The organism is Nocardiopsis sp. TRM 82005 (genome assembly GCF_056312425.1).
Genome location: NZ_JBWDTQ010000001.1, coordinates 1 through 57,671, shown reverse-complemented (window position 1 = coordinate 57,671; position 57,671 = coordinate 1). Strand labels below are relative to the sequence as shown.

45 protein-coding genes and 1 pseudogene are annotated in these 57,671 nt (G+C 71.6%); 15 read left to right on the top strand and 31 right to left on the bottom strand.

Annotated elements, in window-relative coordinates; translation table 11 throughout:
• Positions 1-173: 173 nt before the first annotated feature.
• Together AC0T5L_RS00230 and AC0T5L_RS00225 are read left to right on the top strand one after the other, a co-directional pair.
• Positions 174-347 (top strand): annotated as a pseudogene (locus AC0T5L_RS00230) (SGNH/GDSL hydrolase family protein); the annotation flags it as partial.
• A 144-nt stretch (positions 348-491) separates the two neighbouring features.
• Positions 492-1,457 carry a GDSL-type esterase/lipase family protein gene (locus tag AC0T5L_RS00225; protein ID WP_476163408.1) on the top strand — a complete coding sequence of 322 codons (966 nt, stop codon included), beginning with the start codon at positions 492-494 and terminating at the stop codon, positions 1,455-1,457.
• Between the two features lie 50 nt (positions 1,458-1,507).
• Here the strand turns inward: AC0T5L_RS00225 and AC0T5L_RS00220 are convergent, their stop codons facing one another.
• From AC0T5L_RS00220 to AC0T5L_RS00195, 6 genes are all read right to left on the bottom strand, one after another.
• The gene (locus AC0T5L_RS00220) at positions 1,508-2,008 is read right to left on the bottom strand and encodes a glutathione peroxidase (protein WP_476163407.1); all 501 of its coding nucleotides are present in this window, start codon (positions 2,006-2,008) and stop codon (positions 1,508-1,510) included.
• A 169-nt stretch (positions 2,009-2,177) separates the two neighbouring features.
• The gene (locus tag AC0T5L_RS00215) at positions 2,178-3,953 is read right to left on the bottom strand and encodes an ABC-F family ATP-binding cassette domain-containing protein (RefSeq protein WP_476163248.1); all 1,776 of its coding nucleotides are present in this window, start codon (positions 3,951-3,953) and stop codon (positions 2,178-2,180) included.
• Between the two features lie 60 nt (positions 3,954-4,013).
• The gene (locus tag AC0T5L_RS00210) at positions 4,014-4,205 is read right to left on the bottom strand and encodes a hypothetical protein (RefSeq protein ID WP_476163247.1); all 192 of its coding nucleotides are present in this window, start codon (positions 4,203-4,205) and stop codon (positions 4,014-4,016) included.
• Positions 4,206-4,354: 149 nt separating this feature from the next.
• Positions 4,355-5,254, bottom strand: coding sequence for a transketolase family protein (locus tag AC0T5L_RS00205; RefSeq protein WP_476163406.1), 900 nt, complete (start codon positions 5,252-5,254; stop codon positions 4,355-4,357).
• A gap of 17 nt (positions 5,255-5,271) precedes the next feature.
• Complete coding sequence (locus tag AC0T5L_RS00200; RefSeq protein ID WP_476163246.1) at positions 5,272-5,976, bottom strand: thiamine pyrophosphate-dependent enzyme; 705 nt, start codon at positions 5,974-5,976, stop codon at positions 5,272-5,274.
• Positions 5,977-6,059: 83 nt separating this feature from the next.
• Positions 6,060-7,088, bottom strand: coding sequence for a 4-(cytidine 5'-diphospho)-2-C-methyl-D-erythritol kinase (locus tag AC0T5L_RS00195; RefSeq protein ID WP_476163245.1), 1,029 nt, complete (start codon positions 7,086-7,088; stop codon positions 6,060-6,062).
• A 265-nt stretch (positions 7,089-7,353) separates the two neighbouring features.
• Between AC0T5L_RS00195 and AC0T5L_RS00190 the strand changes: the two genes are divergently transcribed.
• On the top strand, positions 7,354-9,315 hold the full coding sequence (locus AC0T5L_RS00190; RefSeq protein ID WP_476163244.1) for a serine/threonine-protein kinase: 1,962 nt from the start codon (positions 7,354-7,356) through the stop codon (positions 9,313-9,315).
• An 85-nt stretch (positions 9,316-9,400) separates the two neighbouring features.
• Here AC0T5L_RS00190 and guaA read toward each other — a convergent pair whose 3' ends face one another.
• Together guaA and galE are read right to left on the bottom strand one after the other, a co-directional pair.
• Positions 9,401-10,981 carry a glutamine-hydrolyzing GMP synthase gene (gene guaA, locus AC0T5L_RS00185; protein ID WP_476163243.1) on the bottom strand — a complete coding sequence of 527 codons (1,581 nt, stop codon included), beginning with the start codon at positions 10,979-10,981 and terminating at the stop codon, positions 9,401-9,403.
• 91 nt (positions 10,982-11,072) lie between these two features.
• A complete protein-coding gene (galE, locus tag AC0T5L_RS00180) occupies positions 11,073-12,086 on the bottom strand; it encodes a UDP-glucose 4-epimerase GalE (RefSeq protein WP_476163242.1) in 1,014 nt (337 codons plus the stop codon).
• Positions 12,087-12,281: 195 nt separating this feature from the next.
• On the opposite strand from galE, the gene AC0T5L_RS00175 reads away from it, so the two are divergent.
• From AC0T5L_RS00175 to AC0T5L_RS00155, 5 genes are all read left to right on the top strand, one after another.
• Entirely contained in the window at positions 12,282-13,559 is a 1,278-nt protein-coding gene (locus tag AC0T5L_RS00175) for a sensor histidine kinase (RefSeq protein WP_476163241.1), read from the top strand.
• Positions 13,556-14,251 (top strand): response regulator transcription factor, encoded by a 696-nt coding sequence (locus tag AC0T5L_RS00170; RefSeq protein WP_476163240.1) that lies wholly within the window; start codon positions 13,556-13,558, stop codon positions 14,249-14,251. The genes AC0T5L_RS00175 and AC0T5L_RS00170 overlap by 4 nt, the downstream gene beginning before the upstream one ends.
• A gap of 133 nt (positions 14,252-14,384) precedes the next feature.
• The gene (locus tag AC0T5L_RS00165; RefSeq protein WP_476163239.1) at positions 14,385-15,284 is read left to right on the top strand and encodes an ATP-binding cassette domain-containing protein; all 900 of its coding nucleotides are present in this window, start codon (positions 14,385-14,387) and stop codon (positions 15,282-15,284) included.
• Positions 15,281-16,036 (top strand): ABC transporter permease, encoded by a 756-nt coding sequence (locus AC0T5L_RS00160; RefSeq protein ID WP_476163238.1) that lies wholly within the window; start codon positions 15,281-15,283, stop codon positions 16,034-16,036. The genes AC0T5L_RS00165 and AC0T5L_RS00160 overlap by 4 nt, the downstream gene beginning before the upstream one ends.
• Complete coding sequence (locus AC0T5L_RS00155; RefSeq protein WP_476163237.1) at positions 16,036-16,788, top strand: ABC transporter permease; 753 nt, start codon at positions 16,036-16,038, stop codon at positions 16,786-16,788. The genes AC0T5L_RS00160 and AC0T5L_RS00155 overlap by 1 nt, the downstream gene beginning before the upstream one ends.
• A 119-nt stretch (positions 16,789-16,907) precedes the next feature.
• Here AC0T5L_RS00155 and AC0T5L_RS00150 read toward each other — a convergent pair whose 3' ends face one another.
• The 7 genes from AC0T5L_RS00150 to AC0T5L_RS00120 form a co-directional block, all read right to left on the bottom strand.
• The gene (locus AC0T5L_RS00150; RefSeq protein ID WP_476163236.1) at positions 16,908-19,355 is read right to left on the bottom strand and encodes an endonuclease/exonuclease/phosphatase family protein; all 2,448 of its coding nucleotides are present in this window, start codon (positions 19,353-19,355) and stop codon (positions 16,908-16,910) included.
• Positions 19,356-19,575: 220 nt separating this feature from the next.
• Positions 19,576-22,170, bottom strand: a complete 2,595-nt coding sequence (locus AC0T5L_RS00145; protein WP_476163235.1) for a polynucleotide kinase-phosphatase — start codon at positions 22,168-22,170, stop codon at positions 19,576-19,578.
• The gene (locus tag AC0T5L_RS00140; protein WP_476163234.1) at positions 22,167-23,732 is read right to left on the bottom strand and encodes a 3' terminal RNA ribose 2'-O-methyltransferase Hen1; all 1,566 of its coding nucleotides are present in this window, start codon (positions 23,730-23,732) and stop codon (positions 22,167-22,169) included. The genes AC0T5L_RS00145 and AC0T5L_RS00140 overlap by 4 nt, the downstream gene beginning before the upstream one ends.
• Positions 23,733-23,834: 102 nt before the next feature.
• Positions 23,835-24,878 (bottom strand): hypothetical protein, encoded by a 1,044-nt coding sequence (locus tag AC0T5L_RS00135; RefSeq protein WP_476163233.1) that lies wholly within the window; start codon positions 24,876-24,878, stop codon positions 23,835-23,837.
• Positions 24,879-24,889: 11 nt separating this feature from the next.
• Entirely contained in the window at positions 24,890-27,031 is a 2,142-nt protein-coding gene (locus tag AC0T5L_RS00130; protein WP_476163232.1) for a TRAP transporter permease, read from the bottom strand.
• A gap of 86 nt (positions 27,032-27,117) precedes the next feature.
• On the bottom strand, positions 27,118-27,669 hold the full coding sequence (locus AC0T5L_RS00125; RefSeq protein WP_476163231.1) for a DUF1850 domain-containing protein: 552 nt from the start codon (positions 27,667-27,669) through the stop codon (positions 27,118-27,120).
• Positions 27,670-27,693: 24 nt separating this feature from the next.
• Entirely contained in the window at positions 27,694-28,722 is a 1,029-nt protein-coding gene (locus AC0T5L_RS00120) for a TAXI family TRAP transporter solute-binding subunit (RefSeq protein ID WP_476163230.1), read from the bottom strand.
• A 195-nt stretch (positions 28,723-28,917) separates the two neighbouring features.
• Here AC0T5L_RS00120 and AC0T5L_RS00115 point away from each other — a divergent pair, with 195 nt between their 5' ends.
• Positions 28,918-29,940: a TAXI family TRAP transporter solute-binding subunit gene (locus AC0T5L_RS00115; protein WP_476163229.1), complete on the top strand. Its 1,023-nt coding sequence runs from the start codon at positions 28,918-28,920 to the stop codon at positions 29,938-29,940.
• 40 nt (positions 29,941-29,980) lie between these two features.
• Here the strand turns inward: AC0T5L_RS00115 and AC0T5L_RS00110 are convergent, their stop codons facing one another.
• The 3 genes from AC0T5L_RS00110 to AC0T5L_RS00100 all read right to left on the bottom strand — a co-directional run bounded on the left by AC0T5L_RS00110 (position 29,981) and on the right by AC0T5L_RS00100 (position 34,060).
• A complete protein-coding gene (locus AC0T5L_RS00110) occupies positions 29,981-31,384 on the bottom strand; it encodes a sensor histidine kinase (protein WP_476163228.1) in 1,404 nt (467 codons plus the stop codon).
• A 25-nt stretch (positions 31,385-31,409) separates the two neighbouring features.
• Positions 31,410-32,165, bottom strand: a complete 756-nt coding sequence (locus AC0T5L_RS00105) for a response regulator transcription factor (RefSeq protein ID WP_476163227.1) — start codon at positions 32,163-32,165, stop codon at positions 31,410-31,412.
• Positions 32,166-32,338: 173 nt separating this feature from the next.
• Positions 32,339-34,060 carry a glycerol-3-phosphate dehydrogenase/oxidase gene (locus AC0T5L_RS00100; protein WP_476163226.1) on the bottom strand — a complete coding sequence of 574 codons (1,722 nt, stop codon included), beginning with the start codon at positions 34,058-34,060 and terminating at the stop codon, positions 32,339-32,341.
• Between the two features lie 250 nt (positions 34,061-34,310).
• On the opposite strand from AC0T5L_RS00100, the gene AC0T5L_RS00095 reads away from it, so the two are divergent.
• Positions 34,311-34,667, top strand: coding sequence for a SpoIIAA family protein (locus tag AC0T5L_RS00095; RefSeq protein WP_476163225.1), 357 nt, complete (start codon positions 34,311-34,313; stop codon positions 34,665-34,667).
• A gap of 52 nt (positions 34,668-34,719) precedes the next feature.
• Here the strand turns inward: AC0T5L_RS00095 and AC0T5L_RS00090 are convergent, their stop codons facing one another.
• The 6 genes from AC0T5L_RS00090 to groES form a co-directional block, all read right to left on the bottom strand.
• Positions 34,720-35,589, bottom strand: coding sequence for a lytic transglycosylase domain-containing protein (locus tag AC0T5L_RS00090; protein ID WP_476163224.1), 870 nt, complete (start codon positions 35,587-35,589; stop codon positions 34,720-34,722).
• A gap of 172 nt (positions 35,590-35,761) precedes the next feature.
• Positions 35,762-36,868 carry a GuaB3 family IMP dehydrogenase-related protein gene (locus AC0T5L_RS00085; RefSeq protein WP_476163405.1) on the bottom strand — a complete coding sequence of 369 codons (1,107 nt, stop codon included), beginning with the start codon at positions 36,866-36,868 and terminating at the stop codon, positions 35,762-35,764.
• 200 nt (positions 36,869-37,068) lie between these two features.
• The gene (gene guaB / locus AC0T5L_RS00080; protein WP_476163223.1) at positions 37,069-38,559 is read right to left on the bottom strand and encodes an IMP dehydrogenase; all 1,491 of its coding nucleotides are present in this window, start codon (positions 38,557-38,559) and stop codon (positions 37,069-37,071) included.
• Positions 38,560-38,979: 420 nt separating this feature from the next.
• Complete coding sequence (locus tag AC0T5L_RS00075) at positions 38,980-39,621, bottom strand: sigma-70 family RNA polymerase sigma factor (RefSeq protein ID WP_476163222.1); 642 nt, start codon at positions 39,619-39,621, stop codon at positions 38,980-38,982.
• Between the two features lie 268 nt (positions 39,622-39,889).
• A complete protein-coding gene (groL, locus tag AC0T5L_RS00070) occupies positions 39,890-41,494 on the bottom strand; it encodes a chaperonin GroEL (protein ID WP_476163221.1) in 1,605 nt (534 codons plus the stop codon).
• Between the two features lie 116 nt (positions 41,495-41,610).
• Positions 41,611-41,919 carry a co-chaperone GroES gene (gene groES, locus AC0T5L_RS00065; RefSeq protein ID WP_476163220.1) on the bottom strand — a complete coding sequence of 103 codons (309 nt, stop codon included), beginning with the start codon at positions 41,917-41,919 and terminating at the stop codon, positions 41,611-41,613.
• Between the two features lie 322 nt (positions 41,920-42,241).
• On the opposite strand from groES, the gene AC0T5L_RS00060 reads away from it, so the two are divergent.
• Together AC0T5L_RS00060 and AC0T5L_RS00055 are read left to right on the top strand one after the other, a co-directional pair.
• Positions 42,242-43,510, top strand: coding sequence for a class I SAM-dependent methyltransferase (locus AC0T5L_RS00060; protein ID WP_476163219.1), 1,269 nt, complete (start codon positions 42,242-42,244; stop codon positions 43,508-43,510).
• Positions 43,511-43,890: 380 nt separating this feature from the next.
• A complete protein-coding gene (locus AC0T5L_RS00055; RefSeq protein ID WP_476163218.1) occupies positions 43,891-46,011 on the top strand; it encodes a coiled-coil domain-containing protein in 2,121 nt (706 codons plus the stop codon).
• A gap of 160 nt (positions 46,012-46,171) precedes the next feature.
• Here AC0T5L_RS00055 and AC0T5L_RS00050 read toward each other — a convergent pair whose 3' ends face one another.
• The 3 genes from AC0T5L_RS00050 to AC0T5L_RS00040 form a co-directional block, all read right to left on the bottom strand.
• Positions 46,172-47,140 (bottom strand): zinc-binding dehydrogenase, encoded by a 969-nt coding sequence (locus AC0T5L_RS00050; RefSeq protein ID WP_476163217.1) that lies wholly within the window; start codon positions 47,138-47,140, stop codon positions 46,172-46,174.
• A gap of 63 nt (positions 47,141-47,203) precedes the next feature.
• Positions 47,204-47,659, bottom strand: a complete 456-nt coding sequence (locus AC0T5L_RS00045; protein ID WP_476163216.1) for a DUF6098 family protein — start codon at positions 47,657-47,659, stop codon at positions 47,204-47,206.
• 62 nt (positions 47,660-47,721) lie between these two features.
• Entirely contained in the window at positions 47,722-48,498 is a 777-nt protein-coding gene (locus AC0T5L_RS00040; protein ID WP_476163215.1) for an NUDIX hydrolase, read from the bottom strand.
• Between the two features lie 111 nt (positions 48,499-48,609).
• Between AC0T5L_RS00040 and AC0T5L_RS00035 the strand changes: the two genes are divergently transcribed.
• The 3 genes from AC0T5L_RS00035 to AC0T5L_RS00025 all read left to right on the top strand — a co-directional run bounded on the left by AC0T5L_RS00035 (position 48,610) and on the right by AC0T5L_RS00025 (position 52,220).
• Positions 48,610-49,290 carry a hypothetical protein gene (locus AC0T5L_RS00035; protein ID WP_476163214.1) on the top strand — a complete coding sequence of 227 codons (681 nt, stop codon included), beginning with the start codon at positions 48,610-48,612 and terminating at the stop codon, positions 49,288-49,290.
• A 142-nt stretch (positions 49,291-49,432) separates the two neighbouring features.
• Positions 49,433-51,253 (top strand): hypothetical protein, encoded by a 1,821-nt coding sequence (locus AC0T5L_RS00030; RefSeq protein WP_476163213.1) that lies wholly within the window; start codon positions 49,433-49,435, stop codon positions 51,251-51,253.
• Between the two features lie 46 nt (positions 51,254-51,299).
• A complete protein-coding gene (locus tag AC0T5L_RS00025; protein ID WP_476163212.1) occupies positions 51,300-52,220 on the top strand; it encodes a 5'-methylthioadenosine/S-adenosylhomocysteine nucleosidase family protein in 921 nt (306 codons plus the stop codon).
• Between the two features lie 42 nt (positions 52,221-52,262).
• Here AC0T5L_RS00025 and AC0T5L_RS00020 read toward each other — a convergent pair whose 3' ends face one another.
• From AC0T5L_RS00020 to AC0T5L_RS00005, 4 genes are all read right to left on the bottom strand, one after another.
• The gene (locus AC0T5L_RS00020) at positions 52,263-54,794 is read right to left on the bottom strand and encodes an ABC transporter permease (RefSeq protein WP_476163211.1); all 2,532 of its coding nucleotides are present in this window, start codon (positions 54,792-54,794) and stop codon (positions 52,263-52,265) included.
• A gap of 611 nt (positions 54,795-55,405) precedes the next feature.
• Positions 55,406-56,068 (bottom strand): hypothetical protein, encoded by a 663-nt coding sequence (locus AC0T5L_RS00015; protein ID WP_476163210.1) that lies wholly within the window; start codon positions 56,066-56,068, stop codon positions 55,406-55,408.
• 324 nt (positions 56,069-56,392) lie between these two features.
• A complete protein-coding gene (locus AC0T5L_RS00010; protein WP_476163209.1) occupies positions 56,393-56,632 on the bottom strand; it encodes a hypothetical protein in 240 nt (79 codons plus the stop codon).
• Positions 56,633-56,786: 154 nt separating this feature from the next.
• The coding region (locus AC0T5L_RS00005) for an RNA-guided endonuclease InsQ/TnpB family protein (protein WP_476163208.1) at positions 56,787-57,671 on the bottom strand (885 nt) is incomplete at its 5' end.

Here is a 57,671-nt window from a genome sequence, read left to right as displayed (position 1 = left end):
CCGAGCGGTACCCGTCTCTCGCCGGGCCCGCGTCCGGGCGCGAACCATACTCCGGGCTTTGGTTGGAGAGATGACTGGTGAAGAGGTGGATGTCCGCGGCGGCCGTGGCCGTGCTGGCCGCGGGGTGCGCGGGGTGCGCGGGTGGCGATGACAGCGGTGGCGGGGGATCGGCGTTCGAGCCGACCAACGAGGAGGTACCCGCCGACAGCGACACCGGGATGCCCGCCAACCTCCAGAACATCTGCGACTACACGTGGATGTGCGACAGCGAGCGCGGACCGGACATCCACACCAACAAGGCCGGCGCACAGGAGATCGCGGACGTCTTCGCCGACCAGGTGCGCTGACCGGCGCACCGGTCTTCGGGCCGCGCACGGCCGGGAGGTGCTCCAGACCCCTCCCTGCCGTGGGAAAGCCCCTACGCTGGGCCGTGTCAGGGCACGTACCCAGCATCCGGCCCCTGTGGGAGGAGACAGTTGCGAACCCGGTGGATGTTCGCGGCGGCCGCGGTCGTGCTGACCGCGGGGTGCGCGAGCGGTGGCGGCGACAGTGGTGGCGGCGGTGACGGAACCGCCTCTGGTGAGGACTACTACCTGTCCCTGGGCGACTCGCTGAGCGTGGGCGTGCAGCCCGACGAGGAGGGGCGCCCCGTGGAGACCTCGGACGGGTACACCGACATCCTGTACCGCACTCTGCGCGAGGACGGCCCCGGGCTGCGGCACGAGCGGATGGGGTGCGCGGGCGAGGACACCACCACCTTCATGGAGGGCGGGCTGCCCCGCTGCGAGGAGCGCTACGGCGGCGGCTCACAGCTGGAGGAGGCCGAGGCGTTCCTCACCGGGCACGAGGGCGAGGTGGACCTGGTGACCCTCACCATCGGCGCGAACAACTTCACCAGCTGCGTGCGGGGGGTGAACGCCCCCGACGGCAGGGCGCCGGACTCCGAGGACGTCGACATCGACTCCGAGTGCGTGGACGGGGGCCTGGAGCGGCTGGAGGAGGAGGTCCCCGTGATCGCCGAACGGCTGCGCGCGGCGGCCGGGCCCGACACGCAGATCATCGCGATGACCTACTACAACCCGTTCCTGGCGTTTTTGCTGATGGACGACGATCCCGCGCACCAGGCGGCGGCCTCCGCGGAGGAGGCCGAGGAGCTCTTCCCCGAGAAGGAGGCCCGTAGCGGGCTCGCCGAGGAGGCGGTGGAGATCCTCACCGAGGTCAACGAGACGCTCACCGACGCCTACGAGGCCGAGGGGATCGACGTGGCGGACGTGGACTCGGTGTTCGAGCCGACCAACGAGGAGGTACCCGCCGACAGCGACACCGGGATGCCCGCCAACCTCCAGAACATCTGCGACTACACGTGGATGTGCGACAGCGAGCGCGGACCGGACATCCACACCAACAAGGCCGGCGCACAGGAGATCGCGGACGTCTTCGCCGACCAGGTGCGCTGACCGGCACCAGCGGCGGCCCGGCCGCCCGGTGGAGGGCCCCGGGCGGCCGGCTACTCCGCCTTCTCGGGGAGCGACTGCTCGATGAGGGCGACGACCTCGGGGGCGTCCGGCACCGTGTTGGGGCGGAAGCGGTGGACGGCGCCGTCGGGGAGGACGAGGAACTTCTCGAAGTTCCACCGCACCCTTCCGGTCCTGCCCTCGCTGTCGGGGACCGAGGCGAGCTCGGCGTAGAGGGGGTGGCGGTTCCTGCCGTTGACCCTCACCTTGCTCATCATGGGGAACGTGACGCCCCACGTGGCCGCGCAGTACCCGGAGATCTTCCTGTCGCTGCCGAACTCCTGGAGGAACTGGTTGCTGGGGAAGCCGAGCACGGTGAAGCCCCTGTCGCCGTACCTGTGCTGTAGCCCCTCCAGCCGCGCGTACTGCGGGGTGAGACCGCAGCGCGAGGCGACGTTGACCACCAGCCTCACCTTGCCGGACCACTCGCCGAACGTCGTCTGGCGTCCGTCGATCAGCGTCACCGGGATCTCGTCCAGGTCCAAGGCGTTCATCACGTCCACTTCCTGCCTTCGCGGGGATCGGCACCCGGCGTGTGCGGCCTCACCAGGGGGCTGGAGCACACGCCGCCGTGAGTGGTTCTCTCCCCGGAAAACAGGTCAAATCACTCGCACGGCGGCCCCGGCACACGGTGTCGGCCGGGGCCGTCAGAGCTCATGGGTCTCATTCGTCGGCGGCTTCGGCCTGCTCCAGCCAGGCCTCCTCCAGCTCGCCGCGCTCGGCGGCCAGGGTCTTGGCCTCGGCGTCGAGTTCGGCGAGCCTGGCGTAGTCGTCGGCCGCGGCGGCCATCAGCTCGTGCAACTCCGTCTCGCGCTTGGTGACGCGGTCCATGCGCCGCTCGACGCGCTGCATCTCCTTCCGAGCGGCGCGCCGCTCGGCCGCCGACACGGCGGGCCGCGCGTCCGAGGCCGCCTCGGCCACCTCGGAGGCGCCCTGCGGAACGGTGGCCTCTCCGGCGCTCTCCGCGCGGCGCTCCAGGTACTCGTCCACGCCGCCGGGCAGGAACGCCAGGCTGCCGTCGCCCATCAGGGCCAGTACCCGGTCGGTGATGCGCTCCAGGAAGTAGCGGTCGTGGCTGACCAGCACCAGGGAGCCCGGCCAGCCGTCGAGCAGGTCCTCCAGCTCGGTGAGGGTCTCGATGTCCAGGTCGTTGGTGGGCTCGTCCAGCAGCAGCACGTTGGGCTCGTCCATGAGCAGGCGCAGCAGCTGGAGGCGCCGGCGCTCACCGCCGGACAGGTCGCCGATCGGGGTCCACTGGCGCTCGCCCCGGAACCCGAACCGCTCCAGCATCTGGCTGGCGGTGTAGTCGCGCTTGCCGATGGCGATGTGCTCGCGGATCTCCATGACCGCCTGGAGGGGGCGGGCCGCGGGGTCGAGTTCGACGACGTTCTGGGAGAGGTGGGCGAGCTTGACGGTCTGGCCGGTGCGGACCCTGCCGGTGTCGGGGTCGCGCTCCCGGGCGAGGATGTTGAGCAGGGTGGACTTGCCCGCGCCGTTCACCCCGACCAGGCCGATCCGGTCGCCGGGGCCCAGCTGCCAGGTGAGGTCGTCGAGCAGGACCCGGTCGGGGACGGAGACCGTCACGTCCTTGAGGTCGATGACGGTCTTGCCGAGCCGGGAGCTGGCGAAGCGGACGAGTTCGACGGTGTCGCGGACCGGCGGCTCGTCGGCGATGAGCTGGTTGGCCGCCTCGACGCGGAACTTGGGCTTGGAGGTGCGGGCCGGCGCGCCGCGGCGCAGCCAGGCCAGCTCCTTGCGCATGAGGTTCTGGCGGCGCTCCTCGGCGGCGGCCGACTGGCGCTCGCGCTCGGCCTTGGCCAGGACGTAGGCGGCGTAGCCGCCCTCGTAACGCTCGACGGTGCCGCGCCCGACCTCCCAGGTGCGGGTGGTGACGGCGTCCAGGAACCAGCGGTCGTGAGTGACGACCACGAGCGACTCGGGCCGCTTCCGCAGGTGCTCGGCGAGCCAGGCGATGCCCTCGATGTCGAGGTGGTTGGTGGGCTCGTCCAGGGCGATGAGGTCGTGGTCGTCGACCAGGAGCCGGGCCAGGCCGGAGCGGCGGCGCTCTCCGCCGGAGAGGCCGGACATCGGGGTGTCCAGTGCCCAGCCGCCGAGGAGTCCGCGCAGGATGTCGCGGATGCGGGCGTCGCCCGCCCACTCGTGTTCGGCGCGGTCGCCCAGGACGAACTCCCCGACCGTGGTGTCGGGGAAGGTGTCGCGCTGGTGCAGGAAGCCGACGCGCAGCCCGCGGTTGTGCACGACCCGCCCGGAGTCGGGTGCGGTGATGCCGGAGAGCACGGAGATCAGCGTGGACTTGCCGCCGCCGTTGCGGCCGACGACGCCGATGCGTTCACCCTCCTCGACGCCGAGCGACACCTTGTCGAGGAGCACGAGCGGCCCGTAGGCCAGGGACACGTCCTGAAGATTGACCAGATTCATCAGTACCCATTGTGGTGGCAGTGCCGTGGTGCACGGACCGCCCGGCCGTTCCGGTCCGTGTCAGGGCCACGGCAGCCCGGCGACGGTCTCCGCGTACCGGTCAGCCTGTTCGTCGGTGCGGGCGTACATGACGGGGCTGTCCGCGCCCTTCGGGGTGATCTTCCAGACAGCGCCGCTCCCGTGCTCGCCGGGTGCCATGCGGACGAACCGGACGTCGGGGTGGCGCGCCGCGAGGTCCTGTTGAGTGGTCATGGTCGCCACCGTAACCACTCAGCCCAGCGCCGGACGCGACGGCCGGAGCCGCCCGGCCCTCCGGTACACCGGTCCCGCGGCGGGGAAGCCGGGAAGCCGCCCGGGACCGCACCACGCAAGGCCCCGGGCAGGTCTGGCGGCCGGCACGCCTACACCAGGAAGAAGCCCCTGGCGGCCTTGGCGATCCCCTCCGTGTCCAGCCCGTGGACCTGCGCGTGCTGCGCCGGGGTCCCGTAGGCGCGTACCTCGTGGTCCCGGACGACCCCCAACCCCAGTTGGCGGTGGCGCCGGTCGGCCAGCGCCTCGGCCACCTCGTGCGCGGAGGTCCCCCGCAGGTACGGCTCCACCACGAGCACGTCCGCGTTGCCCGCCGCGCCGGCCAGCGCGCTCAGCCCCTCGCGGTCGAACGGCCGCACGGTGGCCGTGTAGGCGACGGTCACGTCCAGACCGGCGGTCGCCTCCAGCACCCGGTCCAGCATCGGACCGACGGCCACCACCACCCCGGCCGAGCGCGGCGACCCCGTCCGCAGCACGTCGAAGCGCCCGCTGACGGGCAGCGGCGCCCGGTTGACGGCCTCCGACAGCCGCACGTACACGCGGTGCTCCCCCGGGATCGCGGCCGCCAGGGCGTCGCGCACCTCGTCCGGGTGGCCGGGCGCGTACACCGTCCACCCCGGCAGGGTGTCCAACAGGGCCACGTCGCCGGGGGACTGGTGCGTGCGACCCGCGCTGGCGGCGTCGTAGGAACCGCCGACACTCACCAGGACGGCGCCGGTGTCCTGGTGGCCGAAGTCCAGCTTGATCTGCTCGAAGGGCCGTTCCACCAGGAACGGCGCGTAGCTGTGCACGATCGGCCGCATCCCGGACAGGGCCAGCCCTCCGGCCACCCCGATCATGGCCTGCTCCCGGACGCCCACGTCGATCACCCGGTCGGGGTGCCGGGCGGCGGAGCCGCGGAACATCCCCGCGGAGATGGCGGCCAGCACGACGGCGATCCGGGGGTCGTCGTCCATGGCCCGGTTGACGGTGGCGGCGAAGGTCTCACGCATGGTCATCGGAGGGTCTCCTAGGAACGGACGCGGGCGACGACGGCCAGCGGCCGTCCTGTGTGGGGGCGGGTGAGGGCCTCGTACAGGGCGTCGTGGTCGCGCCCGGACACGTCGCGGGCCTCCCAGCCCTCGACCTCGAAGCGCGCGCCGATCCCGCCGGGCCACCCCTGGCCGGAGGAGGCGTTGTCCACGACGACGACGGTGAGGTTGTCGGCGCCGAGGCGTCCGGCGACCGCGATGGCCTCGTGGTTGCTGCCCTCGGCGAGTTCACCGTCGCCGACGAGCACCACCACACGGGGTGCCGTACCGTCCGCCCGGTGGATCCCCCGGGCACGCAGGCCGAGCGCCGTGCCCAGGCCCAGGGGCAGACCATGGCCGAGAGAACCGCTGCCGACCTCGGCGCCGGGCACGAGCACCCGGTCGGGGTGGTGGCCGAGCGGCGAGCCGAAGGCGGCCCAGCCGCGCAGCGTGGGCACGTCCAGGAATCCCTTGGTGGCGAGCACGGCGTAGAAGGCGGCGGGCCCGTGGCCCTTGGAGAGCAGGAACCGGTCACGGGCCGGGTCCTCGGCGGTGTCGGGGGTGACGTCCAGCACGCGGTCGTAGAGCACCCACACCACGTCGAGCGTGGAGCGGGCGGCTCCCTTGTGCTTCTCGTCACCCTCCATGAGTCCGATGAGGGCGGGAAGGTCGGCGTAGCGCGAGAGGGCGGCTGTGGTCGTCATAGCCACCAGTGTTCGACCTCAACAGAGGTTGAGGTCAATTGGCGGGCATCCCGGCGCGACGGAAAAAGGCCATGTGTTCTACGTCACATCACGGTGGCCCCGGGGACGTCCCCGTACGCCGACACGACCCGCTCGCACAGCCCGCTGCCCTCCAGCGCGGCCACCACGGCGGCCTCGCGCTCGGCCGCCTCGTCCTCCTCGTTCCCACCGCCGACCAGGAACGCGCAGGTGGGCCCCGAACCCGACACCAACGCACCCAGGGCGCCCGCGCCACCGCCCGTCTTCAGGGTCCGTTCCAGCTCCGGCAGCAGCGACAGCGCCGCCTCCTGGAGGTCGTTGGTCAGAGCGGCTCCCAGAGCCACCGGATCGCCGCTGGCGAGCGCGTCGGCCAACCCCCGGTCCAGCCGGGGCTCGGGGGCCTCCGGACGGATGCGGTCGTACTCACCGAACACACTGGCCGTGGACAGCCCGTGCGGCGACAGCGCGAAGACCCAGCGCATACGCCCGGGGCTGGCCAGCGGCCGCAGGACCTCACCGCGGCCCATGCCCACCGCGGTGGCTCCCAACAGTGCGAAGGGCACGTCGCTGCCCAGCTCGGCCGCGTACTCGGCCAGGGTCCCCAGGGGCAGGCCGCAGCCCCACAGGCGGTCACAGGCCAGCAGGGCGGCCGCGGCGTCCGCGCTTCCTCCGGCCATACCGCCCGCCACCGGGATGTGCTTGTCCAGGCGGACCGTGGCCGGGAAGCCCCGACCGGTCCGCTCCGCCATCAGGGCCACGGCGCGCGCGGCCAGGTTGGAATCGTCCAGGGGCACACGGGACAGGTGGGATCCCAGTCCGCCGCCGACGGTCAGCCCGGCGAAGACGGCGTTCCCGGAGGGATGGCCGGGGCCCGTGTCAGCGGTTCCCGCCGCGCTCGCGGGCGCGGCGTCCCCGGCTCCGGGGGGACTCGGCCGACGCGTCGGGGCCTTCTTGACGGTAACCTCATCGAACAGCGAGACGGCGTGGAACACGTTGACGAGGTCGTGGAACCCGTCCTCACGTCTGGGCCCCACCGCCAACTGGAGGTTCACCTTCGCGGGGACCCGCACGGTTACGGTGGTATTAACGGTCACGAGTCCCCAATCGTAAAGGAACCCCCACCTTGCGTGAACACCTACCCCGCCAGGGTCACTGGTGTGTTCACCACCTCTTACCGGCGCGGACACCATCGCCGGAGGGAATCGGGAACCACGATCACGATCCGGGGATCATCACCACTGTCATGTCAGTCACCGCCCGCCCCCAGAACGGACCGCTCAGGCCTGTGAGTGGGGTTTCGGGCACAAACACCGCTACCTTGGGGCAAGGCGGAGTTTGGACACCGTCGGGGAGGGTCGCTTGCCGTCGGATGGGCTCCCGAAGAACCTGGAACCGTTGGCTGCCGGGGATCCGGCCACCATCGGTCCCTACGTGCTGTCCGGGAAACTGGGTAGCGGCGGTATGGGCACCGTCTACCTCGGCAGCGCGCCGGAGAGGAACAACCAGGTAGCCATCAAGGTCATCCGCCCGGAGCTCGCCTTCGACGAGGCGACACGGGCGCGTTTTCGCGATGAGATGGAGAACGCCCGCAAGGTGGCCTCCTTCTGCACCGCCAAGGTGCTCGACCACGGGACGTTCGAGAACCGCCCCTACATGGTCACCGAGTACATCGCGGGCACCGCGCTGGCCGAGCACATCGCGGAGAACGGTCCGCTGGACTCCTCGACCCTGCACGGCTTCGCCCTGGGCGTGGCCGCCGCCCTGGCCGCCATCCACCGCACCGGACTGGTTCACCGCGACCTCAAGCCCGCCAACGTGCTGCTGTCGATCTCCGGCCCCCGGGTGATCGACTTCGGCATCGCCCGCGCGATGAACACCGCCACGAACCACACCCAGACCGGCATCGTCATGGGCAGCCCCGGATGGATGGCGCCCGAACAGCTGCTGGAGGAGCAGGTCACCACCTCGGCGGACATCTTCGCCTGGGGATGCCTGGTGGCCTTCGCCGGGAACGGCACGCACCCCTTCGGCAACGGCGACGCCATGACGCTGGGCAAGCGGGTCCTGTTCGCCGAACCGCAGATCGGCGACCTGGCCAGCCCGCTGGACCGCCTCGTGACGCGCGCGCTGGCCAAGGAGCCGGGCCGCCGACCCACCGCGCAGGACCTGCTGTTGGAGCTGGCGGGCGGTGAGGACAACACCAACCCCAACGACATGGTGTCGAACGCGCTGAACCAGTCGTGGCGGCCGAAACTGCCCCCCATGCCTCCCGGCCCTCCCGGCCCGCACGGGATGCCCCGTCCCCAGCAGAGCCCGCCCGCGCACCAGTCCATGGGCGGCATGCGGCACCCGGCGCCCGGCCAGTACCAAGCCGCGCCGCCCGCGCCCATGCCCCCGCCCCCCCACCAGACGGGCAACTTCCCGCGTCCGCAGGGGCCGCCCCCGGGCCGTCCGGCCGCACGCCCGAGCGGTCCGCCGCCGGGCGGCCAGGCGCAGAGCGGCCAGGTTCCGGGCGGTCAGGTTCCGGGCGGCCAGGCGCAGCAGCCACGGCCCGCCGCGCCTCCCCCGGGGCAGCATCCGGCCTCGACCGGGCCGATCCCGATGGTCCCTCCGGCCGACCAGCAGTCGGCACGCCCTGGTCCGCAGCCGTACGTACCGCCGGTGCCGCCGCCCCCGCACCAGCCCGCCGCGCCCAACCGGCGCAGGGGTGTGATCGCCGCCGTGGTGTTGGGCGGAGTGGTCCTGCTGGTGGTGCTGGCGCTCCTGGTGAGCCTGATGCTGAACCGGAGCGAATCATGGTTCTCGGGCGACGGGGGTTCCCAGGACGATTCCTCCTCGGAGCAGACGCAGCCAGACGCCCAGGAGCCCGCGCCCGAGGACGACGGGGAGCCCGACGAGTCGGCTCCCTCCGGAGCGCTCGACGACATGTCGGGGGTCTCGTCCGACCGCATGGTCCAGTACGACGTCGACGAGGTCACCTGCGGCCTGCTCAGGCACAACATCCGCTCCGAGCTCCAGACGAACGCCGAGTACTGCGTGGTGAGGCTGGAGATGTCGAACGTCAGCGACGAGCTGCTCGTGTTCGACCACCAGGAGCAGCGCATGTCGACCAGCTTCGACGAGACCCACGGAGCAGAGGAGCCCTCCCGCCCCGAGTACGAGGAGCCGCTGTGGGACACGGCCGGGATCGGCCCCGGCACCACGGCGGGCGGGGAGCTGGTGTTCATCCTGCGCAACGGCGAGACCCCGCGGACACTCATCCTGAGCCACAGGGCCGACGCGGACCCCACCGAGATCAGCATCCAGGACATGGTGGACTGAGCCCGGCCGCGGGCCCCGACGCGACCGGGCCCGGCGCACCCGCCGAAGCGTGGTGTGCCGGGCCCGTCCGGTGCCGTGGGGAGGGCTACTCCCACTCGATGGTGCCCGGGGGCTTGCTGGTCACGTCCAGCGTCACCCGGTTGATCTCGCGCACCTCGTTGGTGATCCGGTTGGAGATCCTGGCCAGCACGTCGTAGGGCACGCGCGACCAGTCGGCGGTCATCGCGTCCTCGCTGCTGACCGGACGCAGTACCACCGGATGGCCGTAGGTGCGGCCGTCGCCCTGCACGCCCACCGAGCGCACGTCGGCGAGCAGCACCACCGGGCACTGCCAGATGGAGCGGTCCAGCCCGGCGCGGGTCAGCTCCTCGCGGGCGACCGCGTCGGCCTCGCGCAGGATCTCCAGGCGTTCGCGGGTCACCTCGCCGATGATGCGGATGCCCAGGCCCGGACCGGGGAACGGCTGGCGCCACACCATCTCCGAGGGCAGGCCCAGTTCCTCACCGACCTTGCGCACCTCGTCCTTGAACAGCTCGCGCAGCGGCTCCACCAGCGTGAACTGCAAGTCATCGGGCAGGCCGCCCACGTTGTGGTGCGACTTGATGTTCGCCGCACCGGTACCGCCGCCGGACTCCACCACGTCCGGGTACAGGGTGCCCTGCACCAGGAACTCGACCTCGTCCCCGGCCTCACCGCTCTCGGAGACGACCTCGCGGGCCGCCTGCTCGAAGACGCGGATGAACTCGCGGCCGATGGCCTTGCGCTTCTCCTCGGGGTCGGCCACGCCCGACAGCGCGGACAGGAACCGCTCCTCGGCGTCCACGACCTTGAGCTTGGCCCCGGTGATCGCGACGAAGTCCTTCTCCACCTGCTCGGCCTCACCCTTGCGCAGCAGGCCGTGGTCCACGAACACACAGGTCAGCTGGTCGCCGACGGCGCGCTGCACCAGGGCGCCGGCAACGGCGGAGTCCACGCCGCCGCTCAGACCGCAGATGGCGCGCTTGTCGCCGATCTGCTCGCGGATGCGCTCCAACTGCTCCTCGACGATGTTGACCATCGTCCAGGTGGGACGGCAGCCCGCACCCTCGTACAGGAAGCGGTGCAGCACCTCCTGGCCGTGCTCGGTGTGCAGGACCTCCGGGTGGAACTGGACGCCGAAGAGGCTGCGGTCGGTGTCCTCGAAGGCCGCGACCGGCGCGCCCTCGGTACTGGCGGTCGTGGCGAACCCCTCGGGGGCGCTGACCACCGAGTCGCCGTGCGACATCCACACCAGCTGATCCCCGGGCATACCGGCGAACAGCAGGGACTCGGTGACCGCCGACAGCTCGGTACGGCCGAACTCGCTGAGGTCGGTCCTTTCCACGGTGCCGCCCAGGGCCCGGGTCATCGCCTGGAACCCGTAGCAGATGCCGAAGGTGGGGACCCCGGTCTCGAACAGTTCGGGGCCCAGGTTCGGAGCGCCCTCGGCGTAGACCGAGGACGGTCCGCCGGAAAGGATGATGGCCTTGGGTTTCTTGGCGAGCATCTCCTCGACGGGCATGGTCGAGGGCACGATCTCACTGTGCACGTGGCATTCGCGAACGCGCCGTGCGATCAGCTGCGCGTACTGCGCGCCGAAGTCGACGACGAGAACGGTGTCGAACGTGCTCTCAGCACCAACGGACACGACGGAGGACCTTCCGCAGGAGTAAAAGGATGTCCGACCAGTCTAGGGCGTCCTCCGCGTCCGGCGGGTCCCGCGTGATGTGCGGTCCCGCTCAGCCCGCGAAGCCCCGGGGGTTGGCCGACTGCCAGTTCCACGCGTCGCGGCAGGCGTCGTCCACGGTACGCACGGCCTTCCACCCCAGGTCGCGGGCGGCGGCGGACGGGTCGGCGAAGCACACGGCGATGTCACCGGGGCGGCGCTCGACCACCGCGTGCGGGACGGACGAGCCGAGCACGCGCTCGAAGGCGCGCAGGCCCTCCAGGACGGAGGTGCCCTGTCCGGTACCCAGGTTGTACACGCGGTACCCGGCGGCGTCGGCGAGGTGGTCCACGGCGGCCAGGTGGCCCTGCGCCAGGTCCACCACGTGCAGGTAGTCGCGCACGCCGGTGCCGTCGGGGGTGTCGTAGTCGTCGCCGAACACGTTCAACCGCTCACGGCGCCCGGCGGCGACCTGCGCGATGTAGGGGAACAGGTTGTTGGGAACACCCTGGGGGTCCTCGCCGACCAGCCCGCTGGGATGGGCACCGATGGGGTTGAAGTAGCGCAGGGAGACGATCCGCCAGCGCGGGTCGGCGGCGGCCGCGTCTCGCAGGACTCGTTCGGCGAACAGCTTGGTGGCGCCGTAGGGGTTGGTGGCGGTCAGGCCGCTGTCTTCGGTGATGGGCACCTGCTCGGGGTCGCCGTAGACCGTGGCCGAGGAGCTGAACACCAGGTCGTACACGCCGTACTCGTCCATCACCTCGGCGAGGGAGAGCAGGGCGTCCAGGTTGTTGCGGTAGTAGCGCAGCGGCTGCCGCACGGACTCCCCCACGGCCTTGAGCCCGGCCAGGTGGATGACGGCGTCGATCCGGTGCGCGGAGAAGACGCGGCGCAGCGCGGCGGGGTCGGTGCAGTCCTCCCCGTGGAAGGCGACGGTGCGCCCGGTGATGCGCTCGACGCGGCGCAGGGCCTCGGCGTGGCTGTTGGCGAGGGAGTCCACGACCACGACCTCGTGCCCGGCCTCCAGCAGTTCGACCGCGGTGTGGGAGCCGATGTACCCGGCACCGCCGGTGAGCAGTACGTTCAACGTTCGCTTCCCTGGGTGGAGTGCGTCCGCCGCCTCGCGGACGCTCCCAGGATAGGGCCCCGCCGGCCCCGGGGACGGTGGCGGACGCCACCGGTCCCGTGCCTGAGCAGCGGATACGGCACGTCGCCCTCCACGGCACCGGCCTCATACCGGGGCATGAGGCCCCGCCGCCCACGCGCTCATATCGTTGTGGACATGGCCGACCTGTCCGCGCGCACCCTCCTGGACCGCGCCACCCTCTGGGCCCGGGGCCACGTGCTCGCCGTGGACGTGTGCTGGGCCGTCCTCTGGTTCACCCTGTCCGTGGTGTCCCATCCGGTGTCCGGTCTCCGTAGCACCGAATCGTGGGCCTACCTCGCCCTGGCCGCCGCGTGCTGCACCGCCCTGGCCCTGCGCCGCACCCGCACGCTTCCGGCCCTGTCCGCCCTGGCGGTGCTGCTGTCGTGCCAGGTCCTGTGGCTGGACCACCTCACGGCGATAACGGGGATCAGCGCCCTGGTCGCCGCCTACACGGCACAGGCCGAGCTCTCCCGCCCGTGGCGCGCCGTCGGCCTCGGCCTGCTCCTGGCCGGAGCGGCCTGGGCCGTTCTGTCCATTCCGCCGGAGGAGCTCTCGACGGACCTGGGCCTGCGCCTCAACAGCATCGTCTCGGGCTGGACGGCCATCGCGCTGTTCTCCCTGCTCGGAACGTTCCGCCGGCGCAACCGCGAGGAGTTCGCCCGCGTCGTCGAGCACGCCCGCCTGCTGGAGACCCAGCGCGCCCAGGAGGTGCGTCTGGCCGCGCTCGACGAACGGACCCGCATCGCCCGGGAGATGCACGACGTCCTCGCGCACTCGCTGAACGTCATCGTCGCCCAGGCCGACGGGGGCCGCTACGCCGCGGACGCCGCACCGGAGCGCGCGGTGACCGCCCTGGCCACCATCTCCCAGGTGGGACGCGGGTCCGCGACGGAGCTGCACCAGCTCCTGGGCGTTCTGCGCGACGGCGAGGGACGCGGGCCCGCCCCCGCTCCCGGCGTTGACGACCTGCCCGGCCTCGTCGAGGAGTACCGACGGGCCGGCCTGCGGATCCGCCTGGTCCAGCACGGATCACCGCCCGCCCCGCGCGGTGGCCGGACGGACACGGACTCCTCCGCGACCCTGCCGACGACCGCGTCCCTGACGGTCTACCGCGTCGTGCAGGAGTCCCTCGCCAACGCGCTGAGGCACGCGGGGTCCGCCGACGTCCGGGTCGAGCTCACGTGGTCGCCCGGGCGGGTCGGGATCGCCGTGGCCAACTCCGTCCGCGAAGCCGTGCCCACGGCCCAGCGCGCCGGGCCGCCGCCCCCGGCCGACGACCGGCGGGGCCCCGGCCACGGCCTGGTCGGCATGCGCGAGCGCGTCGGCCTGCACGGCGGGACCCTGGAGGCCGGCGCCGACGACGCGACCGGCACCTGGCGGGTGCGCGCGGTGGTCCCCTGGGAGGACGCGTGATCCGGGTGGGGCTGGCCGACGACCAGCAGCTGTTCACGGCCGGCATGGCGATGGTCGTCGACTCCCAACCGGACCTGGCCGTCGCCTGGGAGGCGGGCGACGGGGCCGAGGCCCTCGCCCGCCAGCGGGCCGATCCCGTCGACGTCCTGCTCATGGACGTCCAGATGCCCGGCACGGACGGGCTGAGCGCCACGCGCACCCTCGTCTCCTCGGGGGCGGACTGCCGCATCGTCATCCTCACCACCTTCGACACCGACGAGTACGTGATCGAGGGCGTCGAGGCCGGGGCCGCGGGTTTCCTGCTCAAGAGCACTCCGCCGGAGGAGCTCCTGGAGGCCGTGCGCACCGTGTGGCGCGGCGACTCCGTCATCTCCGCCAGCTCCACGCGGAGGCTGTTCGGGCACGTGCGCCCGCTGCTCGGCGGCCCGCCCTCCCCGTCGGCTCCGCTCGGCAGGAGCACCCGCCGCGCCGTGGAGTCGCTGACCCCGCGTGAACAGCAGGTCCTCGTCGCCATGGCGCTCGGGTACACGAACACGGAGATCCGCGAGCGCCTCGTGCTGTCCATGCCCACGGTCAAGACCCACGTCGGCCACGTCCTGGCCAAGACCGGCTCGCGTGACCGGGTCCAGGCGGTGCTGTTCGCGTTCCGCGCCGGGCTGGTGGACCGGGAGGACCTGCTCAGGGAGGCGTGAACCGGCGTGCCCCGGGCTCCGGAGCCGAAGGCCCCGGGCGGTTCTCCCACCACGGTGGGAGCGCGTTCCTCGTTCCCCGGCACGATGCCGTACCCGGGCGTCCGGGTGGAGCCTCCTCGGTGGAAGGAGTTCCATGGACGACATCATCACCACCCACCACCTGACGAAGACCTACGGTTCGCGCACCGTCGTCGAGGACCTCGACCTGAGGGTGCCGCGAGGCTGCGTGTACGGCTTCCTGGGCCCCAACGGTTCGGGCAAGTCCACCACCATGAGGATGCTGCTGTCGCTGGCCCGGCCCAGCCGGGGCGAGATCACCCTCTTCGGACGGCCGATGAACCGGGAGACGCGCCCCGGCCTCCTGCGGGGGATCGGCTCCCTCATCGAGGCGCCTCCCGGATACGGCCACCTGACCGGGCGGGAGAACATGGCGATCGTCCAGCGGATGCTCGGGCTCAGCGACCGACAGGTCTCCCGGGCGGTCGCCACGGTGCGCTTGCAGGAGCACATGGGCAAGCTCGTCCGCGCGTACTCGCTGGGGATGAAGCAGCGCCTGGGCATCGCGATGGCCCTGGCCCGGGAACCGCGCCTGCTCATCCTCGACGAGCCCACCAACGGACTGGACCCCTCGGGTATCGAGGAGATCCGCGAGCTGCTGGTGTCGCTGGCGGAGAGCGGTATCACGGTCATGGTCTCCAGCCACCTGCTCGACGAGATCGACAGGATGGCGTCGGTCCTGGGCATCCTCGGCCAGGGACGGCTGATCTTCCAGGGCACGCGGACCGAGCTGTTCGACCGCAGCGTGCCGGACCTGCTCGTCGACACCCCCGAACCCGGACGGGCCCTGTCCCTGGGCGTTCCCGCCGTGCGCGCGGAGCGGGGCGTGCGCCTGTCCGGGTTCGGCGACCACGACACGGCCGACCTCGTGCGGCGGCTCGTCGAGGGCGGAGTGCCGATCCACGGGGTGCGGCGTGTCCAGCAGTCCCTGGAGGAGGTCTTCATGGACCTCACCGGCCGCGAGGGGCTGCTGTGACGCTGACGGCGGTGAGCCTCGAACTACGCAAGACGCGCAGGCTCCGGGTCGTGGCGGTGTGCGCGGCCATGGTGGCCGCGGTCGTCGCCCTGACATGCGCGAACCTGATGTCCGACTCCGCGCGGGCCGGTTTCGACGATCCGGACTCCCAGCCGTGGGAGGGCCTGCTCATGAGCTACGTCATGGTGTCGGCCATGACCTCTCCCCTCCTGATCGCGGTGCTCGCCAGCAGGCAGGTCGACATCGAGCACCAGGGCCAGGGCTGGGTGCTCTCGCAGGTGGCCGGGTTCAGTCCGGGACGGCTGTGCCGCGCCAAGGTCGCGGTGCTGGGGCTGCTGTTGGCGATCGCGGTGTGCGTCCAGACGGCCCTGGTCGTCGCGGCGGGCCTGGCGGCCGGGATCACCGTGCCGCCGCCCCTCGGAGAGTGGGTCCAGTACGCCGCCGGCCTGCTCCTGGTGGACCTGGCGCTGCTGTGCCTGCACGTGCTGCTGGCCGCCCGCGTGGAGAACCAGCTCGTCGGGATGGGCGCCGGGCTGCTCGGCGCGTTCTGCGGGGTGTACTCCCTGCTGATGCCACAGGCCCTGGCACGCGCGCTGCCCTGGGGGTACTACGCGGTCGTCTCCCCCCTGGGGACGGGCGACGACGGCTTCCAGGCTGTCACCCCCGGGTACGGCTGGCTGGCCGGGTTCCTGGTGGTCGTGGCGGTCCTGGCCGCCGCGGCCAGCCACCGCTTCGACCGGACGGAGGCGTGATGGGGATGGTCCTCGCCGAACTCACCAAACTGCGCCGCTCGTCCCTGTGGATCGTGGCCGTGGCGCTGCCGCTGCTCGCGGTCATCGCGGGGACCGTGAACTACGGCGCCAACCAGGGGGCACTCACGGCGGGATGGGCCTCCTACTGGTCACAGGTCGTGATCTTCTACGGAATGCTGTTCATGTCGATGGGGATCGCGGTGATGGCGTCGGCCGCATGGCGCATGGAGCACCGCGGCCACAACTGGAACCTGCTGATGGCCACGCCCGCCCGGGCCTTCGCGATCATCGGCGCCAAACTCGCCGCACTCGCCCTGATGGCCGTGGTCATGCAGCTCGTCCTGCTTCTGCTGGTGGCCCCGGCCGGGAGGCTCGTCCTGGGTCTGGAGGGCTGGCTGCCCTGGCCCAGCGGCGCCGCGGCCCTGCTGGGTGTCGTCGCCGCGCTACCGGTCATCGCGCTGCAATCCCTGCTGTCGATGCTGATCCGCTCCTTCGCCGCGCCCGTCGCCCTCGGCCTCCTGGGCTGCGTCACCGGGGTCGGTGTCCTCTACTCCGGATCCGGCGGAGTGGTCTCCTACCTCCTGCCCCAAGCCCTGGTCACCACGTCGCTCAGCCTCGGCAGCACGGCCGTCGCCGGCGCGGGGGCCCTCGACCTGTCGGCGGCGGCCGCCGTCGTGCTCGCCGCGGCCTCGTTCACCCTCGCCCTGTGGGGCCTCGCCGCGATGGTGCTGAGCCGCGGGGACGTGCGCTGAGGTCTCGTCCCGAAGGACACGGAAGCGACCGGCCGGGCACGGGGCCCGGCCGGTCGTCACCGCGGAGGGCGGGTGGGCGCTCCGGCTCCCGGCCGCCTCAGCCGGGAGCCGGGGCCGGGTCAGGGACGGCCCGGCGGGGTGCCGCGGCGAAGGTCCAGCCACAGCACCTGCGGGTCGTGGTCGCTGACCTGGTCGTGGAACTCGGAGTTGAGCCGCGCGATGTCGTAGTCGACCCTGCCCGCGAGCGCCTGGTTGACCAGGATGTGGTCCAGGGCCTGGGAGTTGCCGTCGTAGACGTAGTTGTAGCGCTCCTGCCCGGGCAGGTCCGCCATCGGGTTGTACAGCGGGCCGTCCGAGGTGAGGGTCTCCAGGGTCGGCGAGAACTGGAAGTCGTTCAGGTCGCCCATGACCACCAGGTTGGCCTCCGGGTCCACGGCCAGCAGTTCCTCGGCGAACTCGCGGACGAGTTCGGCCTGGGCGCCCCGCTGGGCCTCGCTGGTGCGGTCCGGCGGCTGGTTGACCCCGTGCAGCGACTGGTCGCCGCCCTTGGAGTTGAAGTGGTTGGTGACCACGTAGACGTCGCGGTTCAGGGCGCGGAAATGGCCGACCAACGGTTTGCGGCTGGACTCCCAGGCCTCGTCCTCGGGGCTGATACGGCCCGGGGACACCGACAGCTCGGCGCCGCGCCCGCCCTCCACGGCCTCCACGGCGGTGGTGGCGTCGCCGCCCTCCCGGTCCACGAACCGCACGCGCGCGGGGTCGAACAGGAACGCGTTGCGGATGTTGCCGCCCGGCTGCCCTCCGTCCTGCTTGTCCTCCGGGCTGATCTGCCGCCACTCGTAGGCGGGGCCGCCCCGTGCCTCGACGGCCTCCACCAGCCGGTCCAGGGTGACGTCGGCGTCCACGACACCGTCGTCGGTCGGGCCGGTGCTGTCCTGGATCTCCTCCAGCCCGATGATGTCGGGCGAGTTCAGGTACCCGACGATCCCCGAGGCCAGCTCGTCGTACTTGGCCTGGTCGTCCTGCCCGCCGAGGTTCTCCACGTTGTAGGTGGCGACGCTGACCTCGTACCGCTTCGAGTCGCGGACGCCGGTGCGCTCCAGGCCGCCCGGCACGTGCTCGCCCAGGGTGGTGGCACGGACCAGGTAGCCGCCGAACCGGCTGTAGTAGACGGGGCCCTCGGTGACCCCGGACAGGGTGTCGCCCACGTTGGCGTCGGGGAACGGGTGCCGTGCGTCGTCCAGCAGCGACTCGATCTTGACCCGGCCCGAGTTGGGCTGGTCGTAGGCCCCGTAGCGGGTGCCGCCGTTGGCGGTGGGGTTCTGCCCGGGCTTGGTGGTCACCCAGAGGGCGGAGTAGGCGTCGGTGGCGCCGACCACGGGAGCGTCCTCCACCCGGACGAGCATGTGCTCGTGCGCGGCCCAGAAGTCCAGGGCGTAGGTGTCCGGCTCCAGTTCCAGGCCGGTGATGTCACCGCCGGGCTCGGGCGCGTACGCCTCGGGGACGGCGTCCTCGTCCAGCAGGACGGAGGAGGGCGGTTCGTTGCCGGAGGACAGGACGGTCCAGCGGGCCCGGTCCAGCTGGGTGATGCTCTGCGCTCCGGAGGAGGGCCGGTACTCGCTGACCCGTCCCGCGGTCAGGACCTCGTCGCCCACGGCCACGTCGGGGGTGGTGGAACCGGTGAAGACGAACAGCGCCTCGCTGGTGCGCGGGTCGCCGTCGCCATCGGTGTCCTGGAACCAGAAGCCCCGGGCGCCGCCGAAGGCGTTGACCGCCGTGACCACGCCGGGCAGCCCTGTGACCCGCTGTCCCGCGTGGGGGGAGGTGCGGGTGGTGCCCTGGACGTCGTGGACGCGCAGGTCGCCGGGCTCGACCGGCTCCTCGGGGTCGCCGCCGCCGTCGTCGCCGCCGCCGTCCCCGGGGGTCTCGCCCGCCGTGTTGGTGGGGGTGGGGACTCCGGCGGTGAAGTCGGCCGCGTTGTCGCCCGTGTCCGAGAGGTCGGCGTCGCGTGCGGCGGAGGTGGTGTTGCTCAGCCCGGGGGCGGGCGCGCCGGCGTGGATGTCGGCGTCACCGTATCCGACGAGGTCGACGACGTTCCCGTCCTCGGCGCACGCGGGGGCGGTGCGGCAGGTGACGGGATCGGTGCCGCGCACGAGCAGCACGGAACCGGCTGTCGCGGACATGCTGGTGCTTCCGGTGGCGTCGGGTGCGGGTAGTTCGACGCTGCCGCCGTCGCCCGCCGACTGGCGCACCAGGTAGTGCTCTCCGCCGCCGATCTCGCCGCCCAGCACCGTGACCTGTACCCGGGTGGACGGTCCGGGGCTGGCGGGCAGGTACTGCACGCTCCAGCCGTCGAGGGGGACCGCCTCACCGGTGGGGTTGCCCAGTTCGACGAAGTCGTTGCGCAGGTCGGCGCCGCTGTTGCCGCCTCCGCCGTACACCTCGCTGATCACTGGGGCCGTGGTGTCGGCGAGGGCGGCCGGTACCGCTCCGAGGCCGGCGCCCAGGAGCACCGCCGCCGCGGCGGACGTGGACGCGATCAGGCGTCCGGGTCGATTGGGGGACACATCTTCTCCGGACGTGACTGGGGGTCGGGGGTGCACATCATGGCCTCTGCGGATGTCCGACCGAAAGAGAGGGCGTGAAAAGGAGGCGAAGCGGACCGCGGTTAGGCGGATCCGACGAACGACCGCACGACGCCCTCCCGTGTGATCCTCCAAGACGCGTCCGGTGGCGTGCCCCGGCGCCGCGTGCCCCGGCCCGGCGGCCGGGGCACGCGCCTCCCCGCTACAGCCGGGGATCGACCGGTTCCGACTCCAGGGCCAGGGCCGCGAACACCGGCTCGTGCACGCGCCACAGCGGCTCGCTCCGGGCGTGCCGGGCCAGTGCCTCCAGGCCCAGCTTGTGCTCGCGCATGGCCAGGCTGCTCTTACGGCCCACGTTGCGGTCCTTGAGGACCGCCATCCGCTCCGGGTCCGTGTAGTCGGCACCGTAGACGAGGCGCAGGTACTCGGGTCCGCGCACCTTCAGCCCCGGCTGGGCCAGGCCCTTGCGGCCCCTGGCGCGGGCGCCCAGGATCGGCTTGACCACCATCCCCTCGCCGCCCGCGGAGACCAGATCGGCCCACCAGCCGACGGCCGAGGCCTGTGCGGACGGATCGGTGGTGTCCACGACCCGGTAGCGGGTGGAGTGGACCAGGCCGCTCACCTCGGCGAGCCGCTCGGCGATCGCCATGTGCCACAGGTGGTCGGCGTCCCCGTACTCCCGCCCCTCCGAGGCCAGGACCATGAACGGCGCGTACCGGAGCCCGGCCGTGCCGTCGGTGTCCCAGGAGTAGCGCCGGTAGACCCGGCTGAACCCCTCCACCTGCTCCGTGCGGCGCGCCACCTTGTCCGCCAGCCCTTCCACGGGCACACCGCGCCCGGCCGCGGCGGCGAGTGCGAGCCCGGCGGCGGGCAGGGCGGCCCGGGCGGCGGCGCCCACCGACGCGTACTGCTCACGGATCAGCGACCGGGCCTTGGCCGACCATGGCAGCATCTCTCCGTCCAGGGCGATCCAGTCGGTGCCCAGCCGGTCCCACAGTCCGGCCTCGGTGACCGCCTGACGCAACCGGTCCACGACCTCCGCCTGGAGCTCCGGGTCGTTGAAGAACGGCCGCCCCGTCCGGGTGTAGACGGTGCCCAGCTCGCCGGGGACGAACCGGCGCTCGGCGGCCTCCGCGTCCCGGCACAGCACGGCCACCGCACGCGACCCCATGTGCTTCTCCTCGCACACGGCCTCGCCGATCCCGGCCCCCCGGAAGTAGGCGAACGCCTCGTTCGGGTGCTCCAGCAGGCCGGGGTCCGCCGAGGTCCGCGCCGGTGCCATGGTCGGCGGCAGGTACAGCAGCCAGCGCGGATCGACGGCGAACCTGCTCATGACCTCCAGCGCGGCCAGAGTGCTGCCTCCGTCGGTGCGCACGGTTCCGTGCTCGGTCTCCACGAACATGCCGGGCTGGAGGTCGCCGACACCGACGTCGGTGATGTCCACGGCGGAGTCGGGGCGCTTCTCCGCGCCGTCCGCCGCCTTCGCCGACAACGGCCTGGCGGGCTCGTACCAGGTACGGCGGGCGTCCACCTCGGCCAGCTCCCGCTCCGGGTAGCGCAGGGCGGTGAGCTTGCCGCCGAACACGCAGCCGGTGTCCAGGCAGATGGTGTTGTTGAGCCACTCGGCCTTGACCGTGGGGGTGTGCCCGTAGACCACGGCCGCCCTGCCCCGGTACTCGCGCGCCCACGGCAGCCGCACCGGGAGCCCGTACTCGTCGGTCTCCCCGGTGGTGTCGCCGTACAGGGCGAAGGATCGTACTCGGCCGGAGGCCCGCCCCTGGTACTCCTCCTTGAGCCCGGCGTGCGCGACGACCAGCCTGCCCCCGTCCAGGACGAGGTGGCTGACCAGGCCGTCGCAGAAGTCGAGCACGCTCTCGCGGAACTCCTCGCTCTCCCGGCCCAGCTGCTCCATGGTCTCGGCGAGGCCGTGCGTGTGCCGCGCCTTGGCCCCCTTGAGCACCCGGACGAGCTTGTTCTCGTGGTTGCCGGGCACGCAGAGGGCGTCGCCGTCGGCGACCATTCCCATGACCAGGCGCAGCACGCCGGGGCTGTCGGGCCCCCGGTCCACGAGGTCACCGACGAACACCGCTGTGCGTCCCTCGGGGTGGCGGGCACCGGTCGGGCGTCCCCGGTCGTCGCGGGAGAGCTCGTAGCCGAGGCCTTCGAGCAGATCCTCCAACTCCTCACGGCAGCCGTGCACGTCGCCGACGATGTCGAACGGACCGGTGAGCTCCCTCTTGTCCGGCCAGGCGCGCTCCAGATCGACGGTGGCACCGTCGATCTCGCCTTGGCCCTTGAGCACGTACACCCTGCGGAAGCCCTCACGGGACAGCCGTTTGACGCCCTGCCGGAGGTCGCGCCGCTGCCGCCGGATGACGTGGTCGCCGAAGTCGCGGTCGGGCCGGTCGCGGTTGCGCTCCTTGGCCAGGGCCTCGGGGACGTCCAGCACGATCGCGGTGGACAGCACGTCGTTGTCCTTGGCGATGCGCACCAGCTGTGCCCGCGCCCCGCCCTGCACGTTGGTGGCGTCCACGACGGTGAGCAGCCCCCGGCGCAGCCGGATGTCCACGATGGTGTGCAGCAGCGAGAACGCGTCGGCGCTGGCGGACTGGTCGTTCTCGTCGTCGCTGACCAGGCCGCGGCAGTAGTCGGAGCTGATCACCTGCGTGGGCTTGAAGTGTCTGGCGGCGAAGGTGGACTTGCCGGACCCGGACGCCCCGATCAGCACGACGAGCCCCATCTCGGGCACGCCGAGCACGCGCGGCGCTACGGCCTCGGCCTTCTCGGTCGCACTCAATTGGTGAAGACTCCCATCTGGGTCGGGGCACCGGTTTCGGGGTGTTCGGGCCCGACCGGCAGGTAGCGGACGCGGTAGCCGTGCTTCTCGGCGACCCTGTCCGCCCACTGGGTGAACTCGGCGCGTGTCCACTCGAAGCGGTGGTCGCTGTGCCGGAGGGAGCCCTCCTCCAGACCTTCGTAGTGGGCGTTGTACTCGGCGTTGGGCGTGGTGACCACGACTACGCGGGGACGGGCCGCGCCGAACACGCTCTCCTCCATCGCGGGCAGCCTCGACGGGTCGATGTGCTCGACCACCTCCATCAGGACGGCGGCGTCGTGTCCGGAGAACCGCTTGTCGCGGTAGACCACCGAGCCCACGAGCAGCTCCGGCCTCGAAAGACCGGTCCCCTCACGGTCGCGGGCCCCGCGTGTGTCGACGAACAGGGGCTGGTGACGCTTGCGCCCGCCCGGATCGCAGCCCTTGCAAAGCCTGCGGTGGGCGCGTTCGAGGCTGACGACGCTGACGTCCACACCGGTGATCCGGCCCAGGGCGGGCTCGGTGGCCAACCGCTCCAGCAGCTGTCCCGAGCCGCAGCCCAGGTCGACGACGCTGGTGGCGTTCTCGGCGCGCAGCACCGCCGTGACCGCGCCGGCGCGCTGCTCGGCCAGACTGGGTTCGCGCTCCTCGCGCGGCGGCGCCGTGGAGGCCTCCTCGACCCCGGGGTCGTCCTCGCCCTCGTCGTCACCGAGGCCGTCGGCCTCGGCGAGGCGTGCCAGCGCGGTCCGTACGTAGCTGTCGCGCCGGTTGAGGTAGCGGCGGGTGATCCAGGTGCGCTCGGGGTGCCCGGCGAGCCAGCCGGTCTCGGCGGCGACCGCTCCGTCGGTCTCCGCGTCCCCCTCGCCCCGGGAGGTCCCGCCGTTCCCCGTGCCGGCCGCCCCCGTGGGCAGGCCGCCCGCTCGCAGGAGCTTGTCGACCTCGCTCCGGTCCACCCAGTAGTGCTTGTTGCCGTCCATGGCGGGCAACAGCACGTACAGGTGGCTGAGCGCCTCGGACAGGCGCAGGACGCCGGTGAGGGTGAGCGACAGGTAGTGCGAGTCGCCCCACCCTGGCAGCCCGGGGTCGAGCGGGACCGGTTCGGCCTCCACCGTCCAGCCCAGGGGCTCGAAGAGGGCACGGGCGCGGTCGGCACCGGCCCGGCAGGGCACCGCGGGCATGCGCAGCTCCAGTGGGATCGGCGTGCGCGCAACCTCGGGACGCTGGTTGCAGACGCCCCTGAGCGCGGACCGCATCACCCGGCCCAGCGCCACCGTGAACAGCGACGACGTCGCGTAGGGACGGTCGTTGACGTACTGGGAGAGAGCGAAGTCGGGGGTGCTCACCGACGTGCGCGTACGCAACAGCGCCTGCGCGTCGACGTCCAGCAGCAGCGCCGCGGTGCAGCGCTCCCCGGTGGCCTCGGGATAGAAGACATGCGCGGTTCCGAAGGACTGCTCGAAGCTCTGCGCTCTGTCGGGATGCTTGTGCAGCAGAAAACCGAGGTCCGTCGCTGGATTCGCCGTGGTCGTGATCGTCAGTAGCACCCGTGCATTGTGTCCGAGTGTCCGTCCGCCTGGCGAGGGTTTTTCGGTCGACCGGCGCCCTCTCTCACCTCCGGGCAGCCCCTTCCGCCCCGGGGCCGGCTCTCAGAGGCGGTACGGGCCGTCGGGGGCCCTGCCCGGGTCCACCCCCAGTTCGGCCATGGCGCGGCCCACCTCGGTGGAGGCGCCGCCGAAGAACGACCACGGTACGTCGCAGCGCAGAGCGCCCACGGAGGACAGGTGCCAGCGCGCCGCCTCGGTTATCCCGGCCTGGTGGAAGGCCCACCCGAACAGGTGGTGCGCCTGCGCGTCCCGGAGGTGGGGCACGGCTCGGGCGACCCAGTCGCGGGCGAAGGAGAACAGCTCCTGGGCGGCTTCACCGTGCAGGCGTCCCGTGGCCATGTCCACGATGAAGCCCATACTGCCCGCCGCGCTCAGCCGTTCGCGCTCGCCGCGCAGGTGTTCGGCGTGCGCCAGCGCGAGCACGGCGGGCAGCGGGCTGCCGGCGGGGGCCGTGTCGGCGACGGAGCCCGCGAAGGCGAACATCTCCTCGGTGGCGCCGGGCTCGACGGGTTTGCCCGGGGGCGGGCTGAGGGCCCGGACACGGGTCATGTGGGCGGGGAACAGGTGGGGAGCCCGGGCGATGAGCTCGCGCCAGATCCGGTCCTTGACCTTGCGGCCGGCGAGCATCCTCAGCGCCACGGTCTGGAGCCCCTCCCAGGGCGCCGCGTCGTCGGGCCGCAGAGCCACCGCGGCCTTCAGGGCGTCCTGGGCCTCGTGCAGGGCGGCGAAGACCGCCTTGCGCTCGGCCCTGGCGGCCCCGGCGGACCTGTCCGGGACCCGTGCCAGCAGTGTGTGGCCCAGCCACAGCACGGCGTCGGCCCGGTCGGCGCCGCCCTTGACGAGCGCGGCGATGTCCTCGGGGCGGCCCGCCGCGGCCCTGCCCAGCTCCGAGACCCGCAGCACACGGGTCTCCGGGTCCTCCCGGCTCTCCACCAGAAGTGGCAGACCCGCGTCGACGTCGCCCTCGCGCACCGCCTCGCACGCGATCCGCAGCACCGGATCGGCACCGAAGGCCTCCGGTACCAGGGACGCCCCGATGTCGGCGCCGCGCGACGCCCTGCCTGGTCTACGTCGGAATCGCCACATATCAGCAGAGCCTAGCTCCCCGCGGACACCCCGTCCCTCCGCTCGGCCTCGGGCGCGGGCCCCGCCGTGTCCGCTCTCCCGGCGATCCGGTGGCCGACCGCCTGGAGAGCGATGAGCGCGATACCCAGCACCGATCCGGCCAGGACGAACCAGCCCGGGTCCACGGAGACCGACAGCGCCCACCGGGACAGGCTGCTCCACTCGGGGGCGACCATGACCAGCGCGGCGGCCAGGACGAGGGCGAGCCTCTCCCCCAGCATGGTGCGGCGCAGGAAGTGGCCCTCGATCGCGATCGCCGCCGCGGCGAGTGCGACACAGCCGCTGACCACCGCTGTGACCAGGTCCGTCACCGGCCCGTCGATGGCCATCAGCGCCGTGTAGGCCATCAGCATGGGGATGAGGTACAGGCCCTTGGCGAATTTCCACGCGGACAGGCCCGCCCGCATCGGCTTGGCGTTGGCGATACCCGCGGCGGCGAACGCGGCGAAGGCCACCGGCGGCGTCACGTTGGAGTCCTGGCTGTACCAGTACACGATCATGTGCGCGACGATCACGGCCAGCCCCAGCTCCTGTAGGGCCGGGACCGCCAGGACCGCCAGAACGACGTAGGCGGCGGTGACGGGCAGGCCGATACCCATGATGAGCGACGTGAGCGCGACCATGAGCAGGGTCAGCAGCAGGCTGCCCGCGAACGCGTTGACCAGGACGTCGGACAGCACCAGGCCCAGCCCGGTCAGGCCGACCATGCCGACGATGACGCCCGCCACGGCGCAGGCCACCGAAACCGGCATGGTGTTGCGCGCGGCCAGCACGAACACCTCCAGGAAGTCCCGGGGCGACAGGCGGCTCCCGGCACGCAGCATCGCCACGAGGAGCAGGGCGCCGCACGCGTACAGGCCCGCCCGGGTGGGCGGAACGTAGTTGAGCAGCAGGACGATGAGCAGCACCAGCGGGGCGAGGAAGTGCCAGCCCGCGCGCATGACCGCGCGCAGCGTGGGCAGCTCGGACTCCTTGGCGATCCCGACGCCGTACTTGCGCGCCAGGATGTCCACGAACAGGAACATCACGCCGAAGTACATCAGCGCCGGGATGATGGCGACCTTGACGATGTCGACGTAGGGGATGCCGGTGCGCTCGGCCATGATGAACGCGCCCGCGCCCATGATGGGCGGCAGGATCTGGCCGCCGGTGGAGGCCGCCGCCTCCACTCCCGCCGCGTCGTGCTTCCTGTAGCCGACCTTGCGCATCAGCGGGATGGTGAACGGCCCGGTGCTGACCACGTTGGCGATGGCGCTGCCGGACACCGAACCCATCAGGGCGCTGCCCAGCACCGCTCCCTTGGCGGGGCCGCCGACCATGCGCCCGGTGAGCACGTAGGCCAGGCCGACGAAGAAGTTGCCGCCCCCGGTCTTGGACAGCAGCGCACCGAACAGGATGAACACGAACACGAAGGTGACGACCACCCCGAGGGTGAGGCCGTAGATGCCGTCGCCCAGGTAGCTGTGCGTGGCGATGCGCTGGATAGTGGCACCGGAGTGCCCGAACTGGCCGGGGATGAGGGGGCCGATCCACGCGTAGAGGATGAACGCGGCCACCATCACGACCATGACCATGCCGACCGCGCGGCGCGTCGCCTCCAGCAGGAGGACGATCGCGGTCAGGCCCATGATCCAGTCGGTGTCGGTGTAGGCGCCCGCCCGGGAGGCCAGCTCGTCCTGGAAGACCATCGGGTAGAAGCTGACCACCACGGTGGCGGCGATCAGCACCAGGTCGAGCACCAGCGCGGGGGCCGAGCGGCCGGCCCTGCCGGGCAGGACCGGTTTGGCCAGGAACACCAGCACCATGACGAACATCAGGTGGATGAGTCGCTGCTGGGCGGCGTCGAGGCCGGCGCGGAGCGCGACGTAGAGCTGGAAGAGGGTCAGGGCCGCGGCGATGACCAGGACCACGGCGCCGATGACGGAGGCCGTGCGTCCCTCGCCCCAGCGTTCGACGGCGATCCGCTGCCAGATCGGGTCCGTCGGCCCCTCCTTCTCACCCTCCACGTCGGGGAGCTCGTCGACGGGTTCGCCGCCCCTCCCGCGAAGGCCGGAGTCGTCGGAAGCCTCGGCGGAAGGGGTGTTGCCCCGCGTCCGAAACGGGTTCTCAGCCATGCTTCTTCCTCGGTTGGTCTCGGCGGGGCCGAACGGCGGGCGGCCGACGGGTCGGCGCGCGGGAACCGGACGGCGGGGGTCTGGGATCAGCACCCCGGTTCGGGGGTACCGCCCAACAGCAGGTGGAGGGTGGAGGCCCGGACCGGTTCGACGGCCACCGGGCGGGCGGCCAGGCACGGGGACAGCCGCACCTCGCCTTCGGAGGTCCGGATCCGGTGGTCGACGACGGGGGCGCCGACCCGGATGACCAGCTCCGTGCCGATGTCGCGGCCGATCCCCTCGATGACCCACCACTCGCCGTCGGCGTGGCCGGTCCCCTCGCCGGGAATGTGCCCCATACCCGCGCCGAACTGGCGGATCCGGGTGGACTCGACGACCAGGTGACCGTCGCTGACCTCGATCTCCTCCTCGATCGGCAGTCCGTCGATGGAGTGGACGTAGGCGATGGTGAACCGTGCGTCCTCGCCCAGGGGCAGGTGGCCGACCGTGTCCCCCTCGTCGCTCAGCCGGAGAGCGGGCCGGACGGGCAGCAGCAGAGCGGTGAGGACCGCGGCCAGGGCCGTGCCGCACAGGACCAGCACCGCGGTCCGCGGGCGCCGGGCGGTGCCCCCGGCGCCCGCGGACCGCTGGCCGCTCACCGCGGAACGTTCCGCGAACACGACCTAGGGACGCAGGTCCTCGGGGACCTCGACGCCCTGCTCCTCGTAGAAGCGGAGGGCGCCGGGGTGCACCGGGACGGGGCTGTTGACGATGGTCTCGGGGACCAGGTACTCCTCGCCCGGGGCGTACACGTCAAGGACCTGGTCCATGTGCTCGAACATGGCCGAGGTGATGTCGTAGGCCTGGTCCTCATTGAACTCACCGGTCACGACCAGGGCGTTCCACACCGCGATGGTGGGTACGTCCTCGTCCACGCCCGGGTAGGTGCCGGCCTCGATGGTGTGCTCGGTGTAGCCGCCGTAGCCGCTGACGACCGCGGAGCGCTCGTCGTCGCACAGCGGGATGATGTGGATGTCGTCGGTGGTACCGAGCTCGGTGATACCGGCGTGGCCCTCGCCGACCACCCAGGATCCCGCGTCCAGCTGGTTGTTCTGCAACGCGCTGGCGGTCTCCGCGTAGCCGAGCTGGTCCATCTCTACCTCGGTGGAGGCGATCTCCAGGGACTTGAAGACCTGTCTGGTCGTGGCCTCGTTGCCGCTGCCGACGTCGCCGATGGAGTAGCGGTTGTCGACCACGTCGGAGAAGCACTCGAAGCCCTTGTCCTGGGCGATGGAGTCCAGGGTCACCGCGTGGAAGACGTTGGGGTAGAGCACGGCCAGCGAGTAGGTCTGGACCGGAGCGCCCTCGAAGTCGGCCATACCGGTGGCGGCCTGGTCGGCGGCGTCGCCCTGGACGATGCCCAGGTGGCCGCTGCCGGTGTTGAGCAGGCGGATGTTCTCCACGGAGGCGCCGGTGGCCTCGACCGAGCCGGTCTGGCCTTCGAGGTTGTCGCCGATGATGGTGCTCAGCGCACCACCGATCGGGTAGTACACGCCCGCGGTGCCGCCGGTGACGATGCTGAGCTGGTTCTGGACGGGACCACCGCCGATCTCGACGTCCTCGTCACCACCGGACTCCGCTGGCTGGGCGCAGCTGCTGAGCAGCAGCGTGCTGAGGGGGATGGCGGCCAGGTACAGCGTCGAACGTCGCATGGTCGGGGGTCCTCTCGGGGGGTTGGCGGGGGGCGTGTTCAGAGCGGGGAGCGAACAAGCGCTCCGACCAGGCATGGATGTGGCGTCCACCACTCTGCTGTCAGCAACGTAATGGTCATCGCGACGAAACCCGTAGCCTTCCGCGCCGGATTTGAGCTTCCCCTGAGGTTTCGCCCTCCTTGCTATCGTTCTGCCATGGTGCGGCCCCTCGCCCGGTGGCTGGGGACGGTCTCCGGAGCCCTTCTCACGGTCCTGGCCACCGCCTCCCTGCTCACCTGGTCACAGCCACGAACTCCCGAGCCCCTCGACCTGTCCGTAGGAACCGGCGGTACCGGCGGGGTGTACCACGTCTACGGTGCCGGCCTGGGGCAGGCCGCGACCGCCTACCCCGGCACCGAGATCGTCGCGCTCACCACGGCCGCGAGCGTGGAGAACAACCGCATGGTCGCGTCCGGGAGACTGGACGCCGCCTTCACCCTCGCCGACGTCGCCGCGCTCGCCGTCGCGGGCGATCCCCCCTTCGGCGAGCCGCTGCCCGTCTCGGCGATCGCGCGCCTGTACGACAACCACACCCACCTGGTGGTGCGCGCGGACTCCCCGTACGAGACCGTCTCCGACCTGGCCGGGAGCACCGTGTCCGTGGGAGCGCGCGACTCGGGCACCGAGATGATGGCCGAGCGGCTCCTGGACCTGGTGGGGCTGGAGGAGGCCGCGCCCGGCACCCGGACCGACGGCGTGACCCGGTTGCAACTGCCCATCGGCGCCTCGGCCCGCGCCCTGGAGGAGGGGCGGATCGACGCGTTCTTCTGGTCGGGGGGACTGCCCACCCAGGCCGTCTCCGACCTGGCCGAGCGCACCCCCATCCGGCTGGTGGACCTGGCCGACCACGTCCCGGAGCTGACCGGGAGGTACGGCGAGTACTTCTCCGAACTGCCGGTGCCGACCGGCACCTACCCCGACGTGCCCGCCGTGCGCACCATCGGCGTGCCGAGCCTGCTGGTGGTCAACGCCTCCATGTCCGACGACGTGGCCCGGAAGCTGACCCGGCTGCTGTTCGACTCACGTACGGAACTCGCGCGGTTCCACCCGGTGGCACTGCACCTGCACCCGCGCTCGGCGATCGCCACCCTGCCGGTACCGCTGCACCCGGGGGCGGCCGACTACTACCGCGAGGTCAAGTACGCCAACGACGACCGGGGCGGGGGCCGGGGCGGCTGACCCGGGACCGCCGGCCGTCGCGGGGCCGGGGCTGCCGGGGTCACACCGGAAGGCGGATCCGCGCGTCGATCCCGTGCGGTGTCGCGGGCCGCAGCGACAGACGGGCCCCCTGGAGCTCCAGCAGGGTGACGACGATGGACAGCCCGAGCCCGGAGCCGCCCACCCCGTCGTGCCCGTCCCGCCAGAACGGCCGGGCGGCCTGGTCCAGCTGGCTTCCGGGCAGCCCGGGTCCGTCGTCCACCACGTGCACGTCCACGTACCCGGACCCGTCCGGTTCCTCCTCCACCCGCTGCGTGCGCACCGTGATCCGCACACCCGGCCCGCCGAACTTCAGGGCGTTGTCGATGAGCGCGTCCAGCGCCTGGTCCAGGGTGCCCTCCACGCAGCGGACCCGCACCCCCGCGTCGCCCTCGCAGACCAGGACGGCCCCCGCGCGTTCGGCGATCGGCGCCCAGGAGACCACGCGGTCCTCGGCGACCTCCGCGACGTCCTCCCAGACCATGGAGTGCTCGGTGTCCTCGGTACGGGCCAGGGTGAGCAGGCTGTCGCAGATCCGGGTGAGGCGGTCCACCTCGTCCAGCGCCAGCCGGTGCCCCGGGGCGCCCCCGGGGGTCAGGTGGCGGGACAGGGCGTCCACGCGCAGCCGCAGGGCGGCGAGCGGGTTGCGCACCTGGTGGCCCGCGTAGGCCACGAAGGTGCGCTGGCTCTCCAGCATCGAGGTGATGGTGTCCGCCATCTGGTTGAAGGACTCCCCCAGGCGGCGCAGCTCGACCGGGCCAGCGGCGGTGCGCACCCGTGTGTCCAGGCTGCCGCCGCTGACCGCGCGGGTGGCCTCGCCGAGGTCGTCGATGGGTCGCAGCACCCAGCGGGTGAGGGGTCCGGCGGCGGCGATGCCCGCGACCATCAGCGCGGTGACGGCGGCCCAGGCCACGCACCACTGGGCGAGGGTGGCCCGGCGCAGCGACTCCGTGGGCGAGGCTGTGACGGCGGCGCCCACCACCTCACCGGATCGGCCGATGGGCTCGGCGACGATCAGCGGACCGTCCTGCCAGGGGTAGACGACCGTGTCGGCGCCCATCCGGTTGCCGGCGAGCGCCGTCCGGACCGCATCGGGGAACGCGCCGTCGGAGCGGTGGCCGGGTTCCAGGCCGGCGAGGGTGACGCCCTCTCGGGATGCGGCCACGACATCGCCGTCCCGGTCGACGATGACGGCGGTGATGCCGTACAGCTGGTCGTAGGCGGTCAGCTCTCCGGACAGGGTGCCCTCCGTGCCGGTGAGCACGCCGGGTTCGGCGAGTCCGGCGAAGCGTGCGGTGTCGTTGATCCGGTCCAGAAGCATGTCCGAGGTGCCCCGGGCGGCGATGCTCCCGCAGAGGGGCAGGGCCAGCCCGAGGCAGGCCGTGACCAGGAGGGTCACGTACACGGTCAGCACGCGTTGGCGCATCGCGGTGCTCCGAGGGGGCGAGGGGTCAGGGCCGTCGGGCCGCGGCGGCCCTGGGCGTCGTGGCCGGCTCGGCGGAGGCGGCTCCGGACGCGGCCGGGGTGTCGGCCGGGAGCGTGTCCCCGTCCGCCGCCAGCCGGTAGCCGACGCCGCGCACCGTATCGATGAGGCCGGGCACGCCGAGCTTGGAGCGCAAGGTGCCGATGTGCACCTCCAGGGTGCGCAGGGTTCCGGGCCAGGCGGTCTGCCACACCCGCAGGAGCAGGTAGTCGCGGGAGACGACCGTCCCCGCCTCACGGACCAGCGCGACGAGAAGGTCGAACTCCTTGCGGGTGAGCTCGACCGGTCGGCCCCCGCAGGTGACGGCGCGGGTGGCGGGGTCGACCCGCAGCGGCCCCACGGCCAGGGGCGCGTCGGCGCGTCTGCGAGTGCGGCGCAGGACGGCCTCCATCCGCGCGCACAGCTCCTCGATGGCCAGGGGCTTGACGACGTAGTCGTCGGCCCCCGAGCGCAGCCCGCGGACGCGTTCGCGCTGCTGCCCCCTGGCGGTGACCATGATGACGGCCGTGTCGCCGACGTCGTGGCGCTCGCGCATGCGGGCGCACAGCTCGACGCCGTCCATGTCGGGCAGGCCGAGGTCGAGCAGGACGATGTCGGCGGGTGCCGCGGCGAGCGCGCCCTCGGCCGTGCGCACCTGGTCGACCGTGTACCCGTTGGCCTCAAGCGCACCGGCGAGGGCGTCGGCGAGCCGGACGTCGTCCTCGACGAGCAGCACCTTGATCATGGGTTCGCGTCCTTGGGCGTGCGGAGGGGTTGTGGTACCGCACCTTAGGGCATGCCCGCGGACGCCCGCCCTGCCGCGCGGCGCTCCGACGCCCACCGGACGCACCCGCCCCGACCGGACCGTGTTCCCCGGGTACCCCGGGGCCACGGCCGCCGACGTGGCGCCGCACGTGCTCAGGGCCGCGTGATGCCCGCCTCCGGAACGATCTCCGGGGCGCCGTGCTGAATGGCGTCCGCCTCATGGTCGGTGTCCTGCTCCTGCGCGGCGCGCTCGGCTTCGATGCCCTTGCGGTAGTACTCGACCTCGCGCCCGATCTGCTCCTCGTCCCAGCCCAGGCTGACGGAGATCAGTTCGGCGGCCTCCTCCGCGGCGGCGATGCCCCGGTCCCAGGTCTCGAAGGAGATCCTGGTGCGCCGGGACAGCACGTCCTCCAGGTGGCGGGCGCCCTCCGCCTCGGCCGCGTAGACGATCTCGGCGCGCAGGTAGTCGTCGGCGGAGGCGAGCGGGCGGCCGAGGTCGGGGCGTTCCCGGATCAGGTCGAGCAGGTCGTGGATCGATGAGCCGTAGCGGCGCAGCAGGTGGGTGACGCGGGAGACGTGCAGCCCCGAGTCGCGGGCCAGCCGGTACCGCTGGTTGTACAGCGCCCAGTAGCCGTCGGCCCCCACCAGGGGCAGCCGGTCGGTGACCGAGGCCGGGACGCTCCCGCCCAGGCCGTGCGCCACGGCGTCCACCGCGTCCTTGGCCATCACGCGGTAGGTGGTGTACTTGCCCCCGGCGATGAGGACCAGGCCGGGCACGGGGTGGGCGACCGTGTGCTCGCGGGAGAGCTTGGAGGTCTCCTCCGACTCCCCCGACAGCAGCGGGCGCAGGCCCGCGTACACGCCCTCCACGTCGTCCCTGCCCAGGGGTGTGCGCAGCACCTGGTTGACGTGGTCGAGGACGTAGTCGATGTCGGCGCGGCTGGCGGCCGGGTTCTCCTTGTCCAGGTCCCAGGCGGTGTCGGTGGTGCCGATGATCCAGTGGCGGCCCCAGGGGATGACGAACAGGACGCTCTTCTCGGTGCGCAGGATCATCCCGGAGGAGGCCTGGATGCGGTCGCGCGGCACGACGAGGTGGACGCCCTTGGAGGCGCTGACGTGTATCTGGCCACGGCCGCCGACCATCTCCTGGATGTCGTCGGTCCACACCCCGGCCGCGTTGACCACCTGGCGGGCGCGGATATCCAGCTCCTCGCCGTTCTCCAGGTCGGTGACGGTGGCGCCGACGACGTGCTCGCCCTCGCGCAGGAACCCGACCGCCTGGACGCGGGAGGCGATGCCGGCTCCCAGTCCGGCGGCGGTGCGCAGCACGGTGGTGACGAAGCGGGCGTCGTCGACCTGGCAGTCCCAGTACTGGATGGCTCCGGCCAGCGCGCTGCGTTTGAGCGCGGGGAAGACGCGCAGCGCGCCGGACCTGGTCAGGTGGCGGTGCGCGGGCAGGCCGCGGTTGTTGCGCGAGGTCATGGCCAGGGCGTCGTAGAGGGTGACGCCCGCGCCGATGTAGGCGCGCTCCCAGTGGTGGGCGAACGGGAACAGGAACGGCACCGGGCGGACCAGGTGCGGGGCGATGGTGGTCAGCAGCAGGCCGCGTTCGTGGAGCGCCTCGCGGACCAGTTCGAAGTCGAACTGCTCCAGGTAGCGCAGCCCGCCGTGGATGAGCTTGCTGGAGCGGCTGGAGGTGCCCGACGCGAAGTCGCGTGCCTCGACCAACCCCGTGGACAGGCCGCGGGAGACCGCTTCCAGGGCGATCCCCGCCCCGACGATGCCTCCCCCGACCACGAGGACGTCGAGCTCCCCGTCGGCCATCGACGCGAGCGACTCAGTACGCCCCTTGGATCCCAGCCAGGTGGTAGCCATCCGTCTCCTCCGTCTTGATGGGGTTCCTCCCAGACGCATACCCGTCGCGGGCCCGTGTCCATCGGAGAGGGCCCAGGCTAACCGGACGGCGACGGGGGCACCGGGCGCCCGCGGCCACACCGGCGTGTCACGGGACGCGGTCGCGGGGGCCGCCGAAGGACCCGGGCCGGGCGGGCCCCTCCGGATTGCGCACTGGCCCGCATGGGTAACGGAGTGCGGACCCGGAACGATCCCGACGCCTGGAGGGGCCATGTACCAGCGGCTGGAGCGGAGCCACGGAAACGTCCTCGGCTACGACATCACGGGCAAGATCAGCGAGGACGAGTACAAACGGCTCACCGACGAGCTGCGCGGGAGGATCACCGAGCACGGGAGCGTGCGCCTGCTGGTGCGGACCCACGGCTTCCCCACCGCCGAGCTCTCGGCGTTGGACGACGACCTCCGCTTCGCCAAGGAGCACCTCGGCGACATCGAGCGCTACGCCGTCGTCGGTGACCAGAAGCTGCTCGAACTCCTGGTCAAGGCGAGCGACAAGGCCGTCAGTGCCCAGGCACGGCACTTCGACCCGGAGGACGAGGACGCCGCCTGGACCTGGCTGGAGGAATGACGCCGGCTGTGCGCGGGGCCGTTCGCCGGCCCCGCCGGAGAGGGCCCTCCCGTCAGGTGGCGTCGGCGTAGGCGTGCGCGTAGGCCAGGACGTCGGTGACGTAGGCACCGGAGCGGTTGTACGTCAGGACCGCGGACTCCCAGTCAGCGGCGGTGCTCAGGTCACGGCCGTCCTCGCACAGGTACCGGCCCGCCGAGAGCGCGGCGTCGTCGATGTTGTGCGGATCGGGTTCGCCGCCGGAGAGCGAGCCGCCCCACTCAGCCCACGTGTCGGGGATGAACTGCATCGGACCGATCGCCCGGTCCCACTCGGTGTCACCGTCGTACTGGCCGCCGTCGGTGTCCGGGATGGCCCGGGTCCGGTTGGCGCCGTCCAGCGCGATACCGATGATGTCGACGGTCGTGGCCCCGTCCGGGCCGATCTCACCCCCGGCGTAGGTGCCGTGGTGCGTTTCCACGTACCCGATGCCGGCCAGGGTCGGCCAGGACAGCTGACAGCCGGGAAGCTCCTGGGCCAGCGCAAGCTGGGCACTGGCGTACCCCTCCAGGGCGCGGCGCGGAATACCGGTCGACTCCGACACCTGGTCGAGCCACTCGGCGCTGGGGCGCGAAGCCGTCGGCACGGAGCGCTCGTCGGCGCCCGTCCGCTCGGGCTCCTCGGGCTCGTCCCCGGCCGGGGCCACCTCCGAGCGCTCCGGCGGCCCGGTGAGTTCGTCGTGGGGCGGCGTCTGGATCGTGCCCTCGGGCGGTTCGATGTCCGAAGCACCGGGCGGGGACCACTCGTTGAACGCGCTGGACACCCGGTTGACCAGGAATACCACACCCCCGGTCAACAACAGGCACACCGCGAGCGTGGCGCAGACGGCGACCACGGGACCATGACTTCGGCGCCTTCCGGCACCGGACACACGCCGCTCACCCATAGGTTCCCCATATCGTCAAGAAAACGCCAATCCCAGATCACGCCGCAACCAAAGTACGCGACCGGGCACGGCGCGTGTCCAGTGTCCTGAGGGCAGGATTCCGGACACTCCAGGCACAAACACGAGGACCGCACCGGTAGCTGACGGCACGGCCCTCGATCAAACCCGTGTTCTAACGGTGCGGGTTGACCACGACCTCGACCCGCTGGAACTCCTTGAGGTCGGTGTAGCCGGACGTGGCCATCGTGCGGCGCAGGGCCCCCATGAGGTTCATGGAACCGTCGCTGGTGGAGGCCGGGCCGTGCAGGATCGACTCCAGGTCGCCGATCGTGCCCACCTGGACCCGCTCGCCGCGGGGCAGTTCGCTGTGGTGGGCCTCGCTGCCCCAGTGGTAGCCGCCGCCGGGCGCCTCGGTGGCGCGCGCCAGCGGGGAGCCCACCATGACGGCGTCGGCCCCGCAGGCCAGCGCCTTGGCCATGTCGCCGCTGCCGGTCATACCGCCGTCGGCGATGACGTGCACGTAGCGGCCACCGGACTCGTCCAGGTAGTCGCGGCGAGCCGCGGCCACGTCGCCGACGGCGCTGGCCATCGGCACGGCCACGCCCAGCACGGAGCGGGTGGTGTGCCCTGAGCCGCCGCCGAAGCCGACCAGTACACCGGCGGCACCGGTGCGCATCAGGTGCAGGGCCGCGGTGTAGGTGGCGCAGCCGCCGACCACGACCGGCACGTCCAACTCGTAGATGAACTGCTTGAGGTTGAGCGGTTCGGCGCGGCCGGACACGTGCTCGGCCGAGACCGTGGTGCCGCGGATCACGAAGATGTCCACACCCGCGTCGACGACCGCCTTGTGGTACTGGGCGGTGCGCTGCGGCGACAGCCGGGCGGCGGTGACCAGGCCCGCGTCCCGGATCTCCTCGATCCGGCGGCCGATCAGCTCCTCCTGGATGGGCGCCGCGTAGATCTCCTGGAGCCGCTTCGTGGCGGCGACGTCGTCGAGCTCGCGGATCTCCTCCAACAGTGGCTCCGGGTCCTCGTAACGGGTCCAGAGCCCTTCGAGGTCGAGCACGCCGAGGCCGCCCTTCTCGCCCACGGCCACGACCGTCTTGGGAGAGGCGACGCTGTCCATGGGGCTGACCACCAGCGGCGTCTCGAACCGGTAGGCGTCGATCTGCCAGGCGATGGACACCTCCTCCGGATCCCGCGTCCGCCGGGCAGGCACGATCCCGATCTCGTCGAGCTCATAGGCGCGGCGCCCGTTCTTGCCCAACCCGATCTCCACCTGAGCCAACGTTTCGATCCCCTCTGACGTGCGTCGCCGGATGGTCTACCGGCGCGTTCCCTGCCGCCGAGAGTCTATCCCCGACGCGGAGCCCCGGCCCCTTCCGCGCGCGTCGGGCCGCCCGGGAGGATTCCCGGACGGCCCGACGCGGCGGTACCGCGATGGTGTGCCGTGGCGGTGCTACCGCCGCACGCGCGTGGTCAGCGCGCGTTGTAGTTGGGCGCCTCCACGGTCATCTTGATGTCGTGCGGGTGGCTCTCGCGCAGTCCGGCGCTGGTGATGCGCATCAGCTGACCGCGCTCGCGCAGGTCGGCCACGGTGGGGGTACCGGCGTACCACATGGACTGGTGGAGGCCGCCGACGAGCTGGTGGGCGACCGCCTGGAGCGGTCCGCGGAAGGGCACCTGGCCCTCGATGCCCTCGGGGACCAGCTTGTCCTCGGAGGAGACCTCGGCCTGCGCGTAGCGGTCCTTGGAGAAGGAGCGGCCGCGCATGGCGCCGAGCGAACCCATACCGCGGTAGGCCTTGAACTGCTTGCCGTTGATGAAGATCAGTTCGCCGGGGCTCTCCTCCACGCCAGCCAGGAGGCTGCCGAGCATCACCGTGTTGGCGCCGGCGGCGATGGCCTTGGCGATCTCTCCGGAGTACTGGAGACCGCCGTCGGCGATCATCGGGACGTCGGCCGGACCGCAGGCCTTGGACGCCTCCAGGATGGCGGTGAGCTGCGGGGCGCCCACACCGGCCACGATGCGGGTGGTGCAGATGGAGCCTGGCCCCACACCGACCTTGATGGCGTCGGCTCCGGCGTCGATGAGCAGCTGTGCCCCGGCCCGGGTGGCGACGTTGCCCGCGACGATGTCGGCGCGGGAGTTGGCCTTGAGCTTGGCGATCATGTCGGCGAGTCCGGAGGAGTGACCGTGGGCGGTGTCCACCACGATGAAGTCGACCCCGGCCTCCACGAGCCGCTTGGCGCGCTCCTCGGCCTCGTCGCCCACACCCACGGCGCCGCCGACGACGAGGCGGCCGTCGGCGTCCTTGGTGGCGTCGGGGAACTGCTCGCTCTTGATGAAGTCCTTGACGGTGATCAGGCCGCGCAGGCGGTTCTGGCCGTCGATCAGGGGCAGCTTCTCGACCTTGTACCGGCGCAGGAGGTCGAAGGCCTGCTCGCGGCTGACACCGACGGGGGCGGTGACCAGGCTCTCGGTGGTCATGACGTCGCGGACCAGGCGGTCGCGGTCGTTTTCGAAGCGCATGTCCCGGTTGGTGACGATGCCGACCAGGACGCCGGCGCCGTCGGTGACGGGGACACCGGAGATCCGGTAGTGGGCGCACAGGCGCTCGACGTCGGCGAGGGTGTCCTCGGGCTGACAGGTGACCGGGTCGGTGACCATGCCCGCCTCGGAGCGTTTGACCAGGTCGATCTGGCTGGCCTGGTCATCGGCGGAGAGATTGCGGTGCAGTACGCCCGCGCCGCCCTGACGGGCCATGGCCACGGCCATGCGCGCCTCGGTGACGGTGTCCATCGCGGCGGACAGCAGCGGGATGCTCAGGGTGATGTTCCGGGACAGCTGGGTGACGGTGTCCACCTCACCGGGCTGAAGGTCGGAGTAGGCCGGCACGAGGAGCACGTCGTCGTACGTCAGCCCCGGCGGTAGTAGTTTGTCCCCGTAGTCGCTGTACTCATGGCCCATGACACAACCTCCGCTTTCCCGGCACACCTGCGCGGTATCGCCCCCGCGTGTCGTCTCATCCTAGGTCGTGGCCCGGTGCGTCCCCGGTGGAACGGACTGTTCGACCCGTCACCCCAACCGAAAAGTGACCAGCATCACGGTTTCGGCCACGCCCCCGGCGGATCCTCGAAGGGGCCTTTCCCCTGCAACGGGCACAAGGCACCCGGTTCTTCCCGATGGGGGCACGGATCCGCTGACCGACCGGAGACCGTCCGCGGAGGCGGGTCCGCGGGACGTCCGGGAGGACGCCGCGGAGGCGCTGACGGGCCAGCGGGTCAGGGCGAGGAGCGGTACCCCGTCGGGCCCAGCGCGCGGCAGTAGCCGCGCACGCGCGGGCGGTCGGGACACGGGCGGCGACCGGTACGGAGACGCCCGCCGTGCTCAGGGGAGGAGGCGGTTCGCCACGGCCACCTGCCGAAGCCGAGCAATAGCTCGGTGCTGGGCAACCCGTACCGCTCCTGCCGACATTCCAAGAACATGTCCCGTCTCATCCGCTGTAAGTCCTACGATCACCCTCATGACCAGCAGTCTGCGCTGCTGCTCGGGCAGCTCGTCGAGGAGCTCCCTGGCGCGCTGGGCCTCGATGACCCGCACCGCCGACTCCTCCGGCCCCGGGTCCTCGTCCGGCCGCTCGGGCACGGAGTCGGTGGAGACCATCTCCACCCTGCCGGCCACGCGCAGGGTGTCGGCCACCTTGTGGGCCGCGATCCCGAACACGAAGGCCGCGAACGGACGGCCGCGGTCCTGGTAGCGCGGTATCGCCGAGAGCAGGGCGATACACACCTCCTGAGCCACGTCGTCGGAGTAGTGGGCCAGTCCCGAGACCCGGGCGAGGCGGGCACGGCAGTACCTGACCACCATGGGGCGGACCTCGCGCAGCAGCGAGTCCATGGCCCCGTCGTCCCCCTGAACCGCGAGCGATCCCAGATGGTTCAACCCCGTGTCGCGCGAAGCGGAGTCCGCTTCGCCTTGCGTTCCTGGCCGCTGCGCGGTAACGCCCCCCCGGGCGCCTGCATCCGTCACGCTACGAATGATGCCCCCACCACGGGACCCAACCGCTCAGATTGACAACTACGGAATGGTCACGTTTTGGGAAATTCGCCCGAAAACGCCACGTGTGCCCGGAGGCAACAGGGAACCCGCGTGGTAGTGCGCGAGGGCGGGACACGATCGTGTCCCGCCCTCGAACCGGGCCTCACCGGGCCCGGAAACCGCGGCTTCCGGCGACGGACGGGGGCCGGTACGGAGACCGGCCGCCCACCCGGTGGCTCACCGGCTGCCGACGCCGGTATCAGTGGCCGTGGCCGTGACCGTCGTCTTCCTCCTCCTCGGGCTTGTCCACGACCAGCGCTTCGGTGGTCAGCAGCATGCCCGCGATGGAGGCGGCGTTCTGGACGGCGGAGCGGGAGACCTTGACCGGGTCGATGATGCCCTCGGCGGTCAGGTCGCCGTAGGCGCCGGTCGTGGCGTTGTAGCCGTGACCGACCTCCATCTCCGCCACGCGGTGGGTGACCACGTAGCCCTGGGCGCCCGCGTTCTCGGCGATCCAGCGGGCGGGCTCGACCAGGGCGCGGCGGACGATCGCCACACCGGTGGCCTCCTCGCCGGTCAGGTCGAGGTCGTCCAGTGCGGACACGGCGTGCACCAGGGAGGCGCCGCCACCGGCGACGATGCCCTCCTCGATGGCCGCGCGGGTCGCCGAGATGGCGTCCTCGAGGCGGTGCTTCTTCTCCTTGAGCTCCACCTCGGTGGCCGCGCCCACGCGCAGGACGGACACGCCGCCCGCGAGCTTGGCCAGGCGCTCCTGGAGCTTCTCGCGGTCCCAGTCGGAGTCGCTCGCCTCGATCTCCTTGCGGATCTGGCGAACGCGGTCCTCGACCTCGGACTGCTCACCGGCACCGTCCACGATGGTGGTGGTGTCCTTGGTGACGGTGACACGGCGGGCGCTGCCGAGCGTGTCGACGTCGGCGTTGTCCAGGGTCAGGCCGACCTCTTCGGCGATGACCTGGCCGCCGGTGAGGACGGCGATGTCCTGGAGCATGGCCTTGCGGCGCTCTCCGAAGCCGGGCGCCTTGACCGCGGCGACGTTGAGCGTGCCGCGGATCTTGTTCAGCACCAGGGCGCCCAGTGCGTCGCCCTCGATGTCCTCGGCGATGATGAGCAGCGGCTTCTTGCTCTGGAGAACCTTCTCCAGCAGGGGCAGCAGCTCGTTGAGGTTGCTGATCTTGCCCTGGTGGATCAGGACCAGCGTGTCCTCCAGCACCGCCTCCTGGCGGTCGCCGTCGGTGACGAAGTAGGGCGAGATGTAGCCCTTGTCGAACTGCATGCCCTCGGTGAAGTCCAGGTCCAGACCGAAGGTCGGGGCCTCCTCCACCGTGATGACGCCGTCCTTGCCGACCTTGTCGAACGCCTCGGCGATCATGTCGCCGATCTGGGCGTCCTGGGCGGAGTTGGTCGCGACGTAGGCGATGTCCTCGCGCTCCTCCACGGGGCGGGCGCGCTCCAGCAGGACCTCCGACACCTTGTTGGCGGCGGCGTCGATGCCCTTCTTCAGGGACATCGGGGAAGCGCCGGCGGCCACGGTGCGCAGACCCTCGCGCACGAGGGCCTGGGCGAGCACGGTCGCGGTGGTGGTGCCGTCACCGGCGGCGTCGTTGGTCTTGGTGGCGACCTCCTTGACCAGCTGGGCGCCCAGGTTCTCGTAAGGGTCGTCCAAGTCGATCTCACGGGCGACGGTCACGCCGTCGTTCGTGATGGTGGGGGCACCGAACTTCTTGTCGATGACGACGTTGCGGCCGCGCGGGCCGAGCGTCACCTTCACGGCGTTGGCGAGGCGGTCGACGCCCCGTTCGAGAGCGCGACGGGCGTCGTCCTCGAACTCCAGGATCTTCGGCATATGAATGCTTCCTCTTTGGGCTGGTCAAAAAACGGGCATCCCGCCCGCCCGGCGATATGCCGACCGGTGCGGGATGCGGATGACTCCGAGCCCGGCGATCCGGGCCCCGTCAGGACCTACTTGTCGACGACCGCGAGCAGGTCGCGGGCGGAGAGAACCAGGTACTCCTCGCCGTCGTACTTGACCTCGGTGCCGCCGTACTTGCTGTAGAGGACGACGTCGCCGATGTTCACGTCCAGGGCGACGCGCTTGCCGCTGTCGTCGAGACGGCCGGGGCCCACGGCCAGGACCTCGCCCTCCTGGGGCTTCTCCTTGGCGGTGTCCGGGATGACCAGACCGGAAGCGGTGGTCTGCTCGGCCTCCAGCATCCGGACCACGACGCGGTCCTCCAACGGCTTCAGCACGGTCTTGGTGGCGGTCGACACTGTGTGACCTCCCCCTTCAAGGTTTCGGTGTCCTGTCTGCGACCCGTACTGATGCACGGGCCGACTGCGAAAAAGGGGCGACCACGGCGGCCTGTCGTCGCGGGTGCCAGACCGGCCTCGTCGCGATTAGCACTCTACCCCCGAGAGTGCCAGAATGGAAATGTGACCGTGATCCCCGGTGAGAGGCCCCTCCCAGCCCGGGGCGCCCGGGAACCGGTCGCCCCGGGATCGGCGGAGCTTCGGCCGGACCCGTCCGCGACGGCCGGAGCGACCAGCCTGGGACGCTCTCCGACGACCGCTCTTCGACGCTTGAGGGGAACCCATGCGCGTGCCCGCCTTCGAGGCGCTGCTCACCGACGCGGGCCGGGAGGTGCTTGCGGGGGTGGACCCGAAGGCCGCCGCCCGGGACCGGCTGACCACGGCCTCCCTGCTGCGCGACGACCCGCGCGTGGCGGCCCTCGACCCCGGTCTACCCGCGTCGGAACTGGTAAACGCGGTCCTGACCCAGGTGTTGCTGCGCGAGCGCGGCCGGGCCAAGCTCGGCGAACGCGCGGAGCGGATGTTCTTCACCCCCGACGGCCTGGAGCAGGCCACCCGGCGGGTGGTGGCCGACTACCGCGCGGAGCGGCTGGCGCGGGCCGCCCCTTCCGTCCTGGACGGCGCCGCGGCGGGCGACCTGTGCTGCGGGATCGGCGCGGACCTGCTGGCGCTGGCCGAGCGCGGTGTCCCGGTGGAGGGCGTGGACGCCGACCCGCTGACGGCGGCCGTGGCGCGCGCCAACATCGAGGCCCTCGGGCTGTCCGACCTGGCCCGGATCCGCGAGGGCGACGCCGCTGAGGCCGTACCCGGCCGGTACCCGCTGCTGTTCTGCGACCCGGCCCGGCGGGGCGGGCGTGGCCGGGTGTTCGATCCGGCGGCCTACTCCCCGCCGTGGGACGTGGCGGCCGAACTGGCCAGGGGCTCGGGGGCGGCCTGCCTCAAGGCCGCGCCGGGCATTCCGCACGAGGTGCTGCCCGATGACGCGGCGGCCGAGTGGATCTCGGTGGACGGAGAACTGAAGGAGACGGCGCTGTGGTTCGGCGCGCTGGCCGGGGGGACGCCGCGCCGGGCGACGGTGCTGCACGAGCGGGAGGGGCTGCTGGCCCGCGAGGGCCCGGTGGCGCACCTGGACGCCGCCCCCGGGCGGGGCCCGGCCCCGGTGGCCGGGCCCCGGCGCTACCTGTACGACCCGGATCCGGCCGTGGTGCGCTCGCACCTGGTGGCCGAGGCGGCGGCCCGGGTGGACGGCGCCTTGCTGGATGAGCGGATCGCCTACTTCACGGCGGACAGCGCGGTCGTTTCGCCGCTGTGGCGGGTGCTGGAGGTCCTGGAGGTGCTGCCGTTCTCCCTGAAACGGCTGCGTTCGGCGGTGCGGAAGTTGAATGCCGGGACGGTGACGATCAAGAAGCGGGGTTCGGCGGTGGACACCGAGAAGTTGCGCCGGGAGCTTCGGGCCTCCGGCCCGGAATCGGTGACCGTCGTGCTCACCCGGATCGGCGAACGGCCCTTCTGCCTGCTGTGCCGCGAGGTCGAGGACCGGGTCACGGTATGAGGGACCCGTGCGCGGTGCGGGGGCCGGGCGCGGATCCCGGGTCACGGGGGCAGGCCAGATCGTTACCTTCCGAACCCATATCTTTGGCCGGCCCCTGGGGATAGAGGTGTCCGTGTCGTTAAACTGGCCACCGCTGAATTCTTTCCCTTCTCATGGGTTCACCCGGAAGGCCATGGTTGTTCGATCCGTCCGGCGGTTCGACCAGGACATGGACCTCGCCTCTTGTGTATACACACAGTCACGCTAAAGTTACGATGAGGCAGTACCGATGCGGGAGCGCCGCCCGCCCGGGGACCATCGAGAACCCGTCCTGTCCGGAACCCACCGTCCGTTCCCCCTCAGGCAGGCACGGGAGCGCCAGAAAAATAAGGAGCACCTCGGTGGAACAGACCAATCACAACTTCCTCAATGAGGGAGGTCAGGCCGGGATCTCCGACCGGATGCGCGACCTGCTCTCTCAGGCCGCCCAGGAGCACGTCTCCGAGCAGAAGTCGCAGGGCGTGGTCAGCGAGGAGATGCGCCAGCGCCTCGAGGGCATGGAGTGGCTGCTCCGCGAACTGCGCGAGCGCGAGCTCACCGCCCTCTCCGAGTCGGTCGCCACGGTCAACAGCCGTGTCGACGATTTCCTGGCCCGGCCGCCGGAATGGGCGGAGACCCTCGCCGAGCACATAGAGGTCCTCGGTCAACAGGTCAAGCCCCTGTCGGACATGCCCTCCCTCCGTGCCGACACCCACCGCGTCGCCGGGCACCTGGACACCGCGCTCACCCGCCTACAGCGGATGGCCGAGACCGGGAACCGCACCGCCGAGCAGGTCACCGAACTCGGCGAGCGCCTCAACGGGCTGAGCGAGACCTTCGGTGAGCGCCTGGACACCCTCGACACCGCGCTCGCCTCCCTCACCGCCAAGACCGAGGCCGTGGAGGCTTCGCTGTCCGCGCTGTCGGAGACCTCCGGCAGCCGCCACGAGGCCCTCACCGCCGGTCTGGCCGAGAACCGCACCGAGCTGGCCGAGGCCCTGTCCCAGGGGCGGACCGAGCTCACCGAGGCCGTCGCCGCCAGCCGCGAGAGCCTCACCTCCGCCGTCAACGAGAGCCGCGAGGCCCTCGTCGCCGCCGACACCCGGCTGGAGGAGACCGTCACCGCCAAGCTGGCGGAGTCCTCCGTCGAACTGCACACGCTCATGGAGGAGCGCACCGAACGGCTGCACACGCTCGTGGACGAGCGCACCGAGCGCCTGCGCACCTCCTTCGAGGAGCGCACCGCCGAGCAGCACGAGACCCTGCTGACCCGCCTCCAGGAGAACACCGGCGAGCTGGGCGAGCGCACCACCGCCCTGGCCGAGGAGCTGGGCTCCCTGGCCACCGCCTCCGGTGAGCGCCACGAGTCCCTCTCCGCGAAGCTCGCCGAGAGCGTCGGCTACCTCAGCACCCAGGCCGAGGAGAACAACGCCGAGACCACCGCGGCCGTCGCCGACGTCACCGGGTCGCTCGCCAAGCTGCGGGAGAAGCACGAGTCCTCGCTCACGGAGCTGCGCGCCCACCTGCGCCAGCGCCTGGCCGAGCTCAACGAGCAGATGGAGCTGGGCCGTACCGAGACCCGGGAGCACGCCGAGTCCACCTCCGAGCGGCTGCGCGAGGCGATGGCCGAGCGCACCGACGCCCTGGACGCACGGATCGCCGAGGACGCCGAGCGCGTCACCGCCGACTTCGCCGAGCTGCGGACGTTCGTCCGGGAGAGCGGCGCCAAGCTCGCCGCCGAGTCCGAGGAGCGCTCCCAGACGCTGACCGAGACGCTCACCGAACAGGTGGAGTCGCACCGCAAGGCCCTGGACGAGCGGCTGGATCGCCAGCGCGAGGCGCTCACGGGCAAGGTCGACAACCACCTGTCGCAGATCACCGGCAAGGTGGACCACGAGCTGGGCCGCCTCACCGACCGCTTCGACACCTTCGAGGGCCACTTCGAGGGGAGCTTCGAGAGCGTCGAGGGCAAGATCGACCGCATCGACGGCCGGATCGACGGTGTCAACGGCCGCCTGGACGGCCTGGACGGCCGGGTCAACGGGGTCGAGGGCCAGTTCGAGGGCGTCGGCGGGCACTTCGAGGGCGTGGACGGCCGCATGGAGGCCCTCGACGACCGCCTGGAGGCGCTCAACCAGCGGCTCCACCAGCTGCCGCAGACCATGGAGGTCAGCGAGCTGCACCGCCGGCTGGCCGAGCTGATGGACCGGCCGCAGCTGGACCACACCGGCAAGCTGGAGGAGATCGGCGAGCACGTCACCACGTCCGTGTCGCCGGTACTGCGCGAGCTCAAGCAGCGCCCGGACCGGCACGAGCTGGAGGAGACCGTCACCGAGGCGGTCGAGAACTCCCACGACGACATCACCAAGCGGTTCTCCTCCCTGGAGGAGACCGTGCTGGCCCTGGCCGAGGCGCTGCTGCGTCCGGGCCGGGACGGCAAGAAGAGGCGTCGCCGCGACGAGGACGATGACGACGACGAGTAAACCGCCGTCCGTTCGATGACCACCGGTGGGACACGGGTAACCGGTGGGACGTATGCGGGGCGAGGGCCGGGGCACCGCGGGTGTCCCGGCCCTCGCGCGTGCGGGGCTCACCGCTGCCACGCGGTGGTGCGCCGGGAGTGGCCCGGGGCGGCCGGGCAGGTCAGACCGTGAGGACGATCTTGCCGAACTGCTCGCCGTTGGCCATGGCGCGGAGGCCGTCCCCGGCCCGCGCCAGGGGCAGCACCCGGTCGATCTCGGGGCGCACGCCCGTGCGGACGCACATCTCGGCCAGGGCGGCCAGCTCCTCCCTGGTGCCCATGGTGGAGCCGAGGACCCGCAGCTGGAGGAAGAACACCCGGTTGAGCTCGGCGGGGGGCGCGTCCCCGCTGGTGGCGCCGCAGGTGATGACGGCACCGCCCGGCTTCAGGGAGCGCAGCGAGTGCGCCCAGGTGGCCTGGCCGACCGAGTCGAAGACGGCGTCCACCTTCTCCGGCAGGCGCTCACCCGTGGGCAGCGCCGCGTGGGCTCCCAGCCCGAGGGCCCTGGTGCGCTTCTCCTCGCTGCGGCTGGTGGCGTAGACGCGGTGCCCGACCTGCGAGGCCAGGCGGATGAGCGCCGCCGCCACGCCTCCTCCGGCGCCCTGCACCAGCACCGTGGAACCCGGCCGCAGGCCGGCCTTGCCGAAGAGCATGCTGTAGGCGGTGAGCCACGCGGTGGGCAGGCAGGAGGCCTCCTCGAAGCTCAGTTCCGCCGGTTTGGGCACCAGGTTGCCACGGGGCACCAGGACCTTCTCGGCGAAGGTGCCGTCGTGGACCTCCGAGAGCAGGGAGCGCCGGGGATCGCGTGTCTCGTCGCCGCCACCGGCGGCCGGATCCCCGACGACCCCGTGCACGATGACCTCGTTGCCGTCCTCGTCCACTCCGGCGGCGTCGCAGCCGAGGACCATGGGCAGGCGCTCCTCGCTGAGTCCGACGCCGCGCAGGCTCCACAGGTCGTGGTGGTTGAGGGAGGCGGCCCGGACGTCGACCGTCGTCCACCCCTCGCGGGGCTCGGGGTCGGGGCGCTCGCCCGCCTCCAGACCGGAGACGGGGTCCTCGGGTGCGATGCGTGCTGCGGTGATAGCGAACATACCCCGAAGCCAACCACGGCGGCCGAATCCGGTTCCACCCCCGGGCCGACGAAGTCACGGGGCCTACGGATCCGTCGGCCCGCGCCCCGGATCGAAGTGCCGCTCGTACCTGTCCAGCGCCTCCCCCATCACGTCCTCGGAGAGGTAGGCGACCGGCCGCACACCGTCCAGGAGCGGCTCGTGGTCAGGGCCGTGGGCGACGGTGCGCCCCCGGAGCACCCACCCGCACCTTCGCGGGTCCTCCTCCACGAGCGAGGCGTACTTGCGGACCTGGCGGGCGAGCCAGTCCTCCAGCGGGCGGGTCCACCATGGTTCCGGTGTCAGGACGGTGACCGAGAGCCCGGGGAGTTCGAGCCCGCTCTCGTAGTCCCTGCTCACCGAGCTGCCGTCCTGGTCGGGGCCGTCGGAGTAGCGCAGGTAGAGACGTTCCCGCCCGGATACGAGCTCCGCCAGTTCGGCCAGACCGGTGACGGTGGGCAGGGGCGTCCGCGAACCGTTCCGCTGAGGGTTCGTGTCCATGAGGCCCGACTACCCCGACCCGCACGGACCAACACCGGGCGGCCCGGGGCGGCCCGGGGCGGCTACGCGCTGTCGTGGCCGACCGGCGTCGCGCGTTTGGACTCCGCCTCGCGGGTCCGACCGGTGACGTCGCCGGAGCGCAGGAGCGGCGGATACAGCTCCCGGGCGCCGCCGAACCGGTACAGGGCGGCGGGGCGCCCCGCCTCGGCGGTTCGGCGCTCGCCCGTGGGTTCGACGAAGCCCGCAGTCTTCGTGACCTTGCGGCGGAAGTTGCTGGGGTCCAGGCCGATCCCCCAGATCACCTCGTAGACCCTGCGCAGGTCGCTGATGGTGAAGGGCTCCCTGCAGAAGCTCGCGGCCACGGTGGTGTACTCCAGCTGGGAGCGCGCGCTCTCGACCGCGTCGGCCAGGATCCGTCCGTGGTCGAAGGACAGGCCCGGTTCCGGGTCGAGTGCCTTGTCGACCGGCACCCACACGGCGTCGGCCGCGTCGGTCCCCGCCACGGGGACGGGCAGGTCCGGCCCCAGCGCCAGGTAGGCCACGGTGATGACCCTGCCCCTCGGGTCGCGGCCGGGGTCGCCGTAGGCCCCCAGCTGGGCCAGGTGCAGCCCGCGTCCGTCCAGCCCGGTCTCCTCGCGCAGCTCGCGCAGGGCGGCCCCGTCCAGCCCCTCGTTCGGACGCACGTACCCGCCCGGCAGCGCGCCGCGGCCGAGGAAGGGCTCCTTTCCCCGTTCGACCAGGAGCACCTGGTGGTCGTCGTCGCGGACGGTGAAGATGACGAGGTCGACCGTCACGGAGACCGGGAACCTGGGCACCTCGGGCACTACTGCGGTGTTCATCCCCTCAACCTACTAAAAGTCCACTTGACCAAAAACGTGGACTCCGTTATGGTCAACGTGACTAGAAAGTCTCCTGAAACGCCATGGGCCATCACACGCGGGGAGCACACGTTGACGGAGTTCGCGCTCGGGGTCAGCAGCTCGCTGGCGGCGACCGCCGCCGCCCTGGGGCTCGGATGGCTCCTGTCCCGGAGGGTCCGCTGGTGGCTCCTGGCGGTGGCCTCCGGGCTCAGCGGGCTCGGCGCCCTGCGGGTCCACCGGCGTCAGGACGACGCGAAGGAGGCGCTCTCCGACGAGATCGGCCGAGCGCGCTGGCTCCGCGTCATGGTCGGGCGGGGGAACGAGCTCACCCGGGACGCCTTCACGCCGTTGTGGACCGGTGGAGGACGGACACCGGACTCCGTCCGGGTGCTCCTGCCCGACCCCTCCCCCACCGACACGGGAGGGTCCTGGCTGGAGCGGAGGGAGAGGGAGCTCATCTCCGTCGACCCCGGCTTCGGCCCCGGCCTGCTCTCCGAACAGGTACTCGCCAACTTCCACTACCTGGCGGAGGCGGCCAAGGGCGGAAGCGGCACGGAGATCCGCTTCTACGACCTGCCGAACCTGTACCGGATCATCGTCACCGACAACGTCGCCTTCATCACGCTTTACCAAAGCGAGGAACACGGACGTCACTCTCCGTGTATCGTCGCTCGCCGATCCGGCAGGCTCTACGACTTCGCCCTGCGCGTCTTCGACACCGCCTGGGACTCGGGCCGGGTCCCGGGCGGCGCCGCCCCCACGGACCCTTAACGTCCCCGCGGCACGGGGATCCGAAAGGAACAGGAAAACCAGAAGCACAGCACCTGCCCGCTTGCCCCCGCCCCCTCACGCCCTCAGTCATTCGCTGCCGGCCGCACGTGCCCTCGTGAGCCGGTGTCCGAAGGAGCTTGTCGTGACCGAACACGGAATCGATCAGAACGGTCAGGGCACCAGCCAGCCCGTACCCGCCTCGGGTGTCGAGATGGCGGCCGGAGCCCCCGGGTACGACTCCACCACCCGTCTGTGCTGCGCTGCCTGGACGGACCCGGCCTTTCGGGCCGACGTCCTGCGGGAGCGTGTGGACAACCCGTACCGCACCCTGGCACGAGAGCCCGGGCTGGACGCCGGACGGGTCACCGAGGAGTGCAGGCAGGCGAGGAACGTCCGGGCCGTCGCGGGCGCCTGGATCCTCGGAGCGTTCCTCCTCGTCTGCCTCTTCAGCCTCCTCGCGGGGCTGGTCGCCCTCCTCTACACCGCCGTCATGGCCGCTGTGGCACGCCGACGCTCAGCCCGTCGGGGCCCCCGGGCCCGGATCGGCTGCCTCGGCGCGATCGTCATCCTCCCACTGGTGCAGTCCGTGGTCGGCCTGTTCCTCGCACCGTTCCTGTTCGCCGAGTTCCTCGCGAGCGCCGGCCCGTACGGGAGCGGGTACCCGACCGGAAGGAGCCCCGCGGGCAGCCCCTTCGGACCGGAACTGGGCGAGGCCGGCCCGGGGAACCTGATGTCCAGCTGGATGGGCCTGCTGCTGCTGTTCATCGCCATGGTCGTCGTCGGCTGCTGGGTACGGCTGAGGACCAACCGCGCCCTCCACGCCATCCGGACACGGGCGGGGTCGCCCTGGAGGGGCAGCGGTGTCGGCACGGTACCCGTGGCCTTCTACGGCGGCTTCACGCCCTTCATCGGCACCGGTGTGCGCTACGAGTCCTGGCCGGTGACGCTCAAGCTCCTCCCCGCCGGCGCCGAGTGGCGGCGGTTCCCGGAGGGCACGGCGGCGGCCTCCTGCCGCGACGGAGGCGCGGGGGCCGGGGAGGGCCCCGCTCCGGCGGTTCCGGAGCCGTCCGGCGCTGAGCTGGTGGAGCGCGCCTACGCCAGGCTGCGCGCGGAGCTGCCCCGGCTCACCGCGGCCGAGGGCGTGCTGAGCACCCGCCGCGAGGTCGAGGTGGGCGACTGCGTGTTCCTCCCGGGAATACGGCGGGACGACATCGCCGCCCTGGCCCCCGTACTGATCGACCAGCGCCCGTGGAGGCTCCGCGGGGAGTGGATCGACGGGTTCGTCGAGGCCTTCCACGAGCGCGCCCGGCACTTCCTGGAGATCGGGGTCAGCATGTGGGAGGGCCAGGTGGTGGTCACGGTCTTCGTGCGGCTGTCCGCCCTGGGCGGCCTGCTGCACGTCGAGGGCGAGACCATGGTCATGCCCCCTGTCCACAGTGCCCACCAGGTCCCCTCCGGGCCCCTCGCCGTCACCTCCGCGCCGGCGGACCTGGGACGGCTGCTCTGGAGCTCGCTCCGCGGCCTCCCCGGTGAGGTCCAGGCGAACCCGGTGTCTGAGGCACTGGCCTGGAACAGGTCCAGAGGCACCGTCCAGGAGAACCACAGGCTGCATGCCTGGGCACAGGCGCACGGGCACTTCTTCGACTACTCCCCCCGGATGGGCGTCCGGGAGCGCGCGGCCACGACCGGACTCCAGCAGCTGTTCCAGTCGCACGACGTCCGCCGCGTCACCCGGGCCGTCCCGGAGAAGGTGCTGATCTGCGTCAGGGACGTGCTCGGGGAGGCGGGTTACGACACCGGACAGGTCGCCCGCATCATCCAGAACATCAGTACCAACTACGGCAACCAGGTGTTCGGGCGGCAGGACGTCACCGGCATGAACTTCGGCCCCGGCAACACCACCGTCAACCAGGCACCCCCCGCGTCCGAGCACGGGACAGGCAAGACCAGCTCCTTCAACTAGGGCCCCGGCACACGAGTGTGGCCGGGGAAGGCATGGAAGCAGGAAGATGAGCGACAACTACGGCAACCAGGTGTTCGGGCGGCAGGACGTCACCGGCATGAACTTCGGCCCCGGCAACACCACCGTCAACCAGGCACCCCCCGCGTCCGAGCCGTCCGCCGACCAGGCCACGGCGCCCCGGGGCCGGGCCCCTGGGGTACCCGTGTCCTCCCCGGTGGCCGACGCGGTGGTGGTCACCGCCATCGAGAGCGAGTACCGGGCGGTCGCGCAGCACCTGTCCGAGCCGTTCGAGGAGCGCAGCGAGAACGGGACGCTGTACCGGATCGGTGCCCTGCGGGGCGCCCGGCGCAGCCGCCGGGTCGCCCTGGCGCAGGTCGGAGCAGGCAACGTGGACGCGGGTGTGTCCCTGGAGAGGGCGCGTACGGCGTTCTCCCCCGAGGCCGTCCTGTTCGTCGGGGTGGCCGGGGGCGTCAAGGACGTGCGGCACGGGGACGTGGTGGTGGCCGACGCGGTCTACGACTACGAGACCGGCAAGGAGGACGGGGAGGCCTTCCGCTCCCGGGCCAAGACGGCGGCGCCGTCCCACGCCGCGGTACAGCGGGCCATGGACGTGGTGTTTCGCCGGGAATGGGTCGGGCGGGCGCTGGTGAGCCCCCTCCCGAATCCGCCCCGGGCCTTCGTCAAGCCGGTGGCCGCCGGGAACAAGGTCGTCGCGGACCGGGACGCGCTCACCGCCGAGCGCCTGCGCCAGCACTGCGGGGACGCGGTCGCCGTGGAGATGGAGGGCTACGGGTTCCTGCGCAGCGCCTACCTGGCCTCGGGCACCCACTCACTGGTCATCCGCGGGATCTCGGACCTGCTCAGCGGCAAGACCCCCGGGGACGACGACCTGTGGCAGCCGATCGCCGCCGCGCACGCGGCCGCCTTCGCCTGCGAGTTCCTCGACCTGTTCGACCCGCGGGGGTGAGAGGTCGGGGCGGCGGCACTGGGGCCGCCGCCCCTCGCCGGGTCACTGGTCGGTCAGGGACTCGGTGACGGAGGCGCGGGCGGCCCTGCGGGCGGGCAGGACCCCGGCGAGCAGGCCGACGAGTCCGGCGCACACGAGGAAGACCGCGATCTCACCCGCCGGAAGGGCGAACAGCGTTCCCGACATCATCGTCCGTCCGGCCAGGGCGCCGAAGACCACGCCCAGGGCGACGCCGACGACCGCGCCGATCCCCGAGACGATCACGGCCTCGGTCGCGAGCATGAGCCGCATCTGTCCCCGCGACAGCCCCAGGGCCCTCAGGAGCGCGGACTCGCGGGTGCGCTCCAGGACCGACAGGGCCATGGTGTTGGCGATGCCGAACACCGCGATGACGATCGTCAGCGCGAGCAGCCCGAGCACGGCCAGGAACAGCTGGTCCATCATGCCCGTGTACTGCTCCTTGATCGCCGCGGCGTTGTCCAGGGCGACGGTGGGCTCGTCGGCGACCACCGACTCCAGCTCGGCGCGCGCCTGTTCCTGGGGCACCCCGTCGGCCAGGACCACGTACACGGTGTCGTCGCTGTCGCGGTCGAACCCGGAGGCGAAGTCCTCCAGCCGGAGCGTGACCTCGGGAAGGATGGTCTCCCGGTCGACGACCGCCGTGACCTCGGCCTCGCGCCGGCCCTCCCCGGTCGTGACCGGGACCGTGTCGCCGACGCCCGCGCCCAGCTCAGCCGCCGCGTCCTCCCTGAGCACCGCGGTCCCCGCTCCGCCGTCCAGGCCGCCCTCCAGGACCGCCTCCCCGGCTGCCTCCGGGAGCGTGATCCCGGTGACCGCGCCCACCCGGGACGTACGTCCGGCCACCTCGGCGTCCACGCTCCGCACCGTGTAGACCTCGGCGAAGTCGCCGTCGCCCTGGAGCCGCCGCGCGATGTTCCCGGGGATGCCCGCGTCCTGCTCGTCGTAGTACTTGGAGAGCATGTAGTCGATGGGGAACTGCGCGTCGAGCTTGTGGTCGACCGTCCGCTCCACGGTGCCGCTGATCACCGAGAAGCCGGTGACGAGCGTGACCCCCACGGTCAGGGCGACCATCGCCGTCGCGGAACGCCTGGGGCTGCGCCGGGAGTTGTCGGCGGCGAGCATGCCCGACACCCCGCTACGCCGCAGCGGCCCGGCCACCAGAGCCGTCAGCGCGCTCACCAGGAGAGGGCCAAGGACCAGGACCCCGAAGAACGCGAGCAGCCCCGAGGCGGCGATCATGACCATGGCGGCCTGCCCCGGTTCGGCCCGCAGGGCCAGCGCGCAGACGGCGGCGGAGGCGGCGAGGAACGGCAGCGAGGCGGCGGCCCGCAGCACACCGGACCGGCGCCCTCCGGGGGCGTGCGCGGTGGCACCGGTGCGCAGCGCGGCCAGCGGCGGGACACCGGTCGCGCGCAGGGCCGGGACCAGGGCGGACACCAGCGTCACGGCGGTGCCGACGGTCAGGCCCGCCGCGACCGCCGCCGGTGTGATGACCGGGGCGGTGGCCATGTCCGGGTTGACCGCGCTGAGTACCGCGAACCCGCCCGCGCCCAGCCCCGCGCCGGCGGCCGCTCCGACGGCGGAGGAGAGCAGGCCCACGACGAGGGCCTCCAGCAGCACGGAGCGGAAGACCTGGGCGCGCGTGGCGCCGACGCAGCGCAGCAGGGCCATCTCGGTCTGGCGCTGGGCGATGAGGATGGCGAAGGTGTTGTAGATGACCAGCCCGCCGACGAACACCGCGACCGCGGCGAACAGCAGCAGCGCCATGGCGTAGACCTCGGCCTGGAGGCTGGCCGCGTCGGACAGGAGCGCCGCGTACTCCCGCCCGGTGGTGACGTCGACGCCCTCGGCCCCGGCCGCCCCGACGGCCGCCGCCACGGCCTCGGTGACCTCCTCCTGCGAGAGCCCGTCGGCGCCCACGGCGTCGATCTCCACGAAGTCGTCGCGACCGGTCATCTCGGCGGCGGCCCCGGGGGTGTAGAACAGGGTGCCCCGGAAGTTCATCAGGGAGTCGACCCCGGCGTTGACCAGGCCGACGACGGTGAACTCGTGCGTCCGGCCGTCGGCGCCGCTCACCTCCACCCGGTCGCCGACTCCGTGGCCGGTCTGGCGGTGCGTGGCGGTGGCGAGCGCGACCTCGTCGGCGGCCCGCGGCGCGCGCCCCTCGACGACGGGGTAGCGGTGCAGGGCCTCCTCCTCCGGCAGCGACACGGCCAGGGTCGCCACCTGTCCCGCCGCGCGGCCCCGTTCGTCCAGCAGGGCGGCGCCTCCGTGGACCAGGCCCGCGGCCGCGTCGACCTCCGGAAGAGCGCGGACCTCCCGCAGGAGCTCCCCGTCGAGCCCGGTCGGCGCGGCGTCCTCGCCCCGCTCGGCGACGGCGAGCGCGTCGAACTCGTCCACGCCGCTCAGAGCCTGCTGGCTGTAGCTCTCGTTCATGGTGTCGGTGAAGACCAGCGTTCCGGTGACGAACATGACGCCCAGCACGATGGCCAGGGCCGTGGTGAACAGGCGGCCCCGGTGCAGGCGCAGGCCTGCGAGGGTGGTGCGCAGCATCTCAGGACACCGCCCCCGCGCCCGTGTTCAGCACTCCCGACATCACGCTCTCCCCGTGTCCGCTTCCTTCTGGGCCACGGGGAGCCTAGGTCCGGGGAGCCCTCCGGCGCCTCTGCCGAAAGCCAGGACCCGCGTCGTCGTCCAAGAGGGTCCTGAGCGCGCCCGCCCCCTTCCTTCGTAGGCCAGGGGGGCGACTTCCGTCGGTGCGCGGGTCGGATGCCCAGCGGTGGAGCGCCGCCGCGACACCCCGCGGACTGCGGCCGCCCGGGAGTCCCCCCAGCCCGCTCGACCCGCAGAGGGGGAGGGCGCGGCGAGGGGATCGGCTACTGCGCCACCGGACTACCTCCGAAGGTGGCGACGAGGCGGCCGGTTCGATGCCATGAGCCGGCCGCCTCTCCGGATATCGCGCCCGGGCTTTGAAAGCGAGTTCTTTGGGGGGCGGTGAACGCTTGCCAATAGGGAGTCAACAGGCTTGTACTCAGTTCCTGCCCGTGTTTTACAGGCAGGAGGAGACGCATGGTCGGGAGCGAGGGCGGCGCATCCACCAACAGCGATGATCTTGCCCGTGGTGGCGGTGTCGGCGGTCGTCCACGCCACCCCGGGCAAGATCATCAGGTGAGGGCCCCGATCACCGTCGCGTCCGCACCACCTCTTGAACGAAAGGAAAGACAGGATGGTCCTATGACCCCATCTAGGCCAGGGTTTCCAACAGCAGGTTGCGGGCATTCTGGCTCGACAGCAAGATCGTCTACCGAACCGACATCTTCACATATCGCGAGATCACTATTGGAGACAGACCACAGCTTTCCATCGCCCTCTAGCCTGTGAGCCACGACCTCCGACTTTTCACGAACAACCCATGCACTATCGACGACACCACTCAACGGTTCCCACAACTGGGGCACATCCGCAACCCGATCCGCTATCTCAGCATCGAAGCGGGCTAATGGTTTTTCACGCACGATCTCGCCAACGCCAGAGTCCAAAATAATCAGCTTTTTTCCATTTTCTTCTGAATCGGTACCTCCTACTTGAAGTACGATGTATTTTCCATTATCCGAAATATTGCCGACCACCGTCTGATCTGGAACCTCGTATTTCCACAGCTCCTCTCCAGTCTCTCCCGACAAGGCAACTACACCCTCTTTATGAATAACCGCAACTCCCCCAGGGACAGTAAAAATCTCCGGGGAAGACCCATTAGGATTCTCCCATTCCCACGAAATACCACTCACCGCATCCTGGTAGTCCAGGTTTGCGAAAGAATCAGCCACCTCCCTCGTGCTCCCAGCAAGCGAACATCCTGTCGTTGCAAGTGATAGCACAGAAGCTACAAGTAGAAAACGCACACGGGCGTGCTGGAAAGTGTAGACTCCAAAAACCATCAGGACCCCCATAAACATCTACTGGGTGGCAAACGAGTGGTTACCCCCATATCGACGATAGTGAAGCCCTGGGACAACCCGCACAGGCAGATCCCTGCCAACTGGGACGACGTTCCAGACGTGGCCGAATGTGGTCACGCCGCTGCTGGAGGCACCCACCACGACGCGAGGGGCGGACCGCGAAAGCAGCGGCCCGCCTCTGGAAAACGGAAATCATCCGGCGGCGCGTTGGGCGGGGACTTCCAATTCACGGACAGGAACCTCCGGGGACGCACCACCCCCACACGGATCCACCACGGCCCACACGGTGATCGGGTGCCCCGCACCGCCGAACCAGCCCCATGCGGTGGCCAGCCTGTCGACCAGCCTCAGGCCGAAGCCGGTTCCGACCTCCGGCACGGTGGGCACCGCCCCGGGGAGGCCGCCGTCGTCGGTCACGGCGATCCAGAACATGCCCCGTTGACGTCCTCCCCGGGGTGAACCCCGGGGATTCCCACAGCCTCGCGACTGTAAGCGCGGTGCGCCTCACAGCGTCCGCTGGTTCCTGCTTCCCGGGCCGGTGCCCCACCCGAAAAGGTGGTGGTCTTACCCCGCCTCCACAGGCGTTTCAGCTCTCCGCTTCCCGCTCTGCGGCGAGTTTCCGTCCAGCGGCGAGCACGATCCGGGACGCGTTGACGTCCCGGTCGTGTTCGGTCCCGCACCCGGAACAGGTCCAGGTGCGCACAGGCAGTGGTTTGGGGCCGTCGATGGCCCAGCACTCCGAGCAGGTCTGCGAGGAGGGCAGGAACCGGTCGACCTTGGCGAAGGCGCGCCCGCACCGGGCAGCCTTGTATTCGAGCATGGCCACGAACGCTGACCATCCGGCGTCGTGCACGCTCTTGGCCATCCGGGTGCGCCCAAGTCCTTTCACACACAGGTCCTCCACGTACACAGCTTGGTTGTCGCGGACGATCCTCGTGGAGAACTGGTGGTGGAAGTCGCGGCGGCAGTCGGCCACCCGGGCGTGGGCGCGGGCGACCTCCACCCGTGCCTTGGCCCGGTTGTTCGACCCCTTCTGTTTGCGGGACAGCGCCCGCTGGGCCTTCTTCAGCTTCTTCTCGGCCCGGCGCAGGAACCGCGGGTTGTCGACCTTGGTGCCGTTGGAGAGCACCGCGAAGTGGCCCAGCCCCAGGTCGATCCCCACATCGTTCTCGGTTTCGGGGAGCGGCTTGTCATCGGTCTGGACGACGAAGCTCGCGAAGTACCGACCCGCCGCGTCCTTGATGACGGTCACGGTGGAGGGGGTCGAGGGCAGGGCGCGTGACCACTTCACCTTCACCTCACCGACCTTGGGCAGCGCGAGTTTGCCCTGGTCGGTGATCTTCCAGCGGGCGTTGGCAGTGAACCGGACCGACTGCCGGTGGTCCTTACGGGATCTGAACCGGGGAGCACCCGTCTTGGGGCGCTTGCCCTTGAGGGAGTCGAAGAAGTTGCGGTAGGCAGTGTCCAGGTC

What these genes read in the sequence shown, in the direction of transcription:
- AC0T5L_RS00010 (WP_476163209.1), bottom strand. Translation starts at nt 56,632, where the DNA reads ATGTTCTGGATCGCCGTGACCGACGACGGCGGCCTCCCCGGGGCGGTG.
- groL (WP_476163221.1), bottom strand. Translation starts at nt 41,494, where the DNA reads ATGCCGAAGATCCTGGAGTTCGAGGACGACGCCCGTCGCGCTCTCGAA.
- AC0T5L_RS00130 (WP_476163232.1), bottom strand. Translation starts at nt 27,031, where the DNA reads ATGGCTGAGAACCCGTTTCGGACGCGGGGCAACACCCCTTCCGCCGAG.
- AC0T5L_RS00050 (WP_476163217.1), bottom strand. Translation starts at nt 47,140, where the DNA reads ATGTTCGCTATCACCGCAGCACGCATCGCACCCGAGGACCCCGTCTCC.
- AC0T5L_RS00220 (WP_476163407.1), bottom strand. Translation starts at nt 2,008, where the DNA reads ATGAACGCCTTGGACCTGGACGAGATCCCGGTGACGCTGATCGACGGA.
- AC0T5L_RS00210 (WP_476163247.1), bottom strand. Translation starts at nt 4,205, where the DNA reads ATGACCACTCAACAGGACCTCGCGGCGCGCCACCCCGACGTCCGGTTC.
- AC0T5L_RS00110 (WP_476163228.1), bottom strand. Translation starts at nt 31,384, where the DNA reads ATGCGCCAACGCGTGCTGACCGTGTACGTGACCCTCCTGGTCACGGCC.
- AC0T5L_RS00165 (WP_476163239.1), top strand. Translation starts at nt 14,385, where the DNA reads ATGGACGACATCATCACCACCCACCACCTGACGAAGACCTACGGTTCG.
- AC0T5L_RS00100 (WP_476163226.1), bottom strand. Translation starts at nt 34,060, where the DNA reads ATGGCTACCACCTGGCTGGGATCCAAGGGGCGTACTGAGTCGCTCGCG.
- AC0T5L_RS00175 (WP_476163241.1), top strand. Translation starts at nt 12,282, where the DNA reads ATGGCCGACCTGTCCGCGCGCACCCTCCTGGACCGCGCCACCCTCTGG.
- AC0T5L_RS00200 (WP_476163246.1), bottom strand. Translation starts at nt 5,976, where the DNA reads ATGACGACCACAGCCGCCCTCTCGCGCTACGCCGACCTTCCCGCCCTC.
- AC0T5L_RS00115 (WP_476163229.1), top strand. Translation starts at nt 28,918, where the DNA reads ATGGTGCGGCCCCTCGCCCGGTGGCTGGGGACGGTCTCCGGAGCCCTT.
- AC0T5L_RS00095 (WP_476163225.1), top strand. Translation starts at nt 34,311, where the DNA reads ATGTACCAGCGGCTGGAGCGGAGCCACGGAAACGTCCTCGGCTACGAC.
- AC0T5L_RS00215 (WP_476163248.1), bottom strand. Translation starts at nt 3,953, where the DNA reads ATGAATCTGGTCAATCTTCAGGACGTGTCCCTGGCCTACGGGCCGCTC.
- AC0T5L_RS00120 (WP_476163230.1), bottom strand. Translation starts at nt 28,722, where the DNA reads ATGCGACGTTCGACGCTGTACCTGGCCGCCATCCCCCTCAGCACGCTG.
- AC0T5L_RS00025 (WP_476163212.1), top strand. Translation starts at nt 51,300, where the DNA reads ATGAGCGACAACTACGGCAACCAGGTGTTCGGGCGGCAGGACGTCACC.
- AC0T5L_RS00205 (WP_476163406.1), bottom strand. Translation starts at nt 5,254, where the DNA reads ATGCGTGAGACCTTCGCCGCCACCGTCAACCGGGCCATGGACGACGAC.
- AC0T5L_RS00090 (WP_476163224.1), bottom strand. Translation starts at nt 35,589, where the DNA reads ATGGGTGAGCGGCGTGTGTCCGGTGCCGGAAGGCGCCGAAGTCATGGT.
- AC0T5L_RS00040 (WP_476163215.1), bottom strand. Translation starts at nt 48,498, where the DNA reads ATGAACACCGCAGTAGTGCCCGAGGTGCCCAGGTTCCCGGTCTCCGTG.
- AC0T5L_RS00045 (WP_476163216.1), bottom strand. Translation starts at nt 47,659, where the DNA reads ATGGACACGAACCCTCAGCGGAACGGTTCGCGGACGCCCCTGCCCACC.
- AC0T5L_RS00060 (WP_476163219.1), top strand. Translation starts at nt 42,242, where the DNA reads ATGCGCGTGCCCGCCTTCGAGGCGCTGCTCACCGACGCGGGCCGGGAG.
- AC0T5L_RS00225 (WP_476163408.1), top strand. Translation starts at nt 492, where the DNA reads ATGTTCGCGGCGGCCGCGGTCGTGCTGACCGCGGGGTGCGCGAGCGGT.
- AC0T5L_RS00105 (WP_476163227.1), bottom strand. Translation starts at nt 32,165, where the DNA reads ATGATCAAGGTGCTGCTCGTCGAGGACGACGTCCGGCTCGCCGACGCC.
- guaB (WP_476163223.1), bottom strand. Translation starts at nt 38,559, where the DNA reads ATGGGCCATGAGTACAGCGACTACGGGGACAAACTACTACCGCCGGGG.
- AC0T5L_RS00020 (WP_476163211.1), bottom strand. Translation starts at nt 54,794, where the DNA reads ATGCTGCGCACCACCCTCGCAGGCCTGCGCCTGCACCGGGGCCGCCTG.
- AC0T5L_RS00155 (WP_476163237.1), top strand. Translation starts at nt 16,036, where the DNA reads ATGGGGATGGTCCTCGCCGAACTCACCAAACTGCGCCGCTCGTCCCTG.
- AC0T5L_RS00135 (WP_476163233.1), bottom strand. Translation starts at nt 24,878, where the DNA reads ATGTGGCGATTCCGACGTAGACCAGGCAGGGCGTCGCGCGGCGCCGAC.